This window comes from Snodgrassella sp. B3800 (assembly GCF_026535865.1).
Taxonomy (GTDB): Bacteria; Pseudomonadota; Gammaproteobacteria; order Burkholderiales; family Neisseriaceae; genus Snodgrassella; species Snodgrassella alvi_E.
This window is the reverse complement of record NZ_JAFNPH010000003.1, coordinates 1-57671: the sequence shown is the minus strand read 5'-3', so window position 1 is coordinate 57671 and position 57671 is coordinate 1. Positions and strand designations below refer to the sequence as shown.

General features: G+C 40.4%; 57 protein-coding genes (1 of these 57 running past the window's edge). 29 read left to right on the top strand and 28 right to left on the bottom strand.

The window, feature by feature from the left end; genetic code table 11:
* The 5 genes from J3U64_RS05830 to rfbB all read right to left on the bottom strand — a co-directional run.
* On the bottom strand, positions 1-829 hold the 5' portion of the coding sequence (locus J3U64_RS05830) for an AmpG family muropeptide MFS transporter (protein ID WP_100141146.1). It extends 458 nt beyond the left edge of the window; 829 of the gene's 1287 nt are visible here — the first part of the coding sequence; it begins with the start codon at positions 827-829; its stop codon lies off the left edge, out of view.
* Positions 830-1045: 216 nt separating this feature from the next.
* Positions 1046-2641: a DNA recombination protein RmuC gene (gene rmuC, locus J3U64_RS05825; protein ID WP_416384983.1), complete on the bottom strand. Its 1596-nt coding sequence runs from the start codon at positions 2639-2641 to the stop codon at positions 1046-1048.
* A 136-nt stretch (positions 2642-2777) separates the two neighbouring features.
* Positions 2778-3347 carry a dTDP-4-dehydrorhamnose 3,5-epimerase gene (gene rfbC, locus J3U64_RS05820; RefSeq protein WP_267408609.1) on the bottom strand — a complete coding sequence of 190 codons (570 nt, stop codon included), beginning with the start codon at positions 3345-3347 and terminating at the stop codon, positions 2778-2780.
* A gap of 6 nt (positions 3348-3353) precedes the next feature.
* Positions 3354-4235 (bottom strand): glucose-1-phosphate thymidylyltransferase RfbA, encoded by an 882-nt coding sequence (gene rfbA / locus J3U64_RS05815; RefSeq protein WP_100151555.1) that lies wholly within the window; start codon positions 4233-4235, stop codon positions 3354-3356.
* Positions 4236-4476: 241 nt separating this feature from the next.
* Entirely contained in the window at positions 4477-5547 is a 1071-nt protein-coding gene (gene rfbB, locus J3U64_RS05810; RefSeq protein WP_267408608.1) for a dTDP-glucose 4,6-dehydratase, read from the bottom strand.
* Between the two features lie 229 nt (positions 5548-5776).
* Between rfbB and J3U64_RS05805 the strand changes: the two genes are divergently transcribed.
* The gene (locus J3U64_RS05805) at positions 5777-6823 is read left to right on the top strand and encodes a hypothetical protein (protein ID WP_267408607.1); all 1047 of its coding nucleotides are present in this window, start codon (positions 5777-5779) and stop codon (positions 6821-6823) included.
* A gap of 86 nt (positions 6824-6909) precedes the next feature.
* Here the strand turns inward: J3U64_RS05805 and J3U64_RS05800 are convergent, their stop codons facing one another.
* The 4 genes from J3U64_RS05800 to J3U64_RS05785 all read right to left on the bottom strand — a co-directional run bounded on the left by J3U64_RS05800 (position 6910) and on the right by J3U64_RS05785 (position 12072).
* A complete protein-coding gene (locus tag J3U64_RS05800; RefSeq protein ID WP_267390839.1) occupies positions 6910-7722 on the bottom strand; it encodes a polysaccharide pyruvyl transferase family protein in 813 nt (270 codons plus the stop codon).
* Positions 7707-8732, bottom strand: a complete 1026-nt coding sequence (locus J3U64_RS05795; RefSeq protein WP_267408606.1) for a glycosyltransferase family 2 protein — start codon at positions 8730-8732, stop codon at positions 7707-7709. The genes J3U64_RS05800 and J3U64_RS05795 overlap by 16 nt, the downstream gene beginning before the upstream one ends.
* Before the next feature lie 2 nt (positions 8733-8734).
* The gene (locus J3U64_RS05790; RefSeq protein ID WP_267408605.1) at positions 8735-10861 is read right to left on the bottom strand and encodes an HAD-IA family hydrolase; all 2127 of its coding nucleotides are present in this window, start codon (positions 10859-10861) and stop codon (positions 8735-8737) included.
* Between the two features lie 212 nt (positions 10862-11073).
* Entirely contained in the window at positions 11074-12072 is a 999-nt protein-coding gene (locus tag J3U64_RS05785) for a hypothetical protein (protein WP_267408604.1), read from the bottom strand.
* A gap of 473 nt (positions 12073-12545) precedes the next feature.
* On the opposite strand from J3U64_RS05785, the gene msbA reads away from it, so the two are divergent.
* On the top strand, positions 12546-14327 hold the full coding sequence (gene msbA / locus J3U64_RS05780; protein WP_267408603.1) for a lipid A export permease/ATP-binding protein MsbA: 1782 nt from the start codon (positions 12546-12548) through the stop codon (positions 14325-14327).
* A gap of 236 nt (positions 14328-14563) precedes the next feature.
* On the opposite strand, the gene J3U64_RS05775 is transcribed toward msbA, so the two are convergent.
* Positions 14564-15637 (bottom strand): hypothetical protein, encoded by a 1074-nt coding sequence (locus J3U64_RS05775; RefSeq protein ID WP_267408602.1) that lies wholly within the window; start codon positions 15635-15637, stop codon positions 14564-14566.
* Positions 15638-15834: 197 nt separating this feature from the next.
* On the opposite strand from J3U64_RS05775, the gene J3U64_RS05770 reads away from it, so the two are divergent.
* The 4 genes from J3U64_RS05770 to J3U64_RS05755 are packed head-to-tail and all read left to right on the top strand — an operon-like array spanning position 15835 to position 19366.
* Positions 15835-16686 (top strand): glycosyltransferase family 25 protein, encoded by an 852-nt coding sequence (locus J3U64_RS05770; RefSeq protein WP_267408601.1) that lies wholly within the window; start codon positions 15835-15837, stop codon positions 16684-16686.
* A gap of 31 nt (positions 16687-16717) precedes the next feature.
* Positions 16718-17512: a putative nucleotide-diphospho-sugar transferase gene (locus J3U64_RS05765; RefSeq protein WP_267408600.1), complete on the top strand. Its 795-nt coding sequence runs from the start codon at positions 16718-16720 to the stop codon at positions 17510-17512.
* A 25-nt stretch (positions 17513-17537) separates the two neighbouring features.
* Positions 17538-18341, top strand: a complete 804-nt coding sequence (locus J3U64_RS05760; RefSeq protein WP_267408599.1) for a glycosyltransferase family 25 protein — start codon at positions 17538-17540, stop codon at positions 18339-18341.
* 32 nt (positions 18342-18373) lie between these two features.
* Complete coding sequence (locus J3U64_RS05755; protein ID WP_267408598.1) at positions 18374-19366, top strand: glycosyltransferase family 2 protein; 993 nt, start codon at positions 18374-18376, stop codon at positions 19364-19366.
* 6 nt (positions 19367-19372) lie between these two features.
* Here J3U64_RS05755 and J3U64_RS05750 read toward each other — a convergent pair whose 3' ends face one another.
* Both J3U64_RS05750 and J3U64_RS05745 read right to left on the bottom strand, forming a co-directional pair.
* Positions 19373-19945, bottom strand: coding sequence for a hypothetical protein (locus J3U64_RS05750; RefSeq protein ID WP_267390829.1), 573 nt, complete (start codon positions 19943-19945; stop codon positions 19373-19375).
* A gap of 12 nt (positions 19946-19957) precedes the next feature.
* Entirely contained in the window at positions 19958-20704 is a 747-nt protein-coding gene (locus tag J3U64_RS05745) for a hypothetical protein (protein WP_267390828.1), read from the bottom strand.
* Positions 20705-21033: 329 nt separating this feature from the next.
* Between J3U64_RS05745 and sstT the strand changes: the two genes are divergently transcribed.
* The 3 genes from sstT (at position 21034) to J3U64_RS05730 (ending at position 24490) form a co-directional block, all read left to right on the top strand.
* Positions 21034-22269, top strand: coding sequence for a serine/threonine transporter SstT (gene sstT / locus J3U64_RS05740; protein ID WP_267390827.1), 1236 nt, complete (start codon positions 21034-21036; stop codon positions 22267-22269).
* A gap of 134 nt (positions 22270-22403) precedes the next feature.
* Positions 22404-23399 carry an LLM class flavin-dependent oxidoreductase gene (locus J3U64_RS05735; protein ID WP_267408597.1) on the top strand — a complete coding sequence of 332 codons (996 nt, stop codon included), beginning with the start codon at positions 22404-22406 and terminating at the stop codon, positions 23397-23399.
* A gap of 194 nt (positions 23400-23593) precedes the next feature.
* A complete protein-coding gene (locus J3U64_RS05730) occupies positions 23594-24490 on the top strand; it encodes a glycosyl transferase (RefSeq protein WP_267408596.1) in 897 nt (298 codons plus the stop codon).
* Positions 24491-24679: 189 nt separating this feature from the next.
* On the opposite strand, the gene J3U64_RS05725 is transcribed toward J3U64_RS05730, so the two are convergent.
* Complete coding sequence (locus tag J3U64_RS05725; protein WP_267408717.1) at positions 24680-26860, bottom strand: primosomal protein N'; 2181 nt, start codon at positions 26858-26860, stop codon at positions 24680-24682.
* A 244-nt stretch (positions 26861-27104) separates the two neighbouring features.
* On the opposite strand from J3U64_RS05725, the gene pyrB reads away from it, so the two are divergent.
* Together pyrB and pyrI are read left to right on the top strand one after the other, a co-directional pair.
* A complete protein-coding gene (gene pyrB, locus J3U64_RS05720; RefSeq protein ID WP_267408595.1) occupies positions 27105-28046 on the top strand; it encodes an aspartate carbamoyltransferase in 942 nt (313 codons plus the stop codon).
* 7 nt (positions 28047-28053) lie between these two features.
* Complete coding sequence (gene pyrI, locus J3U64_RS05715; protein WP_267408716.1) at positions 28054-28512, top strand: aspartate carbamoyltransferase regulatory subunit; 459 nt, start codon at positions 28054-28056, stop codon at positions 28510-28512.
* A 4-nt stretch (positions 28513-28516) separates the two neighbouring features.
* On the opposite strand, the gene fghA is transcribed toward pyrI, so the two are convergent.
* The 5 genes from fghA to J3U64_RS05690 form a co-directional block, all read right to left on the bottom strand.
* Positions 28517-29359, bottom strand: coding sequence for an S-formylglutathione hydrolase (fghA, locus tag J3U64_RS05710; RefSeq protein WP_323811396.1), 843 nt, complete (start codon positions 29357-29359; stop codon positions 28517-28519).
* Positions 29360-29443: 84 nt separating this feature from the next.
* Entirely contained in the window at positions 29444-30553 is a 1110-nt protein-coding gene (locus J3U64_RS05705) for an S-(hydroxymethyl)glutathione dehydrogenase/class III alcohol dehydrogenase (RefSeq protein WP_267408594.1), read from the bottom strand.
* Positions 30554-31013: 460 nt separating this feature from the next.
* Complete coding sequence (locus J3U64_RS05700; RefSeq protein WP_267408593.1) at positions 31014-31850, bottom strand: PHP domain-containing protein; 837 nt, start codon at positions 31848-31850, stop codon at positions 31014-31016.
* A gap of 5 nt (positions 31851-31855) precedes the next feature.
* Positions 31856-32017: an oxidoreductase-like domain-containing protein gene (locus tag J3U64_RS05695; protein ID WP_100141167.1), complete on the bottom strand. Its 162-nt coding sequence runs from the start codon at positions 32015-32017 to the stop codon at positions 31856-31858.
* On the bottom strand, positions 32014-32238 hold the full coding sequence (locus J3U64_RS05690; RefSeq protein WP_267408592.1) for an RNA-binding S4 domain-containing protein: 225 nt from the start codon (positions 32236-32238) through the stop codon (positions 32014-32016). The genes J3U64_RS05695 and J3U64_RS05690 overlap by 4 nt, the downstream gene beginning before the upstream one ends.
* Before the next feature lie 131 nt (positions 32239-32369).
* Between J3U64_RS05690 and argE the strand changes: the two genes are divergently transcribed.
* The 3 genes from argE (at position 32370) to J3U64_RS05675 (ending at position 34754) form a co-directional block, all read left to right on the top strand.
* Complete coding sequence (gene argE, locus J3U64_RS05685) at positions 32370-33527, top strand: acetylornithine deacetylase (protein ID WP_267408591.1); 1158 nt, start codon at positions 32370-32372, stop codon at positions 33525-33527.
* 177 nt (positions 33528-33704) lie between these two features.
* A complete protein-coding gene (locus J3U64_RS05680) occupies positions 33705-34103 on the top strand; it encodes a cytochrome b562 (protein ID WP_267408590.1) in 399 nt (132 codons plus the stop codon).
* Between the two features lie 429 nt (positions 34104-34532).
* A complete protein-coding gene (locus J3U64_RS05675) occupies positions 34533-34754 on the top strand; it encodes a hypothetical protein (protein WP_267408589.1) in 222 nt (73 codons plus the stop codon).
* 912 nt (positions 34755-35666) lie between these two features.
* On the opposite strand, the gene J3U64_RS05670 is transcribed toward J3U64_RS05675, so the two are convergent.
* The 4 genes from J3U64_RS05670 to recQ form a co-directional block, all read right to left on the bottom strand.
* A complete protein-coding gene (locus J3U64_RS05670; RefSeq protein WP_370386743.1) occupies positions 35667-36233 on the bottom strand; it encodes a hypoxanthine-guanine phosphoribosyltransferase in 567 nt (188 codons plus the stop codon).
* Positions 36234-36605: 372 nt separating this feature from the next.
* Positions 36606-37076 carry an anaerobic ribonucleoside-triphosphate reductase-activating protein gene (nrdG, locus tag J3U64_RS05665; protein ID WP_267408588.1) on the bottom strand — a complete coding sequence of 157 codons (471 nt, stop codon included), beginning with the start codon at positions 37074-37076 and terminating at the stop codon, positions 36606-36608.
* A 2-nt stretch (positions 37077-37078) separates the two neighbouring features.
* A complete protein-coding gene (gene nrdD, locus J3U64_RS05660; protein ID WP_267408587.1) occupies positions 37079-39220 on the bottom strand; it encodes an anaerobic ribonucleoside-triphosphate reductase in 2142 nt (713 codons plus the stop codon).
* A gap of 755 nt (positions 39221-39975) precedes the next feature.
* The gene (gene recQ / locus J3U64_RS05655) at positions 39976-41769 is read right to left on the bottom strand and encodes a DNA helicase RecQ (RefSeq protein ID WP_323811395.1); all 1794 of its coding nucleotides are present in this window, start codon (positions 41767-41769) and stop codon (positions 39976-39978) included.
* Between the two features lie 93 nt (positions 41770-41862).
* On the opposite strand from recQ, the gene J3U64_RS05650 reads away from it, so the two are divergent.
* The 15 genes from J3U64_RS05650 (at position 41863) to J3U64_RS05580 (ending at position 54099) form a co-directional block, all read left to right on the top strand.
* On the top strand, positions 41863-42300 hold the full coding sequence (locus J3U64_RS05650; RefSeq protein WP_267408586.1) for a surface-adhesin E family protein: 438 nt from the start codon (positions 41863-41865) through the stop codon (positions 42298-42300).
* A gap of 25 nt (positions 42301-42325) precedes the next feature.
* Complete coding sequence (locus J3U64_RS05645; protein ID WP_100141177.1) at positions 42326-42649, top strand: hypothetical protein; 324 nt, start codon at positions 42326-42328, stop codon at positions 42647-42649.
* Between the two features lie 150 nt (positions 42650-42799).
* Positions 42800-44689, top strand: coding sequence for a tRNA uridine-5-carboxymethylaminomethyl(34) synthesis enzyme MnmG (gene mnmG / locus J3U64_RS05640; RefSeq protein ID WP_267408585.1), 1890 nt, complete (start codon positions 42800-42802; stop codon positions 44687-44689).
* Entirely contained in the window at positions 44686-45321 is a 636-nt protein-coding gene (rsmG, locus tag J3U64_RS05635; protein ID WP_100141179.1) for a 16S rRNA (guanine(527)-N(7))-methyltransferase RsmG, read from the top strand. The genes mnmG and rsmG overlap by 4 nt, the downstream gene beginning before the upstream one ends.
* Positions 45318-46097: a ParA family protein gene (locus J3U64_RS05630; RefSeq protein WP_100141180.1), complete on the top strand. Its 780-nt coding sequence runs from the start codon at positions 45318-45320 to the stop codon at positions 46095-46097. Before rsmG ends, J3U64_RS05630 begins: the two co-directional genes overlap by 4 nt.
* Positions 46098-46167: 70 nt before the next feature.
* The gene (locus tag J3U64_RS05625; protein WP_267390814.1) at positions 46168-47022 is read left to right on the top strand and encodes a ParB/RepB/Spo0J family partition protein; all 855 of its coding nucleotides are present in this window, start codon (positions 46168-46170) and stop codon (positions 47020-47022) included.
* Positions 47023-47216: 194 nt separating this feature from the next.
* Positions 47217-47561, top strand: a complete 345-nt coding sequence (locus J3U64_RS05620) for an ATP synthase subunit I (protein WP_267408584.1) — start codon at positions 47217-47219, stop codon at positions 47559-47561.
* Positions 47558-48418 carry a F0F1 ATP synthase subunit A gene (gene atpB / locus J3U64_RS05615; protein ID WP_267408583.1) on the top strand — a complete coding sequence of 287 codons (861 nt, stop codon included), beginning with the start codon at positions 47558-47560 and terminating at the stop codon, positions 48416-48418. The genes J3U64_RS05620 and atpB overlap by 4 nt, the downstream gene beginning before the upstream one ends.
* Before the next feature lie 52 nt (positions 48419-48470).
* On the top strand, positions 48471-48701 hold the full coding sequence (atpE, locus tag J3U64_RS05610; protein ID WP_025331627.1) for a F0F1 ATP synthase subunit C: 231 nt from the start codon (positions 48471-48473) through the stop codon (positions 48699-48701).
* A 64-nt stretch (positions 48702-48765) separates the two neighbouring features.
* The gene (locus tag J3U64_RS05605; RefSeq protein ID WP_025331626.1) at positions 48766-49236 is read left to right on the top strand and encodes a F0F1 ATP synthase subunit B; all 471 of its coding nucleotides are present in this window, start codon (positions 48766-48768) and stop codon (positions 49234-49236) included.
* Between the two features lie 4 nt (positions 49237-49240).
* Positions 49241-49777 (top strand): F0F1 ATP synthase subunit delta, encoded by a 537-nt coding sequence (locus tag J3U64_RS05600; RefSeq protein ID WP_267408582.1) that lies wholly within the window; start codon positions 49241-49243, stop codon positions 49775-49777.
* A 10-nt stretch (positions 49778-49787) separates the two neighbouring features.
* A complete protein-coding gene (atpA, locus tag J3U64_RS05595; RefSeq protein ID WP_267408581.1) occupies positions 49788-51335 on the top strand; it encodes a F0F1 ATP synthase subunit alpha in 1548 nt (515 codons plus the stop codon).
* A gap of 24 nt (positions 51336-51359) precedes the next feature.
* Positions 51360-52235, top strand: coding sequence for a F0F1 ATP synthase subunit gamma (gene atpG, locus J3U64_RS05590; RefSeq protein ID WP_100141186.1), 876 nt, complete (start codon positions 51360-51362; stop codon positions 52233-52235).
* 33 nt (positions 52236-52268) lie between these two features.
* Positions 52269-53666, top strand: a complete 1398-nt coding sequence (atpD, locus tag J3U64_RS05585) for a F0F1 ATP synthase subunit beta (RefSeq protein ID WP_100100496.1) — start codon at positions 52269-52271, stop codon at positions 53664-53666.
* A 10-nt stretch (positions 53667-53676) separates the two neighbouring features.
* Positions 53677-54099, top strand: a complete 423-nt coding sequence (locus tag J3U64_RS05580) for a F0F1 ATP synthase subunit epsilon (RefSeq protein ID WP_100156701.1) — start codon at positions 53677-53679, stop codon at positions 54097-54099.
* A gap of 414 nt (positions 54100-54513) precedes the next feature.
* On the opposite strand, the gene J3U64_RS05575 is transcribed toward J3U64_RS05580, so the two are convergent.
* The 6 genes from J3U64_RS05575 to J3U64_RS05555 form a co-directional block, all read right to left on the bottom strand.
* Positions 54514-55257 (bottom strand): SDR family oxidoreductase, encoded by a 744-nt coding sequence (locus tag J3U64_RS05575; protein WP_267408580.1) that lies wholly within the window; start codon positions 55255-55257, stop codon positions 54514-54516.
* 179 nt (positions 55258-55436) lie between these two features.
* Positions 55437-55763, bottom strand: a complete 327-nt coding sequence (locus J3U64_RS05570) for a carboxymuconolactone decarboxylase family protein (RefSeq protein ID WP_267408579.1) — start codon at positions 55761-55763, stop codon at positions 55437-55439.
* 24 nt (positions 55764-55787) lie between these two features.
* On the bottom strand, positions 55788-56186 hold the full coding sequence (locus J3U64_RS05565) for a cupin domain-containing protein (protein ID WP_267408578.1): 399 nt from the start codon (positions 56184-56186) through the stop codon (positions 55788-55790).
* 164 nt (positions 56187-56350) lie between these two features.
* Positions 56351-56497, bottom strand: coding sequence for an RHS domain-containing protein (locus J3U64_RS09980; RefSeq protein ID WP_370386748.1), 147 nt, complete (start codon positions 56495-56497; stop codon positions 56351-56353).
* Positions 56498-56667: 170 nt separating this feature from the next.
* Positions 56668-57135 carry a hypothetical protein gene (locus J3U64_RS05560; RefSeq protein WP_267408577.1) on the bottom strand — a complete coding sequence of 156 codons (468 nt, stop codon included), beginning with the start codon at positions 57133-57135 and terminating at the stop codon, positions 56668-56670.
* Positions 57136-57671, bottom strand: a 536-nt coding sequence (locus J3U64_RS05555; protein ID WP_267408576.1) for an RHS repeat-associated core domain-containing protein, incomplete at its 5' end; no start/stop codon positions are given.

Below are 57671 nucleotides of genomic sequence, written 5' to 3'. Positions count from 1 at the left end.
CAGCATTTTTGGCTATCAGACCAATATCCATCTTACTAAAGCCCATATCCATATAAAATGGTGTGGCCAGAGCGGTAGCCATACTGTCACCAAGCTTGTACAAAAAGATAAAAAACAGTACCAGTAAAGCACTTTTAACACCTTTTCGTGCAAAAAATTCTTTAAAAGGCTCAACTACAGTTTCTTTAAAAGTTTTGGGTACAGTTATCGGTAAAGTGGGTTCATGAGCTAAAAATAAAGTCATAAATATACCCGGCAACATAAATAACGCAGTAATAGCAAATACTGTCGGCCAAGGATAGATATCGGCCAGAATAAGAGACACAGAGCCGGGTACAAGAGCCGCAATACGATAAGCATTTACATGGATTGCATTGCCCAGTCCTAGTTCACTATCAGGTAATATTTCTCGCCGGAATGCATCCAATACAATATCCTGACTGGCCGCAAAAAAAGCCACAAACAGAGATAAAATTTTAATGAGATTCATATTTTGCTGAGGACTGAGCAGCATATAACCGAGAATAGACAACAATAAAGCTGACTGTGTGACAAACATCCATCCACGCCGTCTTCCTAACCATGGAAATTGCACAGCATCCATTAGAGGGGACCATAAAAATTTCCATGTGAATGGCAGACCAATAATAGAAAACAATCCTATAGTCTTTAAATCCACACCTTCATTACGCAGCCAGGCAGGAACAAGATTTATCAGAAAGTACAGTGGCAAACCTGAACTGAAACCTGTAAACACACAGATCAGCATATGCTGACTAAAAATTCGCTGCCAGATAGATGGAGGCGATTGATGAGCGTTCTGAGTCATACAGCAATAATCCAACAGCAAATTACATATGTCTAAGAGAATGCATAAATCCGAATTATTTATGCAGAAGTATAAGTTTACCTAGCCAGCAAGCTGACAATTAAACGCTATTGTACGCCAGATTTAAACAAGACAAAGGTTGCAATAAAAGCTTAATTTAGCTGTAAGCCAACATTATTCATGTATAGAAAAATTCATGAAATAGGCAACATAAGATCATTCTGAGGGAGAGTCTGAGGTAGCAAGAAGTAGCTCATCTTCCTCTTCCTCTCCTTTTTGATAATATTCAGGCAAATTTTTACTGCTTTGTATCCCCAGCTGACGCAGCTTTTGCGCTCTGTTTACTAGGTTACCACGCCCGTTAACCAATTGCCCCATAGCTTTCTGAAATTGTCCTTGAGCCTGATCCAGATTTTTTCCAACACCTTCGAGAGTGTTCACAAAGCCAACAAATTTGTCATACAACTTACCGCCTTCTTTTGCAATAGTCAGCGCATTCTGATTTTGCTGTTCACTACGCCAGATATGAGCAATAGTACGTAATGTTGCCAGTAAAGTGCTGGGCCCAACCAGCATAATCCGCTTTTGGAAACAGTCATCGAACAATTGATTATCCTGTTGTAGCGCGAGTAGATATGCCGGCTCAACCGGAATAAACATAAACACAAAATCGAGTGTATTTAGCCCATCAATTTCATCATAACATTTAGACGAGAGTTCTTTAATATGATGACGCACAGACTGAATATGTGCAGCTAGCGCTTTCTCCGCACTGGCTGCATCTGTTGCCTGAGTATAACGGACATAAGCTGTCAGTGAAGTTTTAGCATCAATAATAATCTGTTTATTCTCAGGTAAATTTACCAACACATCCGGCTGCAAACGACGCTGACGACCAAACTCATCAATAATCGTATTAGACGCCTGTAGAACGTACTCACGTCCTTTTTGAAGACCAGAATTTTCTAATACCTTTTCCAGAATCATCTCGCCCCAGTTACCCTGATTTTTATTCTGAGTACCGGCTAAGGCATCGGTAAGCGCTTTAGCATCACAATGCAATTGAGCATTGAGCTGCTGCAGATGTTTTAGTTCATTTTCCAGCGTTGTACGTTCTTTTGCCTCTTTTTCATAAGTATGCTGAACCAGTTGACTAAATCCCTGCATACGCTCATGTAAAGGATTCAGCAACTGACTAAGACTAGCCTGATTCTGCTCACTAAAACGTTTACTTTTTTCTTCCAGAATATCATTAGCTAATGACTTGAATTGATTGCTGAGACTATTACGCGCTTCGTTTAATAAAGCCAGCTTCTCCTCAAAGGCTTCGCGTTCAAGCTTAAGTTGCGTGTTAAGACGACTGTTTTCAATTTGTATATGCTTTAATTTTTCCGCAGCATTTATATACTTTTGTTCACGAATATGCCAGTCCTCAGAACGCAGTTGCCAGTCCTGTAACTGCTGTTCTGCTGCAGCCAGATCGATGGTGGCAGACCGCAGTTGTTCACATTCTGATTGAAATGCTTCCTGAGCAGTAGTTAACTGGACATTTACTGCTTCTGCAGCACTCAAGCGTTTGTATACAACTTGTAATTCTTGACGACACCGAATCAATTCTTCATCATTGATCTGTTTATTTTGCTTAAGATAATTAACTTCTGTTTGTACACGAATCAACTCATTCAAGGCTTCTGATAACTGCTTCTTTACGGACTGATGTTCTTGTAATGATTTGTGTCGATATGTTAAATATATAATTATTGCAACAATGAGGATGGAAACAATCCAAATAAAACTAAAAACAGTCTTCATAATAAAATAAACCGTGAAATCGATTTAACGAAGGTAACAGAATGGGATCATGGCAGTAACTATACAAGAATTAATAAATAGAATTATATTTAAAAAATATAAATTAAATTGATTTATAAATTATCTTTTTAAGATTTTAGCTATAACAATTTTTAAGATGGGCAAAATCATGAGCCTGAGCATCTTTATGTGAACAACTGACTATCATATCAGAACTGATAGGCCATGAAATGGCTAGTTCAGGATCATTCCAGCGAAGATTACGCTCACATTCTTTAAAATAAAAATCAGTTGTTTTATAAAGAAACTGAGTATCATCCTCAAGAGCTAAAAATCCATGTGCAAAACCTGCAGGAATCCAAAACTGTCGATGGTTGACAGCCGATAGTTCTACTCCATACCACTGCCCAAATGTTATAGAATCAGGTCGAATGTCAACAGCTACATCCCAAGCCCTGCCTTGGACTACACGAACTAATTTTCCTTGTTCGTGTGGTGAAATTTGATAATGTAGACCCCTAATAATACCTTTATGGGACAAAGAATGATTGTCTTGAACAAATTCAGGACTATGTAGATGACGTTTATTTAAAGCTTTTTCAAACAGTTGTTGATTAAAGCTTTCCATAAACCAGCCTCGTTCGTCCTCGAAAACGTGAGGCTCAATTATTAATAAATCTTTGATAGGAGTGTCAATTATATTCATAATCAATTATTTATGATATTCGTTGTATAATTTTAATAAGTATTGTCCATAGCTGGTTTTATTTAAAAATTTCCCACGCTCATATAGTTGTTCAATTGTTATCCATTTGTTATTAAATGAAATTTCTTCTAAACATGCAATTTTTAAGCCCTGCCGTTTTTCAATAGTCTGTACAAATTGGCTGGCATCTATCAAAGAATCATGTGTACCTGTATCTAACCATGCAAAACCTCTTCCTAACAATTGAACATTTAATTGTTGTTGACTTAAATAAAGATTATTTATATCTGTAATCTCAAATTCGGATCTTGCTGAAGGACGTATAGTTTTAGCCATTTCAACAACCTGATTATCGTAAAAATATAATCCGGTAACAGCATAATTGGATTTAGGATGGGAAGGCTTTTCTTCGATTGAAAGTACTTTGCCATTTGCTCCAAACTCTACAACACCAAATCTCTCAGGATCGTTAACATAATAACCAAATATAGTAGCGCCTATAGTCTGATTACAAGCAATTTGTAATTGTTGTCCAAAGCTTTGCCCGTAAAATATATTATCTCCTAATACTAAAGCTACGTTTTCTTCTCCGATGAATTCTTCTCCCAAAATAAATGCTTGGGCTAAACCATCTGGAGATGGTTGTATTTTATATTCAATTTTAATCCCAATAGAGCTACCATCATGAAAAAGTTTCTGAAAATTTGGTAAATCCTCTGGAGTAGAAATAATAAGTATTTCATTAATTCCAGCCATCATCAAAATAGATAACGGATAGTAAATCATAGGTTTATCGTAAATCGGTAATAGCTGTTTTGAAGTTCCTAATGTAATAGGATACAGCCGCGTACCAGATCCTCCAGCAAGAATAATACCTTTCCGTTTCATGATTTTCTTTCTGGCAAGTCTTAAGCTAATGTAAAAGGGGAATATTATAACCTAAATGTAAATTTTTCAGATTGATTTTAACTAAGTATATTAATTTCGCATGTGCATTAAAAATTGTTTTATAGCGAATTATTTTGTCAAATTAATAAAAAGCAAACCTTATTAAAATTATTTAGGTTGTTAACTAAATTTCAATTTAAAAGTAGTATATAGTCAATAAATACTGTTTTATATATATACTTCAAATATTATTATATTGTTTTTTTATCCAATTTTTATATTCTCCAGTTTGTATGTTTTTTACCCATTCTGGATTTTCAATATACCATTTAACAGTTTTGGTTAAACCTGAAGTAAAACTTTCTTTTGGTACCCAGCCTAGTTCATTCTTAATCTTACTAGCATCTATTGCATAACGAATGTCATGTCCAGGCCTGTCTTGAACATATGTAATGAGATCTCTATATTTATTAATTCCAATGGGTTTTTTTGGAGCTAATTTTTCAAGTAGATCACATATTTGGTTAACAACATCGATGTTTCTTTGTTCGTTGTGCCCACCAATATTGTAGCTCTCACCGGTTTTACCTTTTGTCAAAACGGTATAAAGTGCTCTTACATGATCATCAACATACAACCAATCTCTTATCTGCTCACCATTACCGTATATTGGTAATAATTTGCCGGATAAAGCATTCAAGATACTAAGCGGTATAAGTTTTTCTGGAAAATGATAAGGACCATAATTATTAGAGCAATTTGTAAGTATAATGGGCAGGCCATACGTGCGGTACCATGCTCGAACAAGGTGGTCTGAACTGGCTTTACTGGCAGAATATGGTGAGCTAGGTGCATAAGGTGTCATTTCTGTAAAAAAAAGACTACTATCTTTGAGGTCTCCGAATACTTCGTCAGTAGATATATGATGAAAACGAAAAGATAGCCGTTTTTCTTTACTTAATTTTTGCCAATATATACGAGAAGATTCTAGTAAATGGAATGTTCCTATTATATTGGTCTGAATAAAATTTGAAGCCCCATTAATTGATCTATCGACATGTGTTTCTGCCGCCAGATTCATTACTGCATCAGGTTGAAAATTATCAAAAATTTTGGCTAGGGCATAGGAGTCAATAATATCTGCTTGATAAAAATGATATCTTGGATTTCGTGCTATTGACGATAAAGATTCTAAATTTCCGGCATAGGTTAATTTATCTAAGTTCAAAACCTGATGATTTGTATGTTCGATCAAAAATCTGATTAGGGCGGAACCTATAAAACCAGCTCCGCCTGTAACTAATATATTCATTTCATTCCTACAACATTTATTTCAGAAAATCAAAAAAAAATTTATTATTTTGAAATGGCTCTCATAAAAGGGATAACGCTTTATATATACGTATTATAAAATTTTGCACATGAGAATGCACTCTATAAATAATGTGTGTTATAGAGGTCTTAAATTTTGGGTATATTTTCACCATCAATTTGATTAAAGTATAATTAAAAGGAAGTATTAAAGTTTTTGAGGCTACTGGATGGTTAAAAAGCGGATTATTCTTGCTATGCCAAAGCATAATGATATTTTTGCTGAAATAATAAAAAATTTGGAATATTATCAATTTGATGTTACATTTGTAGACAGCAACCCTAAATATATTAAAAATTTTAGATATAAAAATGTTTTAGATAGAATATTTCATTTAGTACGTAAAATCTTTTTTAGGGATTATTCATATAAACATTTGCTTAAAGAAAAATTGTTAGTCGATAATACAAAAATGTATTTATCGTCTAAACAATATGATTATGCTTTAATCATAAGACCTGATACTTATCCTTTAAAATTGTTGCAACTCATTAAAACAAGGGTTACTAAATCAATGATAGGATATCAGTGGGACGGTTTAACCCGGTTTCCAGCAGTTTTGGCAACTATTGATTTATTTGATAGTTTTTATGTATTTGATTCTAACGATATCCAAAACAATGATTTTAAGAAATTCCATTTGAGTGGAATAACAAATTTTTATTTTGATGTTAACAAACCTGCACCTATTAGTCATACCGGAAAAATTGCTTATTTTGTTGGGTCACATATAGATGAACGGATAAGTGCAATTGATAGTTGTGCATTTGAATTAAATAAAAATAATATTCAATTAAAATTCATAATTCCAACAGACGATCCTTGGAAAATTTCTAAATATAAACAAAAAAATCTTATTACTTTTGGAGCTAAAAATAAATTAAGCTTTCATGAAAATATTTCTAATATTAATTATTCAGATATTTTAGTTGATATAGTTAATCCCATACATCATGGTTTATCATTCAGGGTTTTTGAAGCAATATATTATCAAAAAAAATTGATTACAACTAATCCATTCGTTCAATATTATGATTTTTTTCATCCCAATAATATAATGATTTGGGAAAAACAAAATTACAATTTTTTATCAGAATTTCTTGCTAAACCGATGGTTATAATTGATTCTGAAATCATACAAAAATATAGTTTTGGCAATTGGATAAAGAATATTTTAAACCTAGATTCATATCAAAAAATTACCTTACCACAATAAAACTAAATATTATTAAAATAGAGTATATTAAAAAAATTAACATACTCTATTTATACTAATGATATAACAAATTTATTCAGATACTCTTAATGGAGATGATTAATATCTATAAAACAAGTATGAGGATACTGTTCTAATAACGAATTTTCGTAAACAGCTTTATTTTTAAAATAATTGTTTGCAAATAATTTTACTTTTTTCTTTAATATAGAACCTAGTATTCCAATATGAAGACGATCTGTTTCAATGGTCTCGAAATTCGACAAATAGCCAGCTAAACTTAACGAAACATGTTTAGCTAGATGTTTATTAGACCATAGACTTCCATTCCAAGATAAAGAAATATCCATATTGTTTCTTGGTAAATCGAATAGATTTGCTGATTCTCCATCAGTTCTAAAGCAGTATGCGGTGCCTATTCCTTTTTGTTCAAAATTTGAAAAATAGTATTTCGGGAAATAAAAAGCCATATCATCCGATAAATATACATTATCCATATTAGCTTGGCTAGAAATACAGTTATTAAAGGAATAATTTTCTCTACAAAGAATCTTTAAATTTCCAAAAGTTTCATTCAATAAATTAGGATACCCTAAAACTGTATGTGGAAGAACAATACAGGAATTATTCTTGACAGATTTTAAAATCTCTTTATACATTTCATCGTATTTTCCTTCAACTAAATTACCACCACCAGCAAATAATATGGTTTGATTTTTGAGTAGTGATGTATCATTTATTATTTCATAATTAAGATTTAAAGAATCAAATAATAAATAAGTAGAATGAGCTATCAATGCATCACCAGAATTGCCAGGATTACTCCAATAATAAAATTTTTTATCTAAAAACAACGTCAATAAATTAATTATATTAATTTTTTTTATTTTTTCTTCCATTTTCTTATTGTATCCCTAATTTTTGCTGCAATTGTTTTCAGAGGAAATGATTTTCTTCTTAAATACCACACATTGCCTTGAATATCATTTATTTTATGATTTAATTCATTAATTTTATTTGTTAATTCAGTATTTTTTTTATCCATTTCGTTTAAAAGTAAATGTAAAATACCATAATTTGCTGAATTATCAGATAAAGCCTTTCTAACAATTGAGTTTCTATATTCTATCTGATATTTATGATGCAGGTTTGCCCCCGCGCAGACTGAATTACCATATATATTATTAGAAGAAGCCCTTAAATGATAAAAAGCCAATTGTTCATTTATAGAATGTATTTCACCTATTCTAAATAATCTTAGATTGTAATCCCAGTCCCCTAGCACTGGAAGCTGATCATTGAATTTTCCGATTTGCTTTGCCGCATTCATGCGAATTAACAGACAAATTGGTGGTGTAATATTTTGTCTTAACAAGTACCCTATATCTATAGTTTGTTGCCAATGAGACCAATCTTCTGTACGTAACTGTTTAACGGTGTCTACATTTATTTCTTCATATATAACTAAACATTTTGTTACAACAGCGACTGCATTTTGGTTTGAATTTAAATGATTTACTGTTTCTTGTAAAAATTTATAATGCCAAGAATCATCATCATCATGTACGACCATGAATTCTTCAGTGGCAATATCAAAACCGCAATTTGATGCAGCTTCCATTCCTAAAGAAGTAGAATTATGAATTACTGTTATTTTGTCTTTTAAATAAGGTAAATTAATCTCAACCAACTCATTTACTTCTTTAGCATCACCACCATCATTGATTAAATATAAATGCCAGTTAGAATACGATTGTTGAATTACACTTTCAAGAGCCCTAGTTAACAATAAGGGCCTATTTTTGGTCCTCATTATAATAGCAACTGAACCATCCCTTTTCAGATTGTCAACAGTATTGTTTTCAAAATAGTTTATTGGATATAATTGTTGATTTGCTGATTTTAACATAATTAGTTTTCAATAAAATTTTTAATTAACTTAGGATATTCATTAAAATATTGGAGGGCAAATTGATATACTTGCGGTTTAATTTTTTTACGATTTTCTTTCCAATACTGAATTGTACCACATTGCCATCCTCCCGGTCCCCCAAATGAAAATCGGACTTGTTTTAGATTCTGAGGTAATTGTTGGTTTATTAAACATTGCATTATTTGATGATCAAAAAGTGCAGAATGTTTAATTCTTCCCAAATATGTTTGTTCATATCTAAGAGGAGAAATACAAACTTGAAAAATTGCTGCTTTTGCAACTTCGGTATTGATATAATTTTTTTGCAAACCATAAACGGATTTATTTTTTTTCCATTTTTCAATTGTACTTAACACACCTTTCTGAAAAATAGAAATTTTTTTGAGATATTGTTCAATATAAATACTTTTTTTATCATCCTTTAAACAAGGATAAATATCTTTCTCATCTTTCTTATAACCTATGGTAGTTTCATGATCTGCTGAATGCAAGTTTTCTAAAATATTTACACAATTTTGATATAATTTTTTTTCGGATATAGAAGAAAAAATATTAAAAAAAGCAGCTTTCATTGGACCATTTTTATAAAGTCTTCCTGAAGCAGTTTGTCCAAATAACCCATAATAGAATCCATATATTTTACTTTCGATACCCATATGTGAACGAAATTTACTCAATGCCAATTGAATTGAGCCACTCCAACCTAAATCTATTATCGCTATTTTTTTATTTACTTCAAATAACCCTTCTTGTTTGAAATATTCTATTGATTCTGTATATTCTTCTTCAAATTTTTTTAACAAAATAGAAGTTAATTCTTTTTGTATAAATATTTTTAATTTGTCAATTTTTTTAAAATCAAAAGCATTTTTGATTGAACCAAATTTCTGAACAAAATTAGTATTTAAGATATCTTTCGCATCGATTCCTAAACGATTAAAATATGTTATATAAGTATCGGTATGTTGTAAAGATTCATTTACTATCGAAGTCAAAGAGTCACTTGAAAGTTTTCCATTTTGTTTAAGTTCTATGTAATATGTAGGAAAGCGTAAGACTTTTCTTGAAAGATAGAGATAGCTGGAAGTTGTATTACATTCTTTATCTAAATCTAGTAATTGCCATACTTTCTGAATTAATTGTGCATCTCTTGCACAAAAATAAATGTGGTTGATTTCATTCTTTTTAATATGTTTTTTTAACCATGAAGTATAACTATATAAAATTAAAGCGCCAAATGTTTCCCCCAAACCATTCCAGAACGAATCTTCATTAAACTCTTTCAAAGAGTAGATACCATTTGTTAAATGATACACCTTATTCATTAATGAAAAAGGGACTACTTCTTGACAAAGCTGTGCACCTAATCTTCTTTGCCCTAAAAATCGCTTATAATGATAAGTATTTATATGAAATTTTCTCGGTTGTACAACATCTGCAACTTTATTATCGCCTATATGTAATATTTTATAGCCTGAATTATTGTCTAAGACATATTTCCAAATTCTTCCACTATGTTTTGATGATAATAAGTCAGATGAGACATACAATTCGTCATATAAGTTCAAATGATTTTTTTCTAGAAGGGTTTCAATAAATTGTTTAGATAAATAAATATCAGAAACAAATATAATTTTTTTACCAAGCTTTTTTAATTCTAAAATTAGTTTTTTATTATCTTCTATACTGATATTGCTATCTATCTCGGCTATTAGCTCTAGCTTTTTTGCTTTATTTAGTAAACTTGTATTATATTTATTTGTATCAAAAAGATAGTCATAAATCTCATCTAATGTCACTTCATCTCTATTTTTTTGACGATGCAAAATATCTCGTATTTGTGCTTCTGCTAGGAGTCTATTTCTAGCAAAATCTTTTAAATTACTATTATTCACTTGGAGCTGATTTTCTACGTAAGCGAATAAGTCAATAGGACATTCAAATAATCGAGTTAAAAGCGTATCAAAAATATCAAAAGATATTACTTCAAAGTCATTAGATTTTTCTAAAACATTATTAATATATGTTTGATCAATTTTTTGTAAATTTTGCGCATAGTATTGTTGCGCAGAGGTAAGAATAGATTGAAAGTCGGTTGAATTCATAATGCGTCACACCAAAAACCTAATAATCATGATAACAATATTTCACAATTTTTGCTTACTTATTACTTTGCGTCAGAAAAATTGCTGGTTGTAAAATTTATTTAAATCAATTTTTTAGTATAACTTTTTACGAGCAAATTGTATATAAAAAATCATACAAAACAAAAAATTTATAGGTATTTGTTATATTTTAATAGTTTACCTTATTAAGCTTATGAGTAAAGGATTTGTTCTATCCAGTTTTTGAAACTATATTTTTGGAATATTTCTGCTTTTATTGGTTTAAAAGGTTCTTTTAGAAAATCTTTAATATCATTATGTGTTTTATCTTCCCATATATATATATTTTCTGGATGATAGAAATCATAATTTTTAACATATATATTTGTTGTAATTAATTTTTTTTGATAATAAAGAGCTTCAAAATGACGAAAAGAAAGACCATGATGTCCTCCAACTACAAAGTCGACCAGTATATCTGATGAGTTCACATTTTTTAAATTTTCAAAATAATTAATTCGGTTTTCTTTGCCAAAAATGATATGCTTAGATTGATAGCAATTAATATCTTTTCTTTTGCTTGTAGGGATAATAAACTTCGTTTTAATTCCATTGGCGGTAAGATTTGTTATGCATTGCTCAATTGCTTGTACGCGACAAGTTTGATGATCTCCAATATAATAAGCCTGCATCACATCATTTTTTATATTTTGGGGCGTAAGCATATCAAAATAAAAATTTGTAGTCTTATGTAGATGGTATTTTTTATATTCTTTATTTATTATATCTGTATGATCGAATATATAGAACTTATCAAATAAATGTATAAGATTTATTACCGGAAATCTTTTCAGTCCATCCCATTGATATCCTATAAATTTAATTTTGGTTTGCTGTTTTAACATTTCTAAAACACTTTTAGGGTATAAATCTGGTCGGATAACAATAGTGTAATCATATTGTTTGTTTCCAATTAGTAATTCTGCTTTATTTAAACATTGTTTCGCTTTTAATTTTTCTTTGTAATTATTGTTACGTAAGGCATGCTTAATAAAAAAATTGGATATTCGGTCTTTGATGCTTGCATATTCAAAATCTAATATGCTATCCACACGAAATACTTCATACCCATGAAATTGCAAATTTTTTGCAATTAAGTCTACGATACCATTACTTGGCGGCATGGCTAATAAAATAGTTTTATTTCTCATGAAACAAATTCAAACTAGAGTTTTTGGCAATTTGAAACTAATTATTTTAAGTGTTGTGTTTTTTTTAATCAATCTTGCGAGATTATTTGGTATTAAATTTTATTTAGAAAGTTTTAATTGATTACTAGACATTGTTTATTTTCTAAGAATAAATATGTTTGTTTATAATTAAATTTATTATTATCTAATATAGATGTTCTCATAATTTTAATATTAACTAATCAATATTTTTATTATCAATAAATATGAATCTTTTTAAACTTTCCATGCAAGATTTTCTTGTTTTGGTAGAATATACTTAGTTATGATTGATGTGATGATTTAGGCTAGATAGAATAATTAGCTTGGATAATTGCTTGCGGTGTTTAATATTTTAAAAGTTTTTGTATTTGAAAGATTTTGATTAATACAATGTATTAACGATCTATATTAAACTTATATAACATTTATGTTTTGATTGTTCTAGGTAACGAATGAAAAAAAGTAAAGAAACCAATGCCTATTCACCGAAGAATCTGTATAAGAGGTTGTTCCCCTATATGCGGGGACTTGTAAAGTATTTCTTTATCTCTGTGCTGGCTATGGTTGTGGTAGGGGTAACAGGGCCTCTGTTTGCTTATTTGTTGAAACCAATCATCGATAATGGATTCGTCGAAAAAAACATGGAAGCCATGAAATGGGTTCCATTTGAAATTGTCGGTTTATTTATTTTTCGTGGTATTGCTAATTATATTAATGAATACACTAGTGCATATATTTCGAATCAGATGGTTCAGGTAATTCAGCGGGATTTGTTTGCCAAAATGATGATGCTTCCAATCGGCTATTATCAGGAAAATAGCCGTGGGCGTATGATGTCACGGATTACGAATGACGCCAAAGGGATTACTGCAGCCGGTTTTGATGTGATTACTGTGTTTGCTAAAGACGGTGTTACCGTTCTTGGTTTATTAATCTGGTTGTTTTATCTTGATTGGCAACTTACGTTAATTACTTTTGTGACCATTCCTTTGATTGCGTGGTGTGTAAGGATTATTAATAAACGCATCCGTCGATTGGTTACACGAAGTCAAAATGATCTTGGTCAGGTGATGCAGATTTTGTCTGAATCCATTGATGGTACTCGTGTGGTACGTATCTATGGCGGTCAAAATTATGAACAGAATCGTTTGGAAAAGACAAATAAAGCATTACGAAGCCTTGCAGTAAGACGCCAGTCTTATACTTCTATAGGCAGTGCTGTGACGCAATTATTAATTGCAACTTCTTTATCGATTATTTTGTATGTTGCTGCTAAAAGAGCCAGTCATGCAGGATTTACTGCCGGTGATTTTATGTCTTTTCTATCAGCTATGCTGATGATGTTTGATCCATTAAAGCGAATTACTAATATGTCTAGTGTGTTGCAGACAGGTTTGATGGCTGCAGATAGTGTTTTCCATTTTCTGGACGAGCCTGAAGAAAAAGATCTTGGGGTAAAACAGCTTGTTTCACCGATAGGTGATATAACTTTTAATAATGTAACATTACGTTACGGTGAAGCAAATAAAAACGCGATTGATCATTTGAGTCTGACGATTAAACAGGGCAGTGTAGTTGCGTTGGTTGGTGAGTCGGGTTGCGGTAAAACCTCTACAGTTAATCTGATTCCAAGGTTTTATGATGTGACTAGTGGGTACTTAAGTATTGGTGGAATTGATGTAAAAGATTTTGAATTAAAAAGTCTCCGCTCCCAGATGGCGCTAGTTAGTCAGGATGTTGTTTTGTTTAATGATACTATAGCCAATAATATTACTTATGGCTGCCCTGAGGCTACAGAGGCTGATATTATTCAGGCTGCAAAGGCCGCTAATGCTTGGTCTTTTATTAGTAATATGCCTGAAGGTTTACAAACTCAAGTAGGTGATCAGGGGATGAAACTTTCTGGTGGTCAGAGACAGAGACTAGCCATTGCGCGTGCACTGTTAAAAGATGCGCCTATTTTAATTCTGGATGAGGCTACTAGTGCACTGGATACAGAATCTGAAAGGTTGGTTCAATCAGCTCTGGAAACTTTGATGAAAAATCGGACTACAATTGTTATTGCTCATAGGCTTTCAACTATTGAAACTGCTGACAATATTGTGGTGATGCATCAGGGTAGAATTGTTGAGCAAGGTAAACATAAGGATTTGTTAGCCAGAAACGGTCGTTATGCAGTGCTACACCGTATGCAGTTTGGTGAAAACAGAAGTTCAGCTGATGTTAACATTTAGGTATTGTAAATAATTGATTTTCATGTTTTATTTTGATAATGCTAATTTTTTCAAATGTTGTTTATTGAATTTTTAATGATTAAACTGTACTGATTTTTTGATAATAGTTCGTATATACAAAATACAAGATACGGTTTTTAAAAGATTTACGTATCTGTATTTTGTATTTCAATCCTTTCATTTTCAATTAAGCATGTAAGGTTTTAGCCTAGCTATATTGGGCAGTAGCTTCAATGTTATATAACTGATATTTCTTTGTAAGGTGAATCGTCCAGAATATTTTTTATCCAATTGGCAAAACTGTATTTCGATATGATATCAGGATGAATGCTGATTAATGGTCTGACTAAAAAATCACTTAATTGCTGCAAGTCTTTTTCTTCTGTCCAGATAAAAATGTTATCAGGATGGTAAAAATCATAATTCTTTATATATGAATTATTAGTAATTAATTTTTTCCTATAGTACAAGGCTTCAAATACTCTAAATGATAAGCCATTGTGTATCGGGTTAACGATATCTATAAGTATGTCAGCCTTATTAACGTGCTTTAAATTGTCTTCAAAAGAAATATTTTGAGCAATTAAACATATGTTTTGTTCTGTATATTGGACTGCTTTGCTTGCTTCGGACGGGCGCAATTTGATATTGAAATCTAAATTCACGCCATTTTCTATCAGTGCTTTTGCACAGGTTTGGAGGGCTTTTGTTCTGTTGTCAACATGTAAGCCTACGAAGTAAGCAATGAGCCCTTTATGGGGTACTGGTTGTGGATGGTACATGTCAAAATAAAAATTACTCATCCCTTTCAAATGAAATTGGCTATATTCTAGATTATTTACATCTAAAGGATCAAATACAAAAAAACGATCGAACAAATTTATTGTTGGAATGGTTTTGGGAAAGCGTTTAATACCATTCCACTGATAGCCAATAAATTTCTTTTTTGTATGGCTTTTCAGAAGCTCTAATGTTGCGATGGAAAACAGATCCGGACGTATAACTAGTGTATAGTCATAATTATGATTTCCTAGTGTATTCTGGATTTTGTCATATAGCTCTTGGTGATAGATTTGTTCTTTCAGTACAGCTTTATAGGTGAAGTCGAACAAAAATATTTTTCGGATAGTATTAATGATATGCGTTTTCAGACTGGGATAATGAAAATTAGCTTCAATCTTTTTTTTCAGTGTTTCTGAAGTACTGTCAATAAAGATAACTTTGTAATTATGATATTCTAGATGAGTTTTGATGGCAGAGGCGAAGTCGCTATAGCTCGACATAGCTAGAATAATAGTTTGTTGCGGCATTGTTAAATTACTTTTGGAGAGTTGTAGTTTTAAATTGTTGTGAATCTGATAGGGGTTATTGGTTAAGTTAGATTCGTATTTTAGCAGTATATGTTGGTTTCAGTGGTTTTAAGAGAAACAATATCTGTGAATTGTTTTGTGGTTTTTGGTTATAATTTATGAATAAATTATGATTTAGTTGGTATGGTGTTGAATAAATGCTCAAAACCTTTTTAATAAATCTGGATAGACGTTCAGATAGGTTAATTTTCGTTAAACGGCAATTGGGGAATTTGGGGATTGATTTCGAACGAATCAGTGCTGTTGATGGTAATTGTTTAACGGATGAGCAGAAAGTATTTTTAAATCAGCCGAGATTTGCCTTAGAGTGTAAACGTAAGGCTGTTAACGGAGAGTTTGGCTGTGCTTTATCTCATCGAGCCGTCTGGCAGCGGATGGTAGATGAGAGTATTCCTTTTGCTTTAGTGCTGGAAGATGATGTTCAGTTGAGCTCTGAGCTGGTTTCTTTAATTGCTGAAGAAAAAAATTATCATTCATTTGATTTTTTGAATCTGACTTTGAAGCGCCCATATTATGATATTGATGCTGTGGAAATTAAAAAATCACTTTCCCAAAAACAACTTATTCGTCCAGCATTTTGGCAAGTGATAAAGCGTAAAGCTTGGCGGATGATGGAGGCCAATGCAATTGTTAAGTGGAAAATTTATCGTTTACATGCTTTGCATAATGGGATGATTGCCTGTGAATGTGATTTTGCTCCCTCTTTAGCTTGTTGTTATATTGTCTCTTTGCATGGGGCAAAACAAATGCTTTTGGCCAGTAATAATCTTTTTTATCCGATCGATAAAGTTTGGCATTATTGTGGTGGTTTGTTAAAAGAGGGATTTCTGGCTGAACCATTGGCATTTCAGTCACTGGATTCTGATATTCCTCATCGTGTGCGCTTTAAATTGACATTTTGGCAAAAATTTATAAGATTTTTTGTGAAGGGGCGACATTGGCGACGCAGACTGGATGTAATACGCATTTATGGTTGGTCGCGGGTATAATTAATATCGTTCATGTTTGAGAATATTAATAATGGTTAAACTGGGTAGGGAGTATGCTTGGCGTGCGAAGAATCGTCGGGTTGTGGTACCGCTAGCTGAAGTAGTAACGGAGGAAATGAAAGCTTCTGCTGCTGATGGGGTGACAGTGGTGGCTTATCATACGGATGATGAGTTTTATACGCATGAAGCGAAACGGATGTGTGCTTCTGCTGAGCGTTTAAATATAAAAGTTAAAACTACAACGATTCCCAGTAAGGGGGGATGGGAAGCTAATACCTCTTTTAAATCGAACTATTTGATGCATGAGCGAGATTTGGTGAGTGGTCCGATGTTGTATGTCGATGTGGATGCGGTTTTCCATGTTTCACCGTTGAAATATTTGGCTGGTCTGGATTGTGATATAGCTGTTTATTATGATTTGGGTGATGGTCATTTAGTTTCGGCTACTTTATTTTTTCAGGATACAGCTGCTGCCAGACATTTATTGGCCGAATGGAACCGTCAGTGTATTGCTCAGCCGACAATATGGGATCAAGAGGTATTACAATCTGTAATTGCGGCAGACCAAGCTTCTGCCCATCCTCGCTATAAAGTTGCTCATTTGCCAGTGGGCTTTTGCTGGATTTTTGATCGTGAGGATAATTTACTCGCCCCCAAACAACGGGTTTATATAGAGCAGTTGCAGGCCGCGCGCGTGGTTCATGAAAATCTGCGAACCAATGGAAAATTGTTTTCTATTCGAAAAAGTAAGGTACAGCGCCGGATGGATAGGATTCTTGAAATTGAGAATATTTTGTTTCCTAACCGTCTTGATGGTTCATTGTAATGAATATCTGTAATGAAAGTAACAGATGATTTCTGCTTTAGTAATTAATCTGGAACATTCTGCCGAGCGCCTGAGATTCCAGTGTCAGCAGCTGACTCATTTACAGATTCCCATGCGGCGTCTGGATGCGGTGAGTACGAAAGATATATTATCTGATCAGTATGAACACCAGGCAAATGGTTGGGAGCGTAAATTACGTCCGGCAGAATTAGCCTGTTTTTTGAGCCATAAAGCAGCCTGGCAATTTGTTTTGGAAACTGGTCAGCCTTGGTTAATTCTTGAAGATGATGCGTTGCTTTCACATAAAACGGCTGAACTTTTGACAACTATATCTTCTCTGACTTGTGAGTTAGATTATGTGAATCTGGAAACTAGGCACCGGAGAAAATGGCTGGATCGAAAAAGCTTGGCTTTGATTGCGGGTTATGAATTGCGACGTTTATATCAGGATCGAACAGGTGCTGCTGCTTATGTTTTATTTCCATCAGGAGCACGTAAGCTGCTAAACAGAGCACAGTTTGCGGCTCCGGCATTGGCTGACGCTTTTTTATGCCGGTCCTATGACTTAAATGGCTGGCAGGTTTATCCGGCTGCTGCCATTCAACTGGATCAATGTGCTAATTATGGTTTGAACCCTCCTGTTTCTTTTGTTTCAACGATAACACCTGAAAATAATGTTAAACCACAGGCTAACCATTTTTATCATTATTTATGTTTTAAATACCGTCGGCTGGCAGCGCAGTTACGTATGGGCTGTCGTCAGCTGTCTGTATCAAGATGTGCGCAACGACTAATGGTACCTATTATACAAAGTGATTTTGAAGAATAAGTTTGTGGGAGATGAAGGATATTTTCGCTGATATGGGCAAAATAGAGTTAAGTATTCTGATTCCGGTATTCAATGTAGGAGTTTATCTACCTGAATTGCTGGAATCTTTATTGCCAAATTTGCCGGTTAATGTTGAAGTGATTTTTTATGATGATTGTTCGCAGGACGACTCGCTGGCTATTATCCGAAAATATCAGCAAATTTACCCAGATGCGTTTATTCGCGTGTTGTGTGGACAGGAAAATAAAGGTATTACGCAGGTACGCCAATGTCTCTTACATTCAACTCAAGCTGAGTATATTTGGTTTATTGATTCGGATGATAAGGTTGAATCGCTAGCTGTCCAACAGATTATGGGTATTTTGAAACAATACCGTCCAGATGTACTTCTATTTGATTATGATGTATTTTTTGATAATACTGGTAAGTCAAAATCGAAGGAGCATTTATCGATTGCTCCGGCCAATACTTTACTGCATCAGAAAAATGGAAACTTGTTTCATCTTGCTATTATGGATGGGAAACATTATTTCTGGAATAAAGTTTTCCGACGCCAGTTGGCGACAAAAGTTTGTCGTTTTACTATTCCTGCCTACGAAGATATTGCGAATACACCTAGTCTGCTGCATGAATGCCAAACTTATTTTTATTATCCGCAGGTTTTAGTGCATTATCGTATATGGCCAAATTCTATTGTGCAGAAAATGAGTCCAAAGCAGGTTTATGGTATCGAAGCTTATCTCACTCAAGCATTTTATGCTGAAACTATTGTAGGTGATGAGAAATGTTGTGCTTATTTGCTGTATAAGGCTCATTTGTACTATTTTCGTTTATGCCGGAAGCTTGCAAAAACAGCTATGCCAGAAAAAGAAAAAAAGGCAATTTTGCACAAGGCGGCTGAGCTTTTTGTCGTGAAACGTTTGTCAATTCGTACAACAATTTTGTTGTTGCTGCGTACTCATTTGTGGGATAAAGCGGCTAAATTGATGTTGAAATCAGCTTTATTTGCCTTGACGCATAAATGAAGTTTTTTAAATAGCAATTATTCTCCCTGTTTTTACCCAGGTATGGATTAGTTGTTTTTCGTCGTCCCAGTTATGTCCGGTCCAGCCTTCACTAGTAAAGTTGTGAATATATACGGTATTTTTTGGGTACTGCTGGCAAATATAATCAATGGCAAGAAGTCCTGTACTAGGTTGACGGAAACCCAGTGAGTCGGCACAGTGGCGGTAAATGTTGCTTGGTATGGTGTTGATGAAATATTGATCCAATTGCGATTTTTTTATCCATTTGGGAAAACGCCATAGGTATTTTATGCGTTTATGCATAGGGATGTTCTGGTAGCGACTATAGAAAATATCTTTTTTACTATAGCGGAAAAATATTTGAGTTTCGGGTTTTAAAAATTGATGTTCGATTACCAGATGTCTAATCTGGGTGTAACCATTGGCAATGAATATCCAATCTGCTTTAAGTGTGCAGTTTGGATTGGGGTTGTTAAAGCGGACTACGATGTCATCATGCTGAATCAGGTGTGCTATGGAGTTTTGTTCGTCAGCATTACCAATAATGAAGAATTTACTGTGAGTCTGAACTGTTTTCATAGTGGTTTGTTATTATTGCCAATAATTTTTTAGCCAAGGAGCCGGTAAAATTTTACGGTACCATTTACCTCCGCCACCTTTGATGGCATCTGGAGGATTAACTTCGCCATGAAAAACGATGATTTTACCAAAATCAGGTTTTTCCGGTGCTTGCCATATTGCATAAGGCATTTTTTTTAATACATTGTACTTATAGCTCAGGCACCAGTTTTCTGGCCAATAGCTAAGTTGATGATGTTCACGCACATACCATGATAAAAAAGCCTGTTCATGGCGGAATTGTTGCCGAATTTGTTGAAAATGATTGCGAAAATAATCCATTAAATCTGGTATTGCACCAATTTGAAATCTATAAACAGAACTGTTGCCAACTTTGCGCCAAGGTTTTTTCCAGTCACGGATAATCCAGACTTCATCGGGACGACTGGATGGCTGGGTGAAAAAGCAATCGATGTTATCGATGATAACGATATCTATATCTAGAAATAGGGCTGTGCCTTGTAAACCAAACAGGTTGGCACTAAAAGTGGTCAGTTTATTCCAGCCGCGTTCTGGTAAGCCTGCAGGCAAGTTTAATGGTATCAGTGGATGGCATTGAATTGCAGGATGAATGCCGCTCGCGTCATCTGTCAGGCAAATCATGGTAAATGGCAGGGTCAGATTACGTTTTACCATGTGATATAGTCGGTTGACATATTCCGCGCCATATTTCTGCCCCCATTTCATACATAATATGTAATTTTGTGAAGCTTTGTTCATTGATTGCTGTATCGGGCGATTTTGAGGTTTGCAGTATAGCATTTTAGTATTTTGGGCTGCTTGATCTATTTGAGTTGAGTTAATTAAGAGCTGCTGTTTTTTAACTATTTTGGTTGTTATATGTTTATTCGTAGGTTCAGGCTATTTTAATGCTAAACTTGTTATCCAGCTGCTAAGTTGTAATGGTTTTCTGTTAAGTTTAGGCTGTTGTGGAGGTGGATGGAAATGGATTTAAAAACTTGATTTGGTGTAATGAATTTTTATGCATGGCTGGATGGTTTTTAATCTGTTTTACATATGTTTTATCCGGCTGTAACTAAGGATTGTAAATGAAGAAACTTTTATGGATATTGTTTAAGAGTAATCTGATTGTACGCATGTTAGTGTGTATGATTATTGGCGCGTTTATCGCGGCTTTTTTACCGCAATACGGGGTTAAACTGGAATTTCTTGGCAGGGTATTCATTCAGGCTTTGCGTGCTGCTGCACCTATTCTGGTTTTCGTACTGGTGATATCTTCGATTGTCAATAATAAGTTTGATAATGTTTCCAGTATTAAGTCGGTGGCTTGGCTGTATGCTATAACGGTGCTGATTTCTGCAATACTGGCTTCAACGGTGAGTTATTTGTATCCACTGCATTTGGTGATGGATGTGCCGCCGGCTTCCGAGAAACCGCCCGAAGGTGTAGCTGAGATTCTGATGAATATTATCCTTAAGTTTGTGGATAATCCGATCGATGCATTGGCTACTGGCAATTTCCTCAGTATCTTAGCGTGGTCGACGGCATTGGGTATTGCTTTACGTCACAGTAGTGAAGCAACTAAATCGGTAATTAAAAACTGGTCTGATGCAACTATCTGGGTGGTACGGCTGGTGGTGGCCATTGCCCCTTACGGAGTTCTAGGTTTGGTGGCTTCGCATTTTACTAGTGATGGTCTGGCTAAATTAAAAAATTATCTTGAGTTGATTGGAGTATTACTTGGTTTGATGGTATTTGTGGCCTTGGTAATCAATCCACTGATTGTGTTTTTGAATTTCCGTAAAAATCCTTATCCACTGGTATTTACATGCCTGCGTTATAGTGGCATTACGGCGTTTTTTACTCGTAGTTCGGCCGCCAATATTCCAGTAAATATTCGTCTGGCTCAGCGTATGCAGTTGCCCGAAGAAATATACTCACTTTCTATTCCTTTGGGTGTAACGATGAGTATGAATGGTGCAGCTATTACAATTACGACGATGACGATGGCTACTGTGCATACTTTGGGTATGGATGTAAGCTTTATTCAGACATTATTGCTGAGTATTTTGGCTACAGTATGTGCACTTGGTGCTTCCGGTGTACCGGGAGGTTCATTACTACTGATTCCAGTGGCGTGTAGCATGTTCGGAATTGATCCAGCCATTGCAGCTCAGGTTGTGGCCATTGGCTTTGTTATCAGCGAGATTCAGGATTCTGCCGAAACTGTTCTGAATTCTTCCAGTGATATGCTGTTTACTTCAGTGGTATCGTTGAAGCAGCAAGGTCGGGACCCTAGTAAAATTGAACTACTGCCAGAATAATTTGTTATCAGTTTTTTTAAACCGCTGCATGTTTCCTGCAGTGGTTTTTTTGTATTTGAATTGAATATATTTGTAATTTGGTGAAGAACGGAATAACTTAGTCTCTGTTGTGTATTTTAAAGACGGGAAGTTTAATGGCGATACCTGTTTCAATTTTGAATCTGGTGCCGCGTCGAGACAATGGTACGGCAGCTTCGGCAATACGGGATATGTTGCGTCTGGCACAGGTAGCCGAACAGCTGGGGTTTGTACGCTACTGGATTGCTGAACATCATAATATGCCGATGGTGGTCAGTTCGGCAACACAGATATTGATCGGCCATACGCTGAGCCATACGCATCATATTCGTGTAGGCAGTGGCGGTGTGATGTTGCCTAACCATAGTCCGTTGCTGGTGGCTGAACAATATGGCACTCTAGCTACAATTTATCCGCACCGAGTTGATCTAGGGCTGGGGCGAGCGCCTGGAACAGACAGAGTAACCGCTGCTGCTCTGAGGCGCCAGTTGAACGATGTTTCGCTTAAATTTGCGGATGATGTGGTGCAGTTGCAACGTTATCTAGGTGATGAGCAACAGCAGGGGTTAGTAAAGGCTTATCCGGGTATGGGCACTCATATTCCCTTATATATATTGGGTTCTAGCACTGACAGTGCATATCTTGCAGCCAGCCTGGGTTTGCCTTATGTCTTTGCGGCGCATTTTGCTCCGCGTTTTCTGGATGAGGCAGCTGCTATTTACCGTGAGCGATTCCAGCCGTCTGCTCAACTGGCTGCACCTTTTTTTATGCTCTGTCTAAATCTGGTGGCGGCTGCTACTGATGATGAGGCTCTTTATTTACAAACGACGCAGTTGCAGTCTGTGCTGGGGCTGATTCGGAATAATCGGAAAGCGCTGCATCAGCCAGTACCGTCTATGGATGGTTTGTGGACAGCTGAAGAAGAAGCATACGTACGAAATTTTACCGCTTGTACTTTATTGGGCGCACCAGAAACAGTTAGGCAGCAGTTAGAAGGATATGTCTTGCGTTTGCAGCCGGATGAAGTGATGGCAGTCAGCTATATTTATGATATGGATAAGTTGCTTGAGTCTTATAATATTTTTAAGACAGTGGCTGATAATGTTGGTTAAGTATGGTTCGGGTAGGCTGAAAGTTAGTATTTCGTAGCGAGTTATGATTCAGATGTGGCAAATTTTAGTCTAGTGTTGTGGCATTATTTGCCCCAAATCAAGTGTTATTTGATTATTTTTATCATTTGCCTTGGTATTTTTTGCTGTAATATTACAATTATTCTCAAAATGTAAGCAAAATCGGGAGTATATGCATGAGCAACGATGTTATTAAGGTTTTTGTGGGTTGTGACCCAAATAACTGTGATCTGGAGCAGATGATGGTGGTGGATTACAGTATCCACAAACACACGTCGCGGCCGGTAGAAATCGTCTGGATGCAGTTAAGTCATGATCCGAAAAGTCCGTGGTATTCTGATCCACAAACGGGTGCAGGCTGGCATACAGAAAAGTGGGCAACGCCATTTTCCGGTTTTCGCTGGGGGATCCCGGCCGCCTGTAATTTTGAGGGACGCGCCATTTATATGGATGCGGATATGATTGTATTGGCTGATATAGCGGAATTGTGGGCACATCCGATTGAAGGCGAAGCGATTGTTGCGGCTAAAGAAGTACATGATCATGCTAAGGGTAAACGATTTACTCGATTGTGTACTTGTGTCTGGGATTGCGCCAAAGCTAAATCGATTTTGCCTGAGCTGGCTAGTTTGCGTGCTGACCCTGATTCGCATAAGAAAATGATGGCAAAGTTTAAGCAACATCCGGAATGGGTACAGGCTTATAAGGCTGCTTGGAATTGTGTCGATGGAGAAGGGATGCCGATAGAACAGATGAAAATTTTGCATTATTCAGATATGGGTACGCAGTTCAGTCATAAATACTCCATACCGCGTCTAACCGCTGCTGGTCAGAAACATTGGTTTGACAGTGATATTTTGCCTCATCCGCGTAAGGATCTGGTTGAATTGTTTGATCAGTATTATCAGGAGGCGCTGGATGCTGGTTATAAACTGGAAAATTATGCTGTTAAACCATTTGGTGCATTTCCGAAAGAGTCACAAGTTGGTTATGATGGTAATGAAGTGACGCGTCAGAAAAAACAGAAATCTTGGCTTTCGCGCGCATGGCACGGTCTGACCGGTCGCGCTTAAACAAATTATTTGAATAAATCTGGTCGTTTGCTGTTCTAGCTAGCGACCGTTTTTTTGATAATTATATTTGTAAATTATGAGTAACTGTGAAAATTAGAATGACTGTTTAGCTGTTCCGATACTTGAAACGCATGTCTGGTATGAATAGCCTTGAGCAAACTCTCAGGAAAAGATATATATGGAGTATAGCTACATTTCCAGTGGGTCGACATCTATTAGCCAACGTGTATGAGGGTTGCTTTTTTCCAGATGCAGGAGCCAATTTTGCCATAATGAAATGCTGTGGTGTAGGTCGCGCCGGTTTTTACTTTCTAGAAATACTTGTGCGCGTTCGTACCCAGCCAGTCGGGCCATCAGCATCGGTACTGGACCGAAGACATTGACATTGGCAGGTAATGCATGCTGCTGCTCGATTCCTTGTTGCGCTTGCCGTAAAAGCTGTTGCGCCTCGTTCATGGTGCGAGCGTCTGCGCGGATGGCGGCTATATAACTAAATGGCGGCATGCCCAGCTCTTGTCTTTCTGCCAGTTCTGCCGTGGCGAAAGTTACATAATTCTGTGCCGCCAAAGCTTGGTACACTTTGTGTTCCGGTTGACGCGTTTGTACCCATACTTCACCAGAGCAGTCGGCTCTGCCGGCTCTGCCACTTACCTGCATTAATTCGGCAAATAAACGTTCAGGAGCACGGAAATCAGCGCTATAGAGACTGTTGTCTGCATTTAAAACCACCACTAGATTGAGATGGGGAAAGTCATGGCCTTTGGCCAGCATCTGGGTGCCGACCAGTACATCTACTTCTTTACGCATAATAGTGTGATAGATTTCCGACCAGTCTTGTCGGTGGGCTGTGCTATCACGGTCTACCCGCAGAATGCGTGCACTAGGGAGCAAATGCTGCAGGTATTCTTCAATGCGCTGAGTCCCTTGTCCAACGGCGGTCAAGTCCTGATTGCCACATTCCGGGCAGGATGGGGGTATGGGCTGGTGAAAATCACAATGATGGCAGCGTAGCTGACCTGCATGCTGATGTAAAACCAGTTTGGCGGAGCAATTCGGGCAGCCGAAAGTATGACCGCAAGCATCGCAGAATAAAGCTGGGGCAAAACCCCTTCGGTTTAGGTAAACCATGCTTAAACCACCGCGAGCGACATTGGTTTGCAGTTTTTGCTTGATGATATCGCTGATACCATTATCCAGTGGTAAGCGGCGGATATCGAGTAAATGTATTTGTGGCAATTGGGCGTTGGTGTGTGCCCGCTCGCTCAGTTGCAGTAATTGGTAATCTCCGTGCCGCGTTTTATACCAGCTTTCTAATGACGGAGTGGCACTACCCAGTACCACTGGACAAGCTGCCTGCCGCGCCCGCCAGACAGCCAGGTCACGGGCCTGATAGCGTAGTTCGCTTTCTTGTTTAAATGAATAATCGTGCTCTTCGTCGACAACAATCAGGCCTAGATTAGGCATGGGGGTAAATATGGCCAGACGTGTACCGATAACCAGAGCTGCCTGCCCCAGAGCTGCCTGAAGATAGTTGGTGGTACGTTGTCCGGCTGCGGTCTGGCTGTGTAATATAGTAGTAACTGTATGTGGAAAACGCTGGCGTACCCGTTGCATAAGCTGCGGTGTGAGGTTGATTTCGGGCAGCAAAAACAGTACCTGTTTACCTTGCTGCATTATATTGGCCATGATGTCGAAATAGACTTCGGTTTTACCACTGCCAGTAATGCCATACAATAGAAATGGGGCAAATTGTCCACATCTGGTTTGTACTTCTGCACTGGCTAGTTGCTGTTGCTGATTGAGCTGATGCCGGCTGGTCGGTACAGGTCCACAAGCCGGTATGTGACTGGCTTCTATCCAGTTTTGTTGTTGCCACTGTTTAAGATATTGTGATGCCTGAGTATGTATGGTTTTAAGCTGGTGCAGAGTGGCTGGAGCGGCTAATAGTCTCTGCCATAATGCATTTTGTTTATGATAACGAGCCGGAGGTGCTGGCTGGATGCGTCCAAGGGCATTGAGGCTGTAAATGTGTTCTTGTTTCGGTAATGGCACGGCTTGAGGCTGACGCAGACCTTTGGGTAGGGCCGCCATCACGGCTTGTCCAAGAGGATAATGATAATAGCGCGCAGTAAAGCTAAGTAGTGCACGCCAGTCTGCGGGCAATTGCCAGCCATCCGATAAAATGTTCTCAATGGGTCGTATTTTGCTAAGGTCTATTTCCGGCTGTATATCACTTTCCCATACTATGGCTGCTACCAATCGGTTGCGAAAGCGTACGGCTACCCTTGTTCCTGCCGGCAAGGTGGTTGGATGGGCGTATGTTAACAGTGGGTAGAGGGGCACGTTCAGTGCCAGTTGATGGTAAATCAATGTAATCAGGAGTAAATGGGCAATGATTTGTTTATTGTAACTCAAAGTGGCTGGCTTTTACCGTGGGAGTGTTTATGAGATAATTCACTTAGTTAATATGGAGTAACTGAATAATGACAATATTTGCAGCCAGCTTATTGTTGTGTCTGAAGCAGTTGTTGCTTTTGAACAGTTAATGACCATATGTATACCCGTTTCCAAGCGGGTTTTTTTATGCCTGTTGTTAGATGCTGAAAGTTAAATTATGGCTAATCCGCTTTTTCGCCAACATTTTATTTCGATAAATGATTTATCCACAGAGCAACTGGAGTTCTTACTGACGCTTGCGTTGCAGTTAAAGCGGCAGCCGCAGACTGAGTTGTTGAAGGGACGATTAATTGGTTCGTGTTTTTTTGAGCCTTCTACGCGAACACGGTTGTCGTTTGAGACGGCGATTCAACGGCTGGGAGGAAAAGTTATCGGTTTTGCTGATGGTGCCAATACCAGTGCCAAAAAGGGCGAAACTTTGGCTGATACGGCACGAATTATCAGTAATTATGCTGATGCAATCGTTATGCGCCATCCTAAAGACGGTGCAGCACGTGTTGTTAGTGAATTTGCTCATGTTCCCGTGATTAATGCTGGTGATGGTACTAATCAGCATCCGTCTCAAACTTTACTGGATTTAGTGACGATATACGAAACACAGGGAACCTTGCAGAATTTGAAGATTGCCATGGTTGGTGATTTGAAATATGGGCGCACAGTACACTCACTGGCTCAGGCTCTGAGCCGCTGGGGCTGTGAGTTTATTTTTGTATCTCCTCCCACTCTGGCCATGCCAAATTATATCTGTGAGCAGCTGGACGAGGACGGGGTTGTCTATCGCACATCAGATAATCTTGAGGAAGCGCTGGCTTGGGCTGATATTGTGTATATGACACGCATACAGCGGGAGCGGTTTGATGAGCAAGAATTTGCACGAATTAATGGTCATTTTAGTCTTTGTGCGGCTATGTTGAAGCAGGCAAAACCGAATATGCGAATTCTGCATCCTTTACCACGGGTAGATGAAATTCATGCGGATGTCGATGAGAGTATTCATGCTTATTATTTTCAGCAAGCGAATAATGGTATGTATGCGCGTCAGGCGATTTTGGCAGCAATTTTGAATGAAGAAACTGATGCGGACAGTGCACGAGGTTAAAGCAATGATGAATCAGACCAGATTAAGTATTGAGGCGATTAAAGACGGTACGGTAATTGATCACATTCCGGTAGGGCAGGGGCTGAATATTCTGCGCCAGTTCAAGTTGCTGCATTCCGGTAATGCGGTTACAGTGGGTTTTAATCTGAGTAGCCAGTCCAGTGGCAGCAAAGATATCATTAAAATAGCTGGTCATTTTCTGGATGATGCAGCGGCTAACCGTCTGGCTTTGTTTGCACCTCGAGCAACTGTCAATGATATTGAAAATTTTAAAGTAGTGCGTAAACGCATGCTCACACTGCCAGAAGCCATTACTGAGGTTTTTTGCTGTCCGAACAGCAATTGTGCCAGCCATGGTGAACCGGTACAAAGCCGTTTTACAGTGCAGTTGAGCCATGGCGAAACCCGTTTACGCTGTCATTATTGTGAGAAAACCTTTGCGCGTGAATCTGTGATTGAAGCCTGATGACCTATAGTCCGAATGCTTCAGCATGAAAGCTGATATGGCTTTCGATAAATGTACTGACAAAATAATAACTGTGATCGTAATGTTCACGTAGGTGATAACGGATATCAGTTCCTTTGCTTTTAGCTGCTACTATGAAATCCTGAGGATGTAATTGTTCAGGGTAAAATTCATCTACACTACCTTGATCAATCAGAATGGGTAAGGATGGTGGGTATAGCTGAATAAGCTCAGTACTGTCGTAAGCTGCCCATTCAGCCTGATTATTGCCCAGATAAGTGCTAAATGCTTCTTGTCCCCATGCACAGTTCATGGGATGGGCAATTGGAGCAAATGCTGATGCAGCAAGATAGCGTTGTGGATTTTTCAGTGCAATCATTAATGCACCATGGCCGCCCATGCTGTGCCCACACAGGCTGCGCTGATTAGTAACAGGAAAATGCTTTTCGATAAGTACGGGTAGTTCTGTGACTACATAATCGTACATTTGATAATGCTGTGCCCAAGGTTGTTGAGTGGCATTGAGGTAGAAACCGGCACCCTGTCCCAGACTGTAACTATCGGCGTTGGCAACTTCTGCTCCGCGTGGGCTAGTATCGGGCATTACCAGAACGATGCCCCACTCTGCAGCAAAACGCTGTGCACCACTTTTGATGGAAAAATTTTCATCAGTGCAGGTAAGGCCAGCAAGACAATAGATTACGGGCAGCGCGTACCCTTGTAATGCACGTGATGGCAAATATATAGAAAAAGTCATGTTGCAGTGGTTGAAGTGGCTGTAATGTTGGTAGCGCCGTTGTTCGCCATTAAAAAGTTTATGTTTGTTCAGCAGTGTGATTTCAGTCATGGTAGCTTATCCGTTCTGCTCGTTGGATGAATATGATTTACCGCAGTATTATGATTAAAATTGAAACCATAGCAAGGTGTGGATTCAATAGTAAATCACGGTGCGGATAGATTCTCCGCTGTGCATTAGCTCAAACGCCTGATTGATGTCGGCTAGTGGCAAGGTATGGGTAATGAAAGGTGATAGCTCAATTTTGCCTTGCATGGCTTCTTCCACCATACGCGGAAGTTGTGATCGTCCTTTCACGCCGCCAAATGCAGAACCTTTCCAAATACGTCCGGTAACCAGCTGAAAAGGGCGTGTGGCGATTTCCTGTCCGGCACCAGCTACACCGATGATAATACTTTGCCCCCAGCCACGATGAGCACATTCTAGTGCTGCTCGCATTACGTCCACATTGCCGATGCATTCAAAGCTATGGTCCACACCCCATTCGGTGAGACGGATAATAACCTGCTGGATGGGCTCTTCATAATCATCAGGATTGATGCATTCGGTAGCGCCGAAATGTCTGGCTAGCGTGAATTTGGCCGGATTGGTATCAATGGCGATAATCCGTCCAGCACCAGCCAGCCGTGCCCCTTGAACCACAGCCAATCCAATACCGCCCAGCCCGAATACGGCCACACTATCGCCTGCCTGTACTTTAGCCGTGTTGTGTACCGCACCAATGCCGGTGGTGACGCCGCAGCCGAGCAGACACACTTCTTCCGGTCTGGCGGCTGGATTGATTTTGGCCAATGAAACTTCCGCCACAACGGTATATTCACTAAATGTAGAACAGCCCATGTAATGATAAATGGGATGACCCTGATAGGTAAAACGTGTGGTGCCATCTGGCATCAGTCCTTTACCCTGAGTGGCGCGCACAGCAGTGCATAAATTGGTTTTGCCTGAGCAGCAAAACAAGCATTTGCCACACTCAGCTGTATAAAGAGGAATTACATGGTCACCTGGTTTGACCGAAGTTACCCCTGCACCTACTTCTACCACAATACCGGCGCCTTCATGGCCTAAAATCGTCGGAAATACACCCTCTGGATCGGCACCTGACAAAGTAAAAGCATCGGTATGACAGACACCGGTATGGGTAATTCTGACGAGAACTTCTCCCGCTTTGGGCGGTGCAACATCAACTTCTACAATTTTTAATGCTTCACCCGGTGCGAAGGCCACGGCGGCACGAGATTTCATTCTTTATCCTCAGGGTTGATTATATTAAGAGTTTAGCTGAACCAGCCAAATGCTCTCAGTATAACAGCTATCTTATTTGTGATTACTGCTATGGATTGTGAAATATAATCAGAAAAATGATGCAAGTATCCGTTAGAAATGTAGCTTTATTATGTTTGAGGTAATGCGTTGATGATGGTCAGGGTGCCCAACGGTATAATTTATTTGCTTTGTTGAATGATGCGCTGTTTTTATGCATACAAATATTTGAATTGTATTGACCTCGAATAAAAGGCGGGAAGACGGTTTAACAATTTTGCATTATTGTTTGTGTGCCTCTGGGCTGGCAGCAAACCGAGTGTATTTTGCAGCAATAACACAATGCTTGATAAACTGTGTTTGCACTAAGAAAACCGTCAATATGCATTTGGTGATCCAGGCCTATAAGATTTTACTTGTCTGAATTAAATCGCATATGCCGTTAATCTGTCAGATGATGCCAGACTGGTACGCAGATAGGTGGTAATTCGGGGCAGCAGCCTAGTAAGCCACCGCCGAAATCACCATCTCGATGAAAGTCACTGCCACAGCTGGCCAAAAATCCGAATTGTTGTGCCATTAAGGCATAGTTTAGACGGTCGTTGAGTCCGGAACGTCCACTGTGTACTTCTATAGCTACTCCACCACAAGCTTTGAATTCACTGAACAGATTACGTCGTGCCGTGGCCGAAAGTTCATAACGCATGGGGTGAGCTATCACTGCAATGCCTCCTGCATGGCGAATGGCAGCAACAACCTCGGTCAGTTCTGCCCATTGATGACGGACACTGCACGATTTACCATCGGCAAGATATTTGCGGAAAGCATCTGCTTTTTTATTTACATGGCCGCTATTAACCAGAAAATTAGCTATATGGGTGCGTGTTACCATGTCAATATTAGTGGCCTGTGCCAGTGTGCCTTCATAGGCACCCCTGATACCTTTTTTTTCCAGTTTATTGGCAATGGCCTGTAATCGTTGTAGCCGGCCGCTGCGTAGGCGCAGCAGCAAGGTTTGCAACAGCTCATCTTCAGGTGCAATATTCAGGCCGACGATGTGTATAGTTCGCCCGCGCCAGCTTACGGAAATTTCTACGCCATTGATTAATTGGATGCCACATAATTCTGCCTGTTTACGAGCTGCAGCCAGTCCGCCGGTGTGGTCGTGGTCAGTCAGCGCCAGCATCGTGCAACCGTTGGCATGTGCACGTTGAACGACTTCTTCTGGAGTCAGCACCCCATCGGAAATGGTTGAATGGCAATGTAAATCAATACTCATGAATATTATTGGTCGCAAGAAGATGAGGTGAGTTGAGCCAGATGTGCCTCATAGTTGGCTTTTTCACGATAATAAATCTGCCAGACGCAGGCCTCGCCACAATCGCTGTTGCAGCACTCCCAGTCTTCCGGTGGTACTGGTGGTGTTAATGATGATAGCGTATTCATACCTGAGTGTTAATCACGTAGATTTCAGTGTTACCCACGCCGATACAGTCTCCGACGATAATTTTGGCCGTTTTACGTGTCTCTGGCTGCTGATTACGTTGAACCAGGCCTTCAGCAATCATTTGTTTGGCTCGGCCTCCACTTTCTGCCAGTCCGGTCAGTTTGAGTAAATCACATAAAGCTACATATGGATGTCCTGCTAAATCAAAATGCTGTTTCATGTGTGGTGCCTTTCAGTAAAGGTATATTGTAGCGATTATCAGCATCAAGCAGTGTATTGTTTGATGTCAATGCTAAGTTAAAAGCATAAAATAGGGGCTTATTAAGCCGGAAATTCTTTGGAGATTTATTTGTGGATACCCTTTCCTGGTTATGTCAGCTCATTTCATTTGATACCACCAGTCGTCAGAGTAATTTAGCCTTGATTAATTATGTAGCAGATTATTTGGAAAGCCGGAAATTGTCGCCTTGGCTGGCACAAAATGTTGCTGGTGATAAGGCTAATCTGTTTGTAACGATCCCTGCCACAGATGGTCGTATTTCCGGTGGATTGGTATTTTCAGGCCATACTGATGTGGTACCGGTGGATGGACAGAACTGGCAGTCAGACCCGTTTGTGGCCGATGTGCGGGATGGCTGTGTTTATGGCAGAGGCAGCAGCGACATGAAAGGTTTTATTGCCAGTGTGCTTGCTGTGGTGCCTGCCATGCAGACAGCGAGACTGAAAGCACCCTTGCATATTGCTTTGTCTTTTGATGAGGAGGTGGGATGTTTGGGTGCACCGGTGATGCTGGCAGAATTGGAGAGAAGGGGGCTACAGCCTGAGTCGTGTATTGTTGGCGAACCTACATCGATGCAGATGGTGGTGGCACATAAAGGAATTCATACATTCTGCTGCGAGGTACAGGGTAAAAACGCTCACTCTTCACTGACTCCGGATGGAGTAAACGCAATTGAGTATGCCGCTCGTTTAATTGTCTTTATTAATCAGCTGGCTCAGCAATTGCAGCAACGTGCTGATTTGGATCATGCATTTGATGTTCCGTTTGCTACTGTTTCTACTGGCCTAATTCGTGGTGGTACAGCTATTAATATTGTACCTGATTACTGTGCTTTTGAATTTGATTACCGTAATCTTCCACATATGACAGTCGACGAACTAATTGAGCCTATCCGGCAATATATTTCGACCCAACTTTTGCCGGCTATGCGCAAAGTGGCGCCGGAAGCTGCTATCAAACTAAACCATGTCGTAAATGTTCCTCCTTTAAATGATGCAAATAATCATTACCTGCATAAGCTGATTGCTGGTCTTGTGGATGTTGAACAACAGGCTAAAGTAGCTTACGCTACTGAGGGGGGGCAGTTCCAAAATAGTGGTATCAATACCGTAGTGTGTGGTCCTGGCAGTATTACGGTGGCACACAAGGCTAACGAATATATTGAATTAGAGCAGCTTAGTCGCTGTGATGTTTTTCTGCGCAAACTGATTCAGATACTAAGTATGTAAGCGCTATTAAAAAAGATATTTTAGGCCGATTCTGTATCAAGAAGAGCACTTGTTAAAATAATTTGTCAGGAGATGTACGCTTTCCTGATTCACCACAGTGGATAAAGCTACTCTGTTGTTCCGCGTATGTAGCTGCATATGCAATGCTACCAATGATTGTAATAATGGGAAAATCAAATGAAGACAAAAGATTTCGTGTCAGTAGGAATATTGTGTCTATCGCTGACCGTATCCAGTGTAACTGTACAAGCGAATGAAGTGAATATGTATATGGGGGCGATTACCATGAGCTATGCACGATTCAATGCTGCTCAGACCGTTGCAGATGCACGTAAGGCTTTAGCTAATATGCGTACGGCGGCCGTGGCTGCACGGGCACAAAAACCATCCGCTCTGGCCAAGGCGCCAACTAATAATCCGAAACTGAAAGTTTATCAGTCTGAAATAGATAGGTTGATTGCTGAAATTGATAAAACTGGTAAGTTGGTGAATGCCGGCAAACTGGCTGAAGCCAAAACCGAGGGCAGAAAAATTCTGCAGTTGCGAGATGAGGGGCATGCAGCCATGAAGCACTGAAATGACTGTGGATTATGCAGATGATATGTTAAAATTATAACGTTGTACCAAAATGCAAAAAGCCTGGTTCCGCCCCTTAAAAGCTAAAGAACCAGGAAACATAGACAAATAAACATTAATCGGTAGAAGATGCTCAGTATTTTATTGCTATGCTGGCATCATCCGAAATTAGATAGGTAAGCTTTTTTCTGAAGCATTTTTTCAACCCCTTTTTACAATCGGATAAAATTGTAGTAATGAAAAAAATATACTTTATACAATAAATTTAGTGTTATTAAAATTTAACTACTTCATTATTGATTATAATACTCAATTTGCTACGTTGTCAGGTTTCATTAGGTAAATAATCGGTTTTCTGGGGTATTTTAGGCTAATGCTGAAAATTGCCGGTTCATCTTACCCAAAGGTGTTGTTTTTACGCCAATTGATATGGCAAATCCCAATACAACCTGTATTCCGCCGATTATAAATTTCGCTGGCGGAAACAGGCGTAACATATACGCCTCCAGATGGCGGTTTACTGCCAAAAAAATAGTCATTAACACTGCCTTTCCTGATTATTCTACCAACACCGCTTTGCGCTTCCAGACGCATGTGGCGGCAGAAGAATGGCAAGGCTGGAAGACCGTTAATCAGAACCGGCAGGCATAATGCCTCCCTGCCATTGTCTACCATGGAAAAGGTATGTCAATGACTTGGTATACAGATTTAAAAAACCATTTGTTGCAAAAATTCAATGGTTTATCTGTCTGATAAAACAGCCTTCCAGAGCTGGCCGTACTATTGAATACGGCTCGGCCATCATACTGTCGGATATTTATATTTGTCAAGAATGTGTTAAATAAATATTATGATTTACTAATTAATGTAATTATAGATTGAGCAGACTGACTAATGTAAAAAAATAATATGAATAATATAAATATTTATATTATTTGATTATTATGTATTGCTGTTTGCATAATAGTGAATGTTATTATATAAATATAGCTGAAATATGCTAAAAATTTAAAATTAAAATTTTTATCTAAATCTGCATAAAAAAATTCACTTTATGAGCAGTTTTATATTGGCTTTATGATCCATACTGGTTTTTTATTTTGATACTCCTTGTGTAAATGCTGATTGGATATATTAATTATTAATAATTAGATTGAATCTTCTATACGCTTAGATTTAAGCGATAGCTTGCAGAATTTTTTTATTAGCTCAAGTTTTTGCATGTAATTGATTTACAGTTGATTGGCATGCTGTTACGGTAGAATTAATTTTAGCGCTTAGGATAAAGATTGCTGCTGATTTTATATTTTATATCTGGCCAGATTTTACATATTATAAGCAGCTTATCAGGCACAGACCTGATAAGCTAATTGAATATAGTAGCTTGAATTTACGGGTATTAGTTGAGGGAAAGATTAGAATGATGATTTTAAAATTTGAGTTGGTGGCTGTTAGTACTTAATATTTTATTACCATATTTTTAGCCAAAATATTTTATTTTCCAATTCTAATATCCAGATAGTGGCAAATTATAACGAAGAGTTTTTGTTTGCTACAAAGTTACTAATTTTCTGCCAGCGCGTAAATTTCATCTAGATTGCGCCATTTTCCTTCAGCATCCATGCCATAGCCAAAGACGTAACGGTTGGGGACATCCAGTCCGACAAAATCAGCTGTAATCGGCTTGTCTTTATCAATCAGTTTATTGGCAAATACAGCGGTGGCGCAGCTGGCTGCACCCATTTCCAGTATCTGTTTTTTAACGGCTGCTAGTGTATGCCCTTCATCAAGAATATCATCCAGTACCAGTATATGGCGTCCAACTACGGCGTTTTGTGGTGCTCTCAGCCACTGATAGTTACCACCTTGCAGTTTATCGCCATAACGTGAAATATGAATATAGTCAAAATCCAATGGAAAACGCAGCAATGGCAATAATTTCCCAGTAAATACTACTGCGCCACCCATTACCGGTAATACCAGTGGATATTTGTCACTGAGTGCGGCTGTGATGTCCGCAGCCATCTGTTCCAGTTTCGCTTCACAGGTGTTGCGGTCAAACAGCAGCTCTGCTGTATCTAGCATGGCCTGTGTTTCAGCGCGTTTGGCGGTTAAATCAATTATGCTCATCGGTGGTGTCCGTGTCAGTGCGTAAAAACCGTTTGGGTTCTGTTGCTGGTCGGTTGTCGGTTATAGACACAGCATAGAAGCAGACGGTGTAGGCTAGGGTTTATTTGGGTAAATATGTGCTGTATCAATTGAGGGAAATAGCACTATGGTAGAGTTAAATTCGCGATTGTAAGCAAAATGAAGCGTAAATTATCCCAAAAATTTATTCAGCGAAGGCAAATTTTATGCCAATTTCCGCTACATTTGGCAGGGAGGAACTGGTATTGCAGGCTAAGTTGATGGTTTATTAATAGAATTTATTTGTAGTGTTTGTTTAAAAGCATCGTTGAGATGCGCTGAATAATGCGCATCTCAACGATGCTGAATTAAGAATCACGCTGGGCGCAGATAATGAATCTGCTGGTTGCTACTTCCACGCCAAATTAATGCTGGATCTCGCAGTTCCTTTATGAATTTACCATCAACCAAGGTGTTTATTTCTGCTACCACCTCTTGTTGCGCTACTGATAGTTCTGCCAGTGTATAGCCGGTCCAAAGCCAGATGTCTTTATGCTCTGTTTCCTGCCGCACTCGCTTCACCAGATGCAAAATAGCGCTAAGGTTATGTGGATGCAGTGGGTCGCCACCGCTGAGTGACAGTCCCTGCCGGATAATACGTGTGTCGTTAAGATCGCTGATGATGCGGTCTTCCAACTGCTGGTCAAATGGCTTGCCGGAGTCGGTTCGCCATGTGGTTGCGTTATAGCAGCCGCGGCATTTATGTTCGCAGCCAGCAACAAATAAGGTGCAGCGCGTACCAGGACCGTTGACGACATCTACCGGATAGTACTGATGGTAATTCATGTTTACAGAGCACCACACTGCTGGCCGAGATGTTTGACTCGTCTTTTCACTTCTTCCTGTTTGCCGGTGTTAAACGGTCTGGCGTCGGGGCTACCGAGATAGCCGCAGACACGTCGGGTGACGGATACGCGTGCCGGATCATGGTTGCCGCATTTGGGGCAGACAAAGCCTTTGCTGGTACAGGAAAATTCACCACTAAAACCGCATTCATAACATTCGTCGATGGGCGTATTGGTGCCGTAATAAGGTACATGACGGTAGCTGTAATCCCATACGTCCTCTAATGCTTTGAGATTGTGTTGCAGATTAGGGTATTCGCCGTAACAAATGAAGCCACCACTGGCCATTTTTGGGTAGGGTGCTTCGAAATCGATTTTGTCGTACGGATTAACTTTTTTTTCTACATCTAGATGAAAGCTGTTGGTGTAGTAGCCTTTGTCGGTTACACCGTCAATTACGCCGAATTCAGCAGTATCAAGACGACAGAAGCGGTCACACAAGTTTTCGCTCGGAGTGCTGTAAAGGCTGAAGCCATAGCCGGTCTCAGTTTTCCACTGGTCGGCAGTACGGCGCAGTTTCTCGACAATGGCTATGGCTTTCTGACGCAGGTTGTCACTGTCAAACACATGGATATCGCTGCCGTAGAGGGCATAGATGGTTTCATGCAGGCCGATATAGCCCAGAGAAATGGAGGCACGGCCATTTTTGAATATATGTGCTACGGGTTCATCGGCTTGCAGACGCACGCCGCAGGCTCCTTCCATATACAGAATCGGTGCCACTCGTGCTTTGACGTTTTCAAAACGGGCAATGCGGGTCATCAGGGCTTTGCGGCAAAGTTGCAGGCGCTCTTCCAGCAGTTGCCAGAACCGTGCTTCATCGTGTTTGGCTTCGATGGCAATACGTGGCAGGTTCAGGCTGATTACGCCCAGATTATTTCGTCCTTCATGAATTTCCTGACCGTTTTCTTCATAACGACTGAGGAAGCTGCGGCAGCCCATTGGCGTTTTGAAGGAACCAGTCACAGCTACAACCTGCTCGTAGTTCAGGATATCCGGATACATACGTTTGGAGGCGCATTCGAGAGCCAGTTGCTTGATGTCGTAGTTAATGTCTGACGCTTTGTGGTTCACGCCGTCTTTAATACTGAAAACCAGTTTTGGAAAGACAGCCGTTTTGCCATTTTTGCCCAGTCCGGCTAATCGATTGCGCAGAATAGCGGTTTGAATCAGCCGGCTTTCCCAGCTGGTGCCCAGACCAAAGCCGAAAGTGACAAAAGGAGTCTGACCATTAGCAGTATGCAAGGTGTTGACTTCGTATTCCAGTGACTGAAAAGCGTCGTAGCATTCTTTTTCGGTGCGAGTACGGGCGTAGTCTTCAGCATTGGCAATCTGCCATTCCTGAGCTACGGCAAAGTGTTTGTCGTAGCTGGTACGGACAAAAGGTGCCAGCACTTCATCAATCCGGTTTATGGTGCTGCCACCGTAAATGTGGCTAGCCACCTGCGCGATAATCTGTGCGGTAACAGCGGTAGCTGTGGCAATAGATTTAGGAGGTTCGATTTCAGCATTGCCCATTTTAAATCCGTTGGTCAGCATGCCTTTTAGATCTATCAACATGCAGTTGAACATTGGAAAAAACGGTGCGTAGTCTAAATCGTGATAATGAATTTCTCCCCGCTCATGTGCTAATACCACATCGCGCGGTAACAGGTGTTGCTGAGCATAATGTCTGGCCACAATGCCAGCCAGTAGGTCGCGCTGGGTGGGAATCACCTTGCTGTCTTTGTTCGCATTTTCGTTAAGCAGACTGAAATTGGTTTGTTCTACCAAACCCTGAATTTCGCGATTGAGATGTCCGCGAGATTCGCGCGCAACATCGCGCGAATGACGGTATTCAATATAGGCTCGTGCCAGTTCTTTATACTGACCGGCCATTAACTGGTCTTCTACTGCCTGCTGAATATCATGAATATCCACACATTCACGGTTAGCCATGAGGCTGCCCACTTGTGCAGCTACCTGCGCGCAATAGGCAATGTCGGTAATGTCCACGGCACAGGCGGCACGCTCTACGGCATCTTGAATTCGCGCCGCATCAAAGGGAACGCGGCAACCATCTCTCTTAATTACAATAGGTTTCATGTTGATAGTCCTTCTGCTGCTGCCGGTAGCATCAGGCAGCAGTTACTGCTTATCTTTCCGGTATAACAATTGGGCCTGTTAAGATGTATAAACCTTAAAAATACTATATTTAGTATTAAATTTTATTTATAGACACTTTTTTTACTATATATGGGATTGGTATGTTGAATAAAGCATCATTTTTTACTGTTATTTGATATAACGCATCAAATAAGGTTGACATTGATATTTAATTTATAAAAATCATATATTTAGAAAAATGAAAGTGCTGTGTAAAAAATAGTCATTTCTTGCATAATGAAAGAAGCATAGGATAAAGTACCTAGATATCGAGCAGAAAAGGTGATTCAAGTTGTTGTTGCAGCCATGGGGCGTTGGCGCACGAATCAGCCGGTCGGAAGCGTGAGTGCTTTAAAAAAAGCAAAAGACTGCCAAGAAAGAATGAAATGATAGGGTAACAATCAGATAATGGTGATAGAACTATTCTGTTCAGTTAAGTTGCAGATAGGCATTAAACGAAGCTAAAAGCGTGCTGGCGGATGCAAGGTGAAATTACTGCGGATAATCAAATTAAAAAAGCAACGATTAATGCGTAAAAGATATTGAGGAAATAAACACCGATCTCGACAAGTTCATAAATATCGAACATTCGTATATGGATAAGATACTAAAGGTAGAATGATGAACGTATGAGAGAAGGTGGATAGTATAAACAGCGATATTTAACCGTGAGTTCGGTGGTACTCATGTATGAACTATTTTTGTGCCCATTCGCGACATATGGAAAGTATGTCAGCACCAAAATTCCTGATTTTACTTTCTCCCAGTCCATAAATCTGGTTTAAATCTGCCATTGTTGCCGGAGGATGCCGTACCAGATCCTGCAAGGTGCGGTCAGCAAAAATGGTGTAAGCAGGGACGTTATTTTCACTGGCACGCTCTTTGCGCCAGCGGCGCAGGTTTTGCCACAGACGCTCTTCACGTTCTGTACGCAGCCATGTGTCATTATTACGGCTACTGCGGATTTTGTCATGCTTAAGTGGACGCAGCCACACCTGATGTTCATTCTTCAATACTGCGCGTGCTTGTTCCGTTAACTGTAATGCCTGATTGGCTATATCCACATTTAGGTAACCAGCGGCAACACATTGTCGTACCACCGTGCGCCATTCCTTGACACTCAGTTGACTACCGATGCCAAAAGTCGATAGCTGCTGATGACCATAGCGCAACACCCACTCCGACTTGCGCCCACGTAACACATCAATCACATGGCCGGTGGCAAAACGCTGTCCCACTCGATACACACAGGACAGCAGCTTTTGCGCCAATACAGTACCGTCAAAACGAGTTGGTGGGTCAGTACAGTTGTCACAATGGCCGCATGGCTGGCTGTCTTCGCCAAAATAGCGCAATAACAGCTGGCGTCGGCAATCGGCCGTTTCACAGAAAGCCAGCATCGCATCCAGTTTTTGCAAATCAATGAGTTTTTGCGCTTCATCACGCTCAGCCAGCTGAATCCGCTCACGCAGTAATACCCAGTCATTCAGGCCATAACACAGCCAGCTGGTAGCAGGCAGGCCATCACGGCCAGCGCGGCCCGATTCCTGATAAAAATGTTCAATACTGGCTGGCATATCCAGATGGGCGACAAAACGCACATCAGGTTTATCGATACCCATTCCAAAAGCCACTGTCGCCACCACAATAATGCCATCTTCCTGTGTAAAACGGCGTTGGTTGTGGCTGCGGGTCTCCCAGTCCAGTCCGGCATGATAGGGCAGAGCGGTCAGACCGTTTTCTGTCAGAAAAGCAGCAATATCTTCCACTCGCTTGCGCGAGAGACAGTAAACAATGCCATTTTCCCCCGGCATCTGGCTGCGGATAAACTGTAATAGCTGTTTTTTGCCATTGTTTTTTTCCACAACCTGATAATCAATGTTGGGACGATTAAAGCTGGAAACAAAAAGGCGTGCATCATTTAAAGCCAGATAATGCTGAATATCAGCACGGGTAGCGCTGTCTGCGGTAGCCGTTAGCGCAATCCGTGGTACAGAGGCAAACTCATCTGCTAGTATTGCCAGCTGCTGATACTCGGGGCGGAAATCATGTCCCCACTGACTCACACAATGTGCCTCATCAATAGCAAACAGACTGATAGGCGTTTGGTGTAGAAACTGTAAAAAGCGTGGCATAACCAGCCGTTCCGGTGCTACATACAATAATTTCAGGTGTTCAGAAGCAATATCATCGGCAATACGCCGTATCTCTTCGCCACTTGTACCACCGTGAACACAAGCAGCTGCTATTCCATTTACATTCAAAGCTGTGACTTGATCCTGCATAAGTGCAATCAGCGGTGACACAACGATGGCCACACCATCGCGCATTAAGGCTGGAATTTGATAACATAAAGACTTACCTGCGCCGGTAGGCATTAATACCAGTGCATGATGGCCACTGGCCACCGTGTCGATGATTTCAGCCTGTTGCCCGCGAAATTCGGGATAGCCGAAAACATCGTGTAGAATTTGCACGGCATGAGTCACAAAACACCTGTTACACTGAATCTGAAACGGGTATTGTACTGCAACTTACCTCTATTTCCGACAGCCAACCAATTGCTGTTATAAGGAATCAGCATGAAAATCATTAGTCTCCGTCACCTAACAGCCAGTATGGCTATATCTACTATTTTGGCTGCCTGTACCACCACCAACGTGCCCAAAGCCAGCGGCAGCTGGATTGAGCTGGGTGTATCAGCCAGTGGTAATATTCAATATGCACTGGATAGCGGCAGCATTAAACGTCAGGGTAATATGGTAACCTTTCGTGACCGTAAAACCGTTATCGACCCGAAACAGCAGTATTACAGCAACACACCAGCCTATAAAACCGCATTGAGCACTACTCAGATAGACTGCAGCCGCAGATTGTTCCGCGTGCTTGATGTCGAATTGCTGGATGCGCATGGTGAGCTGATTCGTCAGGATCATTTTGGCGAAACCGATCTGCGTCCGATGGGTATTACCAGTGGTTCTGCTGCCGAGCAGCAATATCAGCACGTATGTAGCCATTAATTTTGCTAATAGAAAGTAATCAGGCATGAAAGCAAAATACAGCTTATGGATAATTTTAGGTTTGGCCGTATCGGCATGGGCAGAATCTCCAGCAGATGTAGAATTGCTCAGCGCACAGAAAGCCTATCAGGCCGCATTGTCTGGGCAAAGTGCCAGCCAGAGCCGTGCCTTACAGCTGCAAACCCAGTTGCAGTCAGCACAGCTACAGTTGAAGAATGCACAGGATAATGTTACCCGCTTGCAAAGTGATTTTAATCAGGCCGATGTGCAGCGGCAGCAAGCTGATGCAGCATTGCAGGCCGCCGGTGCCAGACTGGATGCGGCTTGGCAGGCTGTGCACAGCCGTTAAATCAATGCACCGTGCAGGCAACTACTGGAAGTAAAATCCGTTTATCAATTTATCGGCCTGACAAACAGCTGCAGCTCGCGTAAAATAATACACTTTTGCTTAAACGTTGTTCCGTGAAAAAACAACGTTATGGAATCAACTGTTGTCAAAATGAACTATCCGATTGAATACGATGTGATTGTGGTTGGTGGCGGCCATGCAGGTACAGAAGCCGCTCTGGCTGCTGCGCGCATGGGTGCAAGCACATTATTACTGACTCACAATATCGAAACGCTGGGACAAATGTCTTGTAATCCGTCTATCGGCGGCATAGGCAAAGGCCATCTGGTGCGTGAGCTGGATGCACTGGGTGGCGCAATGGCATTGGCAGCAGATAAGAGCGGGATTCAGTTCAGACGTCTGAATGCATCAAAAGGGCCGGCAGTACGTGCAACACGGGCGCAGGCTGATCGCATTCTATATAAAGCGGCCATCCGTTCCATGCTGGAAAACCAGCCTAACCTGCAATTATTTCAGCAGCAAGTAGAAGATATTATTGTTGAAAACGGCCGGGCAGTTGGCGTTATGACCTCTATGGGAGTTTCCTTTCGCAGCCGCGCTATTGTGCTGACTGCGGGTACATTTTTGGCCGGAAAAATTCACATCGGATTAGAAAATTATGCTGGTGGCCGTGCCGGAGACCCCGCAGCACAACACTTATCTGGATGTCTCAGAGATTTGAATTTACCGCAGGGACGATTGAAAACCGGTACACCGCCGCGGATAGACGGGCGCAGCATTGATTTCAGTCAATTGCACGAACAGCCAGGAGACAATCCTGCTCCGGTATTTTCTGTACGTGGCAACCTTGCTATGCACCCACAACAGATATCTTGCTGGATTACCCATACTAATAGCGCAACCCACGACATTATTCGCAGCGGTTTTGACCGTAGCCCGATGTTCACCGGCAAAATTGAAGGCGTCGGCCCGCGTTACTGTCCGTCTATTGAAGATAAAATCAATCGCTTTGCAGACAAAGACAGTCACCAAATTTTTCTGGAGCCGGAAGGGCTGACTACACACGAATATTACCCTAATGGTATTTCCACCAGCCTGCCGTTTGATATCCAACTGCAACTGGTTCATTCCATGCCCGGTTTGCAGAATGCCCATATCTTACGTCCTGGTTACGCCATTGAATACGACTATTTTGATCCGCGTAACCTAAAATCCAGTCTTGAAACCAAAACTGTTTCCGGCCTATTTTTTGCTGGACAAATCAACGGGACAACTGGTTATGAAGAAGCTGCTGCACAAGGGTTACTCGCCGGTGCTAATGCCGTATTGTATACCCGAGAAACTGAACCCCTAGTATTGCAACGTGATCAGGCTTATTTAGGCGTACTTGTTGACGATCTCATTACTAAAGGCGTTACCGAACCTTATCGCATGTTTACTAGCCGTGCTGAATACCGCCTACAACTGCGTGAAGATAACGCCGATATGCGGCTTACCGAGCTGGGGCGCAGCGTAGGATTGGTGAATGATGAACAGTGGCAAATATTTCAGCACAAGCAGGAAGCTGTCGCACGCGAACTCCAACGCCTGAGCCATGTCTGGTATACACCACTTAATCTGCCGATAGCTGAGCAACAACGCGTACTCGGTCAGCCTTTAAGCAAAGAATCCAGCCTGCTGGACATGTTGCGCCGGCCAAACGTTTGCTATGCTGACTTAATGACTCTGCCCAATGCACAACAGGAAATACTGAATAGTGATGCGGCAGAACAAGTGGAAATTCAGGCAAAATATCAGGGTTATATTGAACGACAAAACGAAGAAATCAGCCATCGCCAGAATCTGGAAAAAATGAAACTGCCAGATAGCATCGATTACTCATTGGTAAAAGGCCTTTCCGCCGAAGTACAACAAAAATTAAATCAGTATCGTCCCGAAACTGTAGGACAGGCGTCCCGTATTTCCGGTATCACACCGGCAGCGGTTGCTTTACTGATGGTTCACCTAAAACGGGGTTTTGAGGGAGCAAAAACAGCATGAGCGACATGAAAACTATGCTGCAACAAGGTTTGCAGCAAATGAATATCAACCTGACCGTACCACAGCAATTACAACTGCTTGCTTTTGTAGAACTATTAAAAAAATGGAACAGCACTTACAACCTCACCGCGTTGCGTAATGATCAGGATGTTATTAGTCATCATATCCTCGATAGCCTGACGCTACTGCCCTATGTGGAAAAAGCCCGTGGTCTGATAGATGTTGGCAGCGGCGGTGGTATGCCTGGCATCCCTGTAGCTATCTCCCGTCCGGATTTGCCTGTTGCTTTGCTGGATGCCAACAGCAAAAAAACCTCATTTCTGCAACAGGCAGTAATCGAACTGGGCTTAACTAACGTACAAGTGATTACCGCTCGCGTAGAAGCCATGGTGGGTGAACAGTTTGATGTAATCACTAGCCGTGCGTTTGCCGAATTAAATGATTTTGTCACCATTACCAAGCAACTAATGGCAAAAGGTGGATATTGGGCGGCTATGAAAGGCGTGTATCCGTATGAGGAAATCGAACGTTTGCCTGAAAATGTTGAGCTGGTACGTGTGGACAAACTCAGTGTCCCCCATCTGGATGCAGAACGTCACATGGTGATTGTCCGCAAGAAAGAGCATGCATGAGTGCACATATTATTGCCGTAGCCAATCAGAAGGGTGGTGTGGGGAAAACTACCACCGTTGTTAATCTGGCAGCCTCACTGGTGGAAAAAAAGTCCACAGTATTGATTGTTGACCTCGACCCGCAGGGTAATGCCACAACTGGCAGCGGCATCAATAAAGGCAACGTCACCAACGGCGTCTATGCCGTATTGTTGGGTAATGAAGATATAAACAACGCCATAATTACTGCACAACATGGCGGCTTTGATGTTCTGCCTGCAAATAGAGCTCTGGCTGGTGCTGAAGTCGAGCTGGTACAAGAGCTGGCACGAGAAATGCGTTTGAAAAATGCGCTGGCGCAGGTGGCCGATAAATACGATTACATCATTATTGATTGCCCGCCCACATTAACCCTATTAACCATCAACGGATTAGTAGCTGCACGTCACATCATAGTACCAATGGTATGCGAATATTATGCACTGGAAGGGATTTCCGATCTTATTGCTACCGTGCGTAAAATCCGTCAGGCCATCAACCCTCAGCTCGAAATACTGGGTATTGTTCGCACATTATATGACCCACGCAGCCTACTGGCCAAACAGGTGGATGAACAGTTAATGACTCATTTTCCTGATCAGCTGTTCAGTACCCCTATCCCGCGTAATATCCGATTGGCCGAAGCTCCCAGTCATGGCATGCCTGCATTGCAGTACGACCCGCGAGCCACTGGTACCAAAGCATATCTCGCGCTAGCTGACGAAATTTTGCAGCGCACAGCCACTAAACAGACATAGAATTATTCATTTTCATGGTAATAACATCAGCACAACAATAAGTGTCAACCAATAAATTAAAGAGCGATACATGGTTAAAGCAAAAGGTTTGGGTGCAGGGCTAGACGCCCTACTTGGTTCCGGCAGTGATATCACCGGTGGCGACCGTTTAACCAAAGTCGCAATTAGCGATATTATTCCCGGACGTTATCAACCACGTACTCAAATTGATGACGAATCATTGCAAGAGCTGGCTGAATCCATACGCGCGCAAGGTGTCATTCAGCCAGTGATTGTACGGGAAATGGGACTGCAGCAATATGAGCTGATTGCCGGTGAACGCCGCTGGCGAGCTGCCCGTCTAGCCGAACTGGCGGAAATTCCAGTAGTCGTCAAAAGCATTTCTGACGAAGCAGCACTGGCAATGGGACTCATTGAAAACATTCAGCGCGAAAATCTCAATCCGATTGAAGAAGCACAAGGCCTGAAGCGACTGGTAGATGAATTTGGACTCACTCATGAAACAGTGGCCAAAGCTGTAGGACGCAGCCGCAGCAGCATTTCCAATAGTCTGCGCTTACTCAATCTGCCGCAACCAGTACAAGACTTAATGTACAGCAGGCAGTTAGAAATGGGTCATGCCCGTGCTTTATTGACTTTACCTGTTATCCAGCAGATTGATCTGGCTCAGAAAGCAGCCCAGAATGGCTGGTCAGTGCGCGAAGTGGAGCGCCGTTGCCAGCAAGCACAGGCCAAACCAGAAACCGCCACTCCCCATCCGGCTGAAAAAAGCAGCGAAGTTCAATCAATAGAAGCTGCACTGGAGCAACGTTTTAGCGTACCCGTGAAAGTACAAAGCCGCAACCAGCGCAGCGGCCGTATCATCTTACAATTTGATAATCCCGAAACCTTGAGTCATTTATTACAAAAAATGGGACTGGAATAAATCCTGCAATCACAGATTAATTGTGGCAAAATTGTTTAATTCAGTTATCAAATTTGGCAATGTTAAAGAAATATATAGAAAAATTAATAAATTAGCTAAAATTTATTTAACAAAATTTCACAAAATTACTTGACGATATAGTATTAGTTGATTATATTAGCGCAGCTTACCGCAGTGTTTTTTAAGGTAACAGAATGAAGTGGATCATGTTCTGGCAAACAGTCATGTTGTTTGCCGCAGTTTGTGTGTCCGCATGGTTGTGGAATTATTCTGCTATCTGGTCGGCAGTATTAGGTGGACTGAGTTACCTGATACCTACATTATTGGCGATGCTAACCATCATCGCCGCAAAAAAATTACCGGCGCTATTACCGGCAACACTATTAATGGCCGAAATCAGCAAAATTTTCATGATATGCCTAATGATGTTGCTGGTTTACGTGTGCTATTCCGCAGTTAACTGGTTTGCTTTCCTGACAGGACTTATACTGGTCAGTCAGGCTGGATTGTTCACATTTAGAAAAAGATTGTTACTATGAGCGGCACAGAGATGACTCCGGGCGAATATATCAGCCATCACTTAATCAATTACACTCAGAAATCACCAGATTACCAGATCAATATGGTTGATTTCTCCTTTCTTAATCTGGATACCCTATTTTTTTCCATACTGACTGGCATCATTGCCTCAGCTATTCTGTTTGTAGCCGCTCGTCGTATGAGAGTAGGTGTGCCTACCCGTTTTCAAGCCGCTGTCGAACTACTAATTGAATTTGTGGGCGGTATCTGCAAAGATATGGTTCACAATGAGAAATCCCGAAAAACCATTGCTCCTCTGGGCTTAACTGTATTCATGTGGATTCTCTTCATGAATATTATGGATCTGCTACCTGTAGATTTGTTGCCTTGGGCATGGCAGCATGCTACGGGTGATCATCATGCATTTCTGCGCGTTGTTCCCACTGCTGACCTGAATACCACCATGGCAATGGCGATATCTGTTTTGTTTCTGTGTATCGTTTACAATATCAAAATCAAAGGATTGGGTGGCTGGATACACGAATTATTCAGTGCACCGTTTGGTAACAAAATTTGGTTGTTCATCCCCAATTTTCTGATGAATATCATCGAATTTTTCTCCAAGACCCTGTCTCATGGTATGCGACTGTTTGGTAACATGTATGCCGGTGAAATTTTATTTATGGTGATCGCTCTAATGGGTGGTGCCTGGGGTATGTCCGGTGCTGCAGGCGTAAGCGATGTGGTTTTATTCATTCTCCAGATTGTTGCAGGTCTGGCTTGGGCCATATTCCACATTTTGGTCATTGCTTTACAGGCATATCTCTTTATGGTGCTGACCTTTGTATATTTGGGTCAGGCTCACGATTCCCATTAAGGGTAATTTATTTATTGTAGTATTCTTTTCTTTTATTTAAGGAGTGAAGTAAATGGGTGGTTTAATCGCTATCGCTTGTGGTTTGATGATTGGTATTTCTGCCATGGGTGCATCTATCGGTATCGGTATGCTGGGCGCAAAATACATGGAATCTTCTGCCCGTCAGCCAGAATTAATGAACTCATTGCTGGGTAAATTCTTCATTATCATGGGTATGATTGATGCTGCGTTCATTATTTCTCTGGGCGTATCATTCTTGTACTTCGCCAAAATCGGCGGCTGATAAACTTAGATTTGCTGGTTGTTAACTGTATTAATTAATAAACACAAATTCTAAAGGTTTAATCGTGAATATCAACGCAACCCTAATTGCACAAGTACTTGTTTTTGTCATGTTTGTGCTATTTACGATGAAATTCGTATGGCCACCCATCGTCAAAGTACTTGATGCCCGTGCCGACAAAATTGCCGAAGGTTTGGCTGCTGCCGAACGTGGAAAAAACGATTTTGCTCAGGCGGAAAAACGTGTTGCTGATATCTTGGCCGAGGGTCGCAGTCAGGTCTCCGAAATGGTGGCCAATGCGGAAAAGCGTGCCGCGCAGATTGTTGAGGATGCCAAAACTCAGGCATCCGAAGAAGCTGCCCGTATCATGGCTCAGGCAAAAGCTGATGTAGAGCAGGAAGCTAACCGGGCCCGTGAAGCACTGCGGCAGCAGGTAGCAGATTTGGTTGTAAAAGGTGCCGAATCTATCCTGCGCAGTGAAGTTAATCCTTCACGTCACGCTGATTTACTGGCGAACCTGAAACAGGAGCTGTAATCCCATGGCTGAGTTCGCAACCATAGCCAGACCTTATGCCAAGGCATTGTTTAGTCTGGCGCAAGAACAGAATCAGATTGAGTCTTGGTTGGACGAACTGAAAACACTGGCTGAAATCATACTGCAACCGAAAGTGCAGTTACTAATAGATGAGCCGGAATGCGAATACACTGAAAAGGCAAAAGAAATCCTGTCTTTAGTGGATTTTACGCCCGCAGAAGATTTGAAAAACTTCATTTTTGTGCTGGCGCAGAACAAACGCTTAACAGTTTTGCCAGAAATTTATACGTTATTCCAAGACTATGCTTTGTCCCTTAACGACATAAAAGAAGCCACCGTATACACAGCCTACCCTATTGATAAAGCGCAGTTTGCACAAGTAGTAGTGGATCTGGAAGCCCATTTCAACACACGGTTGAAAGCGCATCAGGTGGTTGCCCCAGAATTAATTGGTGGCATAAAAGTAGAAGTTGGTGACCGAGTATTGGATTTGTCGGTGCAGGGTAGATTAAACAGCCTGCATACGGCATTGATGAATTAGGAGAGTTTTCATGCAGCTTAATCCTGCTGAAATTAGCGATTTGATTAAAGCTAAAATCGCAAACCTGAACGTAGATACAGAATTACGTACCCGTGGTACCGTAATGTCTGTAACTGACGGGATTGTGCGCGTACATGGCTTGTCAGACGTGATGCAAGGTGAAATGCTCGAGTTTCCCGGCAATACATTTGGTCTCGCCATGAACCTGGAGCGCGATTCTGTAGGTGCCGTGATTCTGGGCGAATCCGAACACATTAAAGAAGGTGACGAAGTTACCTGTACTGGGCGTATTCTGGAAGTGCCAGTAGGCCGTGAGCTGGTAGGCCGCGTCGTAGATGCACTGGGTCGCCCCATTGATGGTAAGGGACCGATTAATGCTACACATACTGCTCCGGTAGAAAAAATTGCTCCGGGTGTAATTGCACGTCAATCTGTTGATCAGCCAATGCAAACCGGTCTGAAAGCCATTGATTCAATGGTGCCTATTGGCCGCGGACAGCGTGAATTAATTATCGGTGACCGCCAGACAGGTAAAACAGCCGTGGCTCTGGATGCTATTGTTAACCAGAAAGATACCGGCGTAATCTGTATTTATGTAGCCATCGGCCAGAAAGCTTCTTCCATTGCTAGCGTAGTGCGCAAACTGGAAGAACATGGAGCGATGGATCATACCATTATTGTAGCAGCTACTGCCTCTGAAGCAGCTGCGCTGCAATATATCGCTCCGTATGCTGGTTGTAGTATGGGCGAATTCTTCCGTGATAATGGTGAAGATGCCCTGATTGTCTATGATGACTTGTCCAAACAGGCCGTAGCCTATCGTCAAATTTCCCTGCTATTGCGCCGTCCACCTGGCCGCGAAGCTTATCCGGGTGACGTATTCTATCTGCACTCACGTCTGCTAGAACGTGCTTCCCGTATTAACGCACATGAAGTAGAAGAACTGACCAAAGGTGCAGTAAAAGGTAAAACCGGTTCATTAACTGCATTGCCAATTATTGAAACACAGGCTGGTGACGTGTCTGCATTTGTACCGACCAATGTAATTTCCATTACTGACGGACAGATATTCCTAGAAACCGACCTGTTTAACTCCGGTATTCGTCCGGCCATTAATGCTGGTATCTCTGTATCCCGCGTAGGTGGTGCTGCTCAGACTAAAGTTATCAAAAAACTGGGTGGTGGTATTCGTCTGGCATTGGCTCAGTATCGAGAACTTGCGGCGTTTTCTCAGTTTGCTTCTGATTTGGACGAAGCAACACGCAAACAATTGCGTCATGGTGAAGTTGTGACCGAACTGATGAAACAGAAACAGTTCAGCACGTTGAGTACAGGTGAAATGGCATTAACTCTGTGGGCAATCAATAATGGCTCATATGATGATGTTCCTGTGTCCAAGGCATTGAATTTTGAGTCAGAATTTTTGAGCTATGTGCGTACTCAGTGTCCAAATGTATTACAGGACATCGATGCCACCGGTGCATTAAGCGATGACAATGCCAAAGCATTGGACAACGCCATGAAGACCTTCAAATCGTCTTACGGCTATCAGGCGTAAACGTGTCATTGAAAGGAGTCTGAAATGGCAGTAGGAAAAGAGATTCTCACCCGAATTCGCAGTGTTCAAAATACCCAAAAGATCACTAAAGCGATGCAGATGGTGTCAACCTCTAAAATGCGGAAGACTCAGGAACGGATGCGTCAGGCGCGTCCGTATGCCGATAAAATTCGTCTGGTGATGAGCCATCTGGCACAAACCCATTCTAATCACAACGTCCCGCTGTTGCGCAGTAATAATGACAGTAAGCGAGTAGGATTTATTGTTATTACGACTGATAAAGGATTATGCGGTGGTCTGAATGCCAATATCCTCAAAGCATTCTTCAGTAAAGTGCAAGAATGCAATCAGCAGGGGCTTGAGGCCGAAGTTGTATGTCTCGGCAGTAAAGGACTGGCCGCCTGTAACCGAGTGGGTTTGAATGTCATTGCCAGTGCTGTGGGTCTAGGTGATACACCTAGAGTGGCTACATTGCTGGGTCCGTTAACGGAAATTTTTCAGCGTTATGCAGAAGGTAAACTGGATGCCATTTATCTGGTTTATGCCGGCTTTATCAATACCATGCGTCAGGAACCTCGTCTGGAAACACTGCTGCCAATCGGGCAGAATGTTCTGGATCAGGTATCTGAAAGTAAGGAATACAGCTGGGAATATGTATACGAACCCTCGCCACAACAGGTGCTGGAATTTTTAGTCCGCCGTTATTTAGAGTCTGTGGTTTATCAGGCCTTATCTGAAAATATGGCTGCCGAGCAGGCTGCGCGTATGGTAGCGATGAAAGCTGCTACCGATAATGCAAGCAATGCCATTAAAGAATTGCGTCTGGTGTATAACAAATCGCGTCAGGCAGCGATTACCACAGAGTTGTCAGAAATTGTGGCCGGTGCTGCTGCTGTTTAAGCAGTACAGGTCAAATAAACTTAGGATGCGATAATGAGCCAAGGCAAAATCGTACAAATCATTGGTGCGGTAGTGGACGTAGAATTCCCACATGATTCCATACCCAATGTGTATGACGCTCTTAAACTGGTTGATACTGATTTAACTCTTGAAGTTGAACAGTTACTGGGTGATGGTATCGTGCGTACCATCCCTATGGGTACTTCCGATGGTCTGAAACGCGGTATGGCCGTAGTTAATACCGGCGCACCGATTACTGTGCCGGTTGGTACAGCTACGTTGGGTCGGATTATGGACGTTTTGGGTCATCCGGTGGATGAAGCTGGCGAAATTCAGACCAGTACTACCCGCTCCATTCACCAGCAGGCACCGAAATTTGATGAGCTTTCCAGCTCAACTGAGTTGCTGGAAACGGGTATCAAGGTGATTGACCTGCTGTGTCCATTTGCCAAAGGCGGTAAAGTTGGCTTGTTTGGTGGTGCCGGTGTCGGTAAAACCGTTAACATGATGGAACTGATTAACAACATTGCCAAAGCACACAGTGGTTTGTCTGTGTTTGCCGGTGTAGGGGAACGTACTCGTGAAGGTAATGACTTCTATCACGAGATGAAGGACTCCAACGTACTGGATAAAGTGGCCATGGTGTATGGTCAGATGAACGAACCACCTGGTAACCGTCTGCGTGTAGCTTTAACTGGTCTGACCATGGCGGAATACTTCCGTGATGAAAAAGATGAAAACGGTAAAGGCCGTGACGTACTGCTGTTCATCGACAACATTTACCGTTACACACTGGCCGGTACTGAAGTATCAGCTTTGCTAGGACGTATGCCGTCTGCTGTGGGTTATCAGCCAACACTGGCTGAAGAAATGGGTCGTCTACAGGAGCGAATTGCTTCTACTAAAACTGGTTCAATTACTTCTATCCAAGCCGTGTATGTACCTGCAGATGACCTGACTGACCCATCTCCGGCCACAACATTTGCCCACTTGGATGCAACTGTGGTGTTAAGCCGTGATATTGCTTCTTTAGGTATTTATCCGGCAGTGGATCCGCTGGACTCTACTTCACGCCAGCTAGACCCCGCTGTAATTGGTCAGGAACATTATGACGTTGCACGTGGTGTACAGACTACTTTGCAAAAATACAAAGAGTTGAACGATATCATTGCGATTCTGGGTATGGATGAATTGTCTGATGAAGACAAACTAACCGTAAACCGCGCACGTAAGATCCAGCGCTTTTTGTCACAGCCATTCCACGTAGCAGAAGTGTTTACCGGTGCGCCGGGTAAATATGTTTCACTGCGTGATACCATTGCCGGCTTTAAAGCTATTCTGAATGGTGAGTACGATCACCTGCCTGAACAAGCTTTTTACATGGTAGGCAATATTGAAGAAGCTGCTGAAAAAGCGAAAACCCTAAACTAAGGAGCGCTTGATGAGTACCATGCAAGTGGAAGTGGTGAGTAACGAAGAAAACATCTATTCAGGTGAAGCCAGCTTTGTTGTTGTGCCGACTCTGGAAGGTGAGCTAGGTATTTACCCTCGCCATGAACCCATTATGAGCTTGGTGCGTCCTGGTGCTCTTCGTTTGACCGTACCTGACCAGAAAGAAGAAATTCTGGTAGCAGTATCAGGCGGTGTTCTGGAAGTACAGCCGAATAAGCTTACGCTTTTGGCAGATGTGGCCGTTCGCAGTGAAGAAATGGATCAGCAGCGTGCCGAAGAAGCCAAAAAAGCAGCCGAATCTGGTATCCATGAGGCCAAGGATGATGTTTCACTGGCCAAAGCTCATGTGGCTTTAGCTGCGGCGATTGCTCAACTGAAAACTCTGGATTACCTGCGCACTCATCGAAAATAACATTGATTGATATACTCAGATGAATAATCTGATTGTAATAAAAAATGTTTTAAGCCCGAGCATTGCTCGGGCTTTTCTATTACTTAAGTTCAACCATGAGAAAATATTTCTCAGTATAATATTTTAAACTTCAAAGTATATGTCATTTACAAATTAATGATAAGAGCTGATACATCAAAAGAAATCATTGAGACCAGTAAACAAATATTTAATTGTAATAAAAATACTATAAACTTTTTAAAAGCTTATTGATACGGTATTGATCTGTAAAATGCACTATTAAATAATAAGTTAAACTAATTCAGTAATTATTGTTGATTTCTGCAGTAACAAATTAAATTGATATACAAAAAGCAAAAGCATAAAGCTTTTGCTTTCGTATTTACTACAAATATTGTATTCCAGATAATTTGATTAAGCTTGTTTAGTTGGATAGATAGTCAGCTCACTAATATTGGTCTCTTCGGGCTGCTCAATGGCAAAGTTAACAGCACGAGCAATGGCGTCAGGACTGATGCCAACCTGATTGTATAATTGAGTCATACTTTGCAGCACATTTGCATCAGAAATACTTTGTAACAGCTCTGTGTTGATCGCTGCAGGATACAAAGTAGTAGTACGGATATTGGTTTGTTCAGTGGCACTTTCCTGCCGAATAACTTCCATCAGATTACGTACAGCAAATTTAGTTGCGCCATAAACACCACAGCCCATGAAGCTTTTCAAGCCAGCAATTGAAGAGGTAGTGATGATATGGCCAGATTTCTGTTTCGTGAAAATAGGCATGACCGCAGCAATTCCATTTAGCACGCCCTTCAGATTAATATCAATCATATTATTCCAGTCGTTTGTCTGAAGAGCACTGATAGGGGAGTTAGGCATAATACCGGCGTTATTAAATATCACATCTACCCCCTGAAAATGTTTTAGAGCCAGCTCAACCAATGCATGCATCTCTTCCGGCTGGCGCACATCTGTAACTTGATAAACGGCTTCACCGCCAGACTGAGTAATCTGCTGTTGTAGTTGTTGAAGCTGTGATTCACGGCGCGCAGCAAGTACGACTTTTGCTCCGTTTTGAGCTAGTAAGCGTGCAGTTGCTGCGCCAATACCTGATGATGCACCGGTTATGATGACTACTTTATTTTGAACAGCCATGTTTTACTCCTTTGATTAGTTCCGTTTAGTGCCCAAACACTGATTGCTGTTTTGTTAAGATTAAATGACAAGTGTATAAATATTAGCTGGAAAATTAGCTATAGTGTCTAAGCTTATGTTTGACCAGGGAAAAATCCAAAATTATCAAACACCTGAATACATTTGTTGTTTAGCGCAAATTACTTTTCATTGTCTTGATAAATTTGCTTGGCTAGATTAAATGCAGACCAAGCCTTCGGCCAGCCCACATAAAAGGACAGATGAGTAATAATTTCAACAATTTCATCTTTGGTGATGCCATTTTGTCTGCCAATATTCAGATGGGCACTTAATTGCTCGAAATTACCGGCACTGATTAATGCTGCAATAGTAATCATGCTGCGCTGATGTGCTGGCAATTGTTGTTCTCGTGACCAAACTTCACCAAATAAAACATCATCATTAAAATGAGCAAACTGAGGTGCAAATTCGCCTAAAAGTTCATGACCTGCTGTCTGTTTTTTCATTGCCGTACTCCTCTAGATTAAAAATTACAGAGCGTTGTAATCGCTGCTTGCTACGGGTTCCAGCCATTCGCTTTGACCTTTGGTAATGGCCACATGACTGAACCAACTATCTTTCGTTGCTCCATGCCAATGTTTGACTCCCGCATGAATAACCACTACATCGCCAGGATTAAGTAATTGTGCCGGTTTGCCTGCTTCTTGATACCAACCCTGACCGGCAGTAGCAAGTAAAATTTGATAGCCATTTAAATGTTTGTGCCAATGGTTGTGGCAGCCGGGCTCGAAAGTAACATTGCTAACGTCTACATCAACATTTCCATCAATAGCAGCCAGATTAGCTAAATAGCTCTGACCAATAAAATATTGAGCATAATTGATATTTTCTTCACCTAGTGGAAAGATTTGTTTAAATGATGAATTCATGATTTTTATCTTGAAATGTTTTGATGATTAAGTATAAAACTTCAAGTTCACTTTAATTCAAGTATTTTTTATTGAGCAAATATTTTATGGATTAATCACCATTTTTAAACTAAACATATTAGTAGGCGACAGCACATTTCAATGTGTTGATGTACTTCCAATTTCTAAGATGTTTTTATATTGTCTAAGCGTATTTTTAATAATTGCGTAGATTTACCCCACAGCTGATAGCTGCATGCCCCTACAATGTGACCGTCTTCATCAGTAAGTTCTTCTGGTGCACCGTTGACATCGGTGTGGTAGTACAGCACTTTTTGTTTTGTATTGAGAATTTTTATCGATGCTTACCAAAAACTTGGAAAACTAAATCTATATAGATATTTATTTTATAGAGAAATTTTGGACTATTTTCTTTTATTAATCTTAGGAGTCTACATTTAGTAAGTCGTTTTAAAATTATCGTTACAGTTTATTAATTTAGTTATTTATATGAAATATATTCACATTCTATTTCGTTGAAATCATAATCTATTCGAATTTGAAATGATAAGTTGTGGGGAATAATTCTTATTTCGTCAGAAATTAATTTATCAAAATCATATTCTTTAGCAATCTCATTCATGACAATATATGCTCCACAATACTTCCATTCTGTATCAATCAATAAATAAAAAAATTGATTATTCATTTTCGATTGAATAAAAGCAATGACTTCTTTATAAGAGCAATTATATTTTTTTTTACTCCAAAAAATTTTTTTGCAATTAATTTTGTCAATCAAATTATCAGTTTCTTCTAAACTAAGAAAATTGTTAATAACAACGTCTTTATTTGTAAATTTGCTAATTTTGCTAAAATAACTGTCTTTATATATTTTTCTTTGTGCCTTTCTATATAATATTTCACGTTTATTATGAAGTAATTGGCGCTTATTTTCAGAAAATTTCATTTACATTTTTCCTTTACTATTACATATATTACTTGATTTCAAATAGTATGCTTTACCTTTTCCATTACGCAATTGAGGTCTTTTATACCTATTATGTATAGGTTCTCCTCTATCATTCATTTTAACCTGTCCTGCTTCCCAGTGCGGTTTATCTGGATGGCTTATATCCATCGTTTGTTCTTGGACAGAAGATATTGTCATTCCACCACCTATTCTTTTGGATGTCATATAACTATATTCTCGTCCTGATTTATTTTTTGATTGGCTAATTGGTTGCTGACTTGTGGGAATACCTACTTGCCTCATAGCATCACGTCGCGCTGCACGCGATGAATTAAAAGGGTTATCTTCGGTACCTATTTGTTTTCCGTTCCAACCCCACGGATCAATCCACATCAACCCATTAGGCGCATACTGATACAAATTAAACCCACCCAGCAACCCAATCGGGTCCGGCTGCGTGAATCTGCCTATATCAGGGTCATAGTACCTGAAAGTATTGTAATGTAAGCCCGTTTCTCTGTCTAAATACTGCC

Bases quoted from the DNA above. Each gene is read 5' to 3' on its own strand.
- J3U64_RS05765 (WP_267408600.1), top strand. From the start codon at position 16,718: ATGGTTAAACTGGGTAGGGAGTATGCTTGGCGTGCGAAGAATCGTCGG.
- J3U64_RS05745 (WP_267390828.1), bottom strand. From the start codon at position 20,704: ATGAACAAAGCTTCACAAAATTACATATTATGTATGAAATGGGGGCAG.
- nrdD (WP_267408587.1), bottom strand. From the start codon at position 39,220: ATGAAACCTATTGTAATTAAGAGAGATGGTTGCCGCGTTCCCTTTGAT.
- rfbB (WP_267408608.1), bottom strand. From the start codon at position 5,547: ATGAATATATTAGTTACAGGCGGAGCTGGTTTTATAGGTTCCGCCCTA.
- J3U64_RS05680 (WP_267408590.1), top strand. From the start codon at position 33,705: ATGAAGACAAAAGATTTCGTGTCAGTAGGAATATTGTGTCTATCGCTG.
- J3U64_RS05775 (WP_267408602.1), bottom strand. From the start codon at position 15,637: ATGCCGCAACAAACTATTATTCTAGCTATGTCGAGCTATAGCGACTTC.
- pyrB (WP_267408595.1), top strand. From the start codon at position 27,105: ATGGCTAATCCGCTTTTTCGCCAACATTTTATTTCGATAAATGATTTA.
- mnmG (WP_267408585.1), top strand. From the start codon at position 42,800: ATGAACTATCCGATTGAATACGATGTGATTGTGGTTGGTGGCGGCCAT.
- J3U64_RS05620 (WP_267408584.1), top strand. From the start codon at position 47,217: ATGAAGTGGATCATGTTCTGGCAAACAGTCATGTTGTTTGCCGCAGTT.
- J3U64_RS05580 (WP_100156701.1), top strand. From the start codon at position 53,677: ATGAGTACCATGCAAGTGGAAGTGGTGAGTAACGAAGAAAACATCTAT.
- J3U64_RS05565 (WP_267408578.1), bottom strand. From the start codon at position 56,186: ATGAATTCATCATTTAAACAAATCTTTCCACTAGGTGAAGAAAATATC.
- J3U64_RS05560 (WP_267408577.1), bottom strand. From the start codon at position 57,135: ATGAAATTTTCTGAAAATAAGCGCCAATTACTTCATAATAAACGTGAA.
- J3U64_RS05790 (WP_267408605.1), bottom strand. From the start codon at position 10,861: ATGAATTCAACCGACTTTCAATCTATTCTTACCTCTGCGCAACAATAC.
- J3U64_RS05690 (WP_267408592.1), bottom strand. From the start codon at position 32,238: ATGAAACAGCATTTTGATTTAGCAGGACATCCATATGTAGCTTTATGT.
- atpG (WP_100141186.1), top strand. From the start codon at position 51,360: ATGGCAGTAGGAAAAGAGATTCTCACCCGAATTCGCAGTGTTCAAAAT.
- rfbC (WP_267408609.1), bottom strand. From the start codon at position 3,347: ATGAATATAATTGACACTCCTATCAAAGATTTATTAATAATTGAGCCT.
- rmuC (WP_416384983.1), bottom strand. From the start codon at position 2,641: ATGAAGACTGTTTTTAGTTTTATTTGGATTGTTTCCATCCTCATTGTT.
- atpE (WP_025331627.1), top strand. From the start codon at position 48,471: ATGGGTGGTTTAATCGCTATCGCTTGTGGTTTGATGATTGGTATTTCT.
- atpD (WP_100100496.1), top strand. From the start codon at position 52,269: ATGAGCCAAGGCAAAATCGTACAAATCATTGGTGCGGTAGTGGACGTA.
- J3U64_RS05570 (WP_267408579.1), bottom strand. From the start codon at position 55,763: ATGAAAAAACAGACAGCAGGTCATGAACTTTTAGGCGAATTTGCACCT.
- J3U64_RS05770 (WP_267408601.1), top strand. From the start codon at position 15,835: ATGCTCAAAACCTTTTTAATAAATCTGGATAGACGTTCAGATAGGTTA.
- J3U64_RS05705 (WP_267408594.1), bottom strand. From the start codon at position 30,553: ATGAAATCTCGTGCCGCCGTGGCCTTCGCACCGGGTGAAGCATTAAAA.
- J3U64_RS05760 (WP_267408599.1), top strand. From the start codon at position 17,538: ATGATTTCTGCTTTAGTAATTAATCTGGAACATTCTGCCGAGCGCCTG.
- J3U64_RS05785 (WP_267408604.1), bottom strand. From the start codon at position 12,072: ATGAGAAATAAAACTATTTTATTAGCCATGCCGCCAAGTAATGGTATC.
- J3U64_RS05730 (WP_267408596.1), top strand. From the start codon at position 23,594: ATGAGCAACGATGTTATTAAGGTTTTTGTGGGTTGTGACCCAAATAAC.
- J3U64_RS05670 (WP_370386743.1), bottom strand. From the start codon at position 36,233: ATGAGCATAATTGATTTAACCGCCAAACGCGCTGAAACACAGGCCATG.
- fghA (WP_323811396.1), bottom strand. From the start codon at position 29,359: ATGACTGAAATCACACTGCTGAACAAACATAAACTTTTTAATGGCGAA.
- J3U64_RS05750 (WP_267390829.1), bottom strand. From the start codon at position 19,945: ATGAAAACAGTTCAGACTCACAGTAAATTCTTCATTATTGGTAATGCT.
- rsmG (WP_100141179.1), top strand. From the start codon at position 44,686: ATGAGCGACATGAAAACTATGCTGCAACAAGGTTTGCAGCAAATGAAT.
- rfbA (WP_100151555.1), bottom strand. From the start codon at position 4,235: ATGAAACGGAAAGGTATTATTCTTGCTGGAGGATCTGGTACGCGGCTG.
- J3U64_RS05645 (WP_100141177.1), top strand. From the start codon at position 42,326: ATGAAAGCAAAATACAGCTTATGGATAATTTTAGGTTTGGCCGTATCG.
- J3U64_RS05630 (WP_100141180.1), top strand. From the start codon at position 45,318: ATGAGTGCACATATTATTGCCGTAGCCAATCAGAAGGGTGGTGTGGGG.
- sstT (WP_267390827.1), top strand. From the start codon at position 21,034: ATGAAGAAACTTTTATGGATATTGTTTAAGAGTAATCTGATTGTACGC.
- atpB (WP_267408583.1), top strand. From the start codon at position 47,558: ATGAGCGGCACAGAGATGACTCCGGGCGAATATATCAGCCATCACTTA.
- J3U64_RS05795 (WP_267408606.1), bottom strand. From the start codon at position 8,732: ATGTTAAAATCAGCAAATCAACAATTATATCCAATAAACTATTTTGAA.
- J3U64_RS05650 (WP_267408586.1), top strand. From the start codon at position 41,863: ATGAAAATCATTAGTCTCCGTCACCTAACAGCCAGTATGGCTATATCT.
- pyrI (WP_267408716.1), top strand. From the start codon at position 28,054: ATGAATCAGACCAGATTAAGTATTGAGGCGATTAAAGACGGTACGGTA.
- J3U64_RS05805 (WP_267408607.1), top strand. From the start codon at position 5,777: ATGGTTAAAAAGCGGATTATTCTTGCTATGCCAAAGCATAATGATATT.
- J3U64_RS05575 (WP_267408580.1), bottom strand. From the start codon at position 55,257: ATGGCTGTTCAAAATAAAGTAGTCATCATAACCGGTGCATCATCAGGT.
- atpA (WP_267408581.1), top strand. From the start codon at position 49,788: ATGCAGCTTAATCCTGCTGAAATTAGCGATTTGATTAAAGCTAAAATC.
- J3U64_RS05625 (WP_267390814.1), top strand. From the start codon at position 46,168: ATGGTTAAAGCAAAAGGTTTGGGTGCAGGGCTAGACGCCCTACTTGGT.
- J3U64_RS05700 (WP_267408593.1), bottom strand. From the start codon at position 31,850: ATGAGTATTGATTTACATTGCCATTCAACCATTTCCGATGGGGTGCTG.
- J3U64_RS05755 (WP_267408598.1), top strand. From the start codon at position 18,374: ATGGGCAAAATAGAGTTAAGTATTCTGATTCCGGTATTCAATGTAGGA.
- J3U64_RS05800 (WP_267390839.1), bottom strand. From the start codon at position 7,722: ATGGAAGAAAAAATAAAAAAAATTAATATAATTAATTTATTGACGTTG.
- msbA (WP_267408603.1), top strand. From the start codon at position 12,546: ATGAAAAAAAGTAAAGAAACCAATGCCTATTCACCGAAGAATCTGTAT.
- J3U64_RS05735 (WP_267408597.1), top strand. From the start codon at position 22,404: ATGGCGATACCTGTTTCAATTTTGAATCTGGTGCCGCGTCGAGACAAT.
- nrdG (WP_267408588.1), bottom strand. From the start codon at position 37,076: ATGAATTACCATCAGTACTATCCGGTAGATGTCGTCAACGGTCCTGGT.
- J3U64_RS05600 (WP_267408582.1), top strand. From the start codon at position 49,241: ATGGCTGAGTTCGCAACCATAGCCAGACCTTATGCCAAGGCATTGTTT.
- J3U64_RS05695 (WP_100141167.1), bottom strand. From the start codon at position 32,017: ATGAATACGCTATCATCATTAACACCACCAGTACCACCGGAAGACTGG.
- J3U64_RS05675 (WP_267408589.1), top strand. From the start codon at position 34,533: ATGGCAAATCCCAATACAACCTGTATTCCGCCGATTATAAATTTCGCT.